The organism is Mycolicibacterium vinylchloridicum, assembly GCF_013404075.1.
Lineage (GTDB): Bacteria > Actinomycetota > Actinomycetes > Mycobacteriales > Mycobacteriaceae > Mycobacterium > Mycobacterium vinylchloridicum.
Genome location: NZ_JACBJQ010000042.1, coordinates 1 through 47,604 on the forward strand (window position 1 = coordinate 1; position 47,604 = coordinate 47,604).

A 47,604-nucleotide genomic window follows, 5' to 3' on the forward strand; every position below is an offset into this window, starting at 1 on the left:
TTCCTTTGCTCGAGTGACTTTCGCGGGTCTCTCGAAGAATCACGCGATGACCTTCATTCATCCGGCTACGACACGCCGGTACCGCTGATCAGGTCCGACTCGTACACCACTCTGCTGGACGCAACCACATCGACGATGCCCGGCGGGCTGTACGGCGGCTCGCTCAGGGCGCGCAGCCCTGACCCGTCGACCCACTGGGTGCACCCGCCCAGCAACCCCGCCAACGCGCAACAGGCCAGCCCCGCGCGCACCGTCATGACCCCCACGTTATGCCCCCGGCTCTGCGGTGTCGGCGGGCTGTCCAATACGGTTGCCCGGTGAGTGTTTTCGCCGCAGGCACCGGAGTCGGTTCGTGGCCGGGTTCGACGCCGCGGGAGGCCGCCGACATCGTGGTCGGCGAGCTGCACCGGCTGCCGCACCTGGTCGAGCTGCCCGCCCGCGGTGTGGGTGCGGACATGATCGGGCGGGCCGGTGCGCTGCTGGTCGATATCGCGATCGACACCGTCCCGCGGGGCTACCGGATCGTCGCCCGGCCGGGTGCGATCACCCGTCGGGCCAAAAGCCTGCTCGACGAGGACATCGACGCCATCGAGGAAGCGTGGGAGAAGGCCGGCGGATCCGGTTCGGGGCGGCCGGTCAAGGTCCAGGCGCCGGGGCCGATCACGCTGGCCGCGCAGTTGGAACTGCCTAACGGCCACCGCGCTCTCACCGACGCCGGGGCGGTCCGCGACCTGACGTCCTCGCTGGCCGAGGGCGTAGGGCGGCACCGGGCCGAGCTGGCGCGCCGGCTGTCCACGACCGTGGTGGTGCAGTACGACGAGCCGATGCTGTCGGCGGCGCTGGCGGGCCGGTTGACCGGGGTGACGGCACTGAACCCGGTGCATCCGGTCGACGAGGTGGTGGCCATCGGGTTGCTCGACGAGTGCGTGGCCGGTGCGGGTGCCGAGGTGTTGCTGCACAGCTGCGCAGAAATCCCGTGGAATGTCCTGCAGCGCAGCGCGATCCATGCGGTTTCGGTGGACGTCGACACGCTCGGCGACGCCGATTTCGACGGGCTGGGGGAGTTCCTGGACTCGGGTCGCACCGTGGTCTTGGGCCTGGTCCCCGCGAGTGTGCCCGACGCCCGGCCCTCGGCCGAGGAGGTCGCCGCTGCCGCGGTTGCGATCACCGACCGAATCGGCTTCTCCCGCAGTTCGATTCGAGGTCGTGTCGGTATCAGCCCGGTCTGCGGGCTGGCCGGCGCCACCGCGGCCTGGGCGCGTGTCGCGGTCGGCTTGTGTCAGCGCGCCGCCGACGCGGTAACCGAGGACCCCGAAGCGATCTAGCGATATGGCTGTAGCGCAGAAACTCTCGTCGCACTGGTTTCCGCTGTTCCTGGGCGTCGTCGGCGTCGTATATGTCCTCGGCTGCCTGGACCTCGTCAACGTCGAGATCGACGACGTTTTCATCACCCTGCGCTACAGCCACAACCTGCTCGCCGGTGATGGTCCGGTGTTCAACCCCGGCGAGAGGATTGAGGGATACTCAAATCCAACCTGGTTGTTTCTGGTCAATGCGGTGTCGGCCGTCACCGGGCTGACCGGTCATCTCGCTCTGTTCTACCTCGCAAAAGTGCTGTGCATGGTTTTCGGGCTGGCGAATCTGGTTGTGCTGTACCGCCTTGCGAAACTGCACGACAACAGCACTGCCGTAGTCGCACTGTTGGTTCTCGTCGCCGCGGCAAGCCCTTTCCTGAACGTGTACAACATTTCGGGAATGGAGACGTCGCTCGTCGCCTTCCTGCTGACGGTGTCGGTTCTGCTGTATTCCTTGTGGCGCACGCACCGGACGCCGGGCTACGCCGTGGGCTTCGCCGTCACCATCGGGCTCTTGAGTATCTCGCGACCGGAAGCGATCATGTATCCCGTCGCCATCTACGCCGGCATTTTTGCGATCGGAGCGCGGCGCAAGGATGAGCGGTTGCCGTTCACCGCGATGACGGTGGCCATTGTGGTTGCGATCGTCGTGGCGTTCATCGCTTTCCGGTTCTCCTACTATGGCGAGTTGCTGCCCAATAGCCTGTTCGCCAAGAACAATCCGAGTCTCTCCGCGGTCAAGGAAGGCGCGCGTTACGTCGCCCTGTTCGGCGCCATGACACTGGGCCCCTACGTGCTGCTGGCCCTGCTCAAGAGGTCGCCGCTGCTGCTGCGTGAGCATCTGCCCGTTTACCTGGTCATCGTCGCGCAACTGGCGTTCGCCGTCTACGCGGGAGGCGACTGGATGCCAGCCTTCCGGCTGGCGTTGCCGGTGCTGCCGATACTGCTGTTCGTTCTGGTCGACCAGGTCGATCTCGGCACTCTCCTCGACCAGAAGTTGGTTGCGACGCTCACGGTCTTGGCTGTCGTGGTCGGTTGCTCGTGGGTTCTGCAGCGGTATTACGTCAAAAGCTACAAACCGCTGAGGTCGGGCTGGCACCTGGAATTCCAGCCGTACAACGCGGATTACTACGACATCGCCCGGAAGTTGGGTGACCTGGCGTCACCCGGCCAGACCGTGCTGCTCGGCGAGGCCGGCGTCATCCCGTATCTCAACGATGGGCTGAGATTCACCGACCTGTACGGGCTCATGGACAAGCACATCGCACGGGACGTTCCGGGAAAGCACTTCGCGCGCGTCGACAACGGATATCTTCTGTCCCGCAACTTCGACTTTGTCGTCGCTGTGATCCTGCGAAACAAGCGTCCGGCCGAAGTGGACGGCAAATATGACACCGGGTTCGTCGCGCTGGACGCGTTGCTGAACGATCCTCGTTTCAAGAGCGACTACCTGCCCGTCTATCACGAGAAGCGGGGCATCATCTTCAAGCGGACAGCAGCCGCGGAGCGTCTGGCCGGTTAGCCGTCGAGCGGGAAGCGATCTGGTCGAAGTCCGCCGCCAACGGGCTGCGGGGTGCTAGAAGCGTAAGCGTGTCAGCTTCGGCAGGGGTGAGGCGTCGGGTCGGGCCCGCGGTCCTGACTGCTGTCCTGGTTGCGGCGTGTGCGGCTCCGGCAGGGGCGCCGGAGGTGAAGTCCGCGACCACGCTGGCCCCCTGGGGCCCGTGCATCATGACCGAATCGATGCCGGACTCCAACGGCGCTCATCCCGGGGTCGAGTGCTCTACCCTGACCGTGCCGTTCGACTACGGCCAGGCCGATGGGCATACGTTCACGATCCCGGTCATCCGAATCCCCTCGAAGGCCGCGAAGCCGAGGCTGTTGATGACCAACCCGGGTGGCCCGGGCATCGGCGGTGTGCACGACCTGCTCTCGGCCCGTGACTATTTCGAGAACTTCACCGACACCTACACGGTGGTGTCATTCGACCCACGCGGCGTGGGCGGATCGGTGCCTGCGGTCCAATGCCTCGACGGCCAGCAGCGGCAGGAAATCTTCAATCAGCCCAGTGTTCCGACGGCCCAGGCCGACATCGAACGCGCCACGGACCTGGCCGCCGGCATCGGCGAGTCCTGCCTACGGCAATTCGGCGATGCCATCAAACATGTCGGTACCGCCAACGTGGCCCGCGACATGGACGAGATCCGCAAGGCGATGGCCTTCGACAAGATCGACTACCTCGGCTACTCGTACGGAACCTTCCTGGGCGCCACCTATGCAAACATGTTCCCCGGCAAGACCGACCGGATCGTGCTCGATTCCGTGATGGATCCCGCCCTGGACTATCCCGGGGTCAGGCTCGGCCAGGCGCAGGGCATGCAGCGCAGTGTCACCGCATTCGTCGAGGACTGCCTGCGTCAGCCGGACTGCCCTTTGACAGGTACGACCGACCAAGCGCTGCACCAGATATCCGGGATCATCGCCCAACTCGACGCGAAGCCATACGTCGGTGCCGACGGGCAGACGCTGTCGGGTGCCCGGATGCTGGCACTCGTCGAATCTTCTCAGTACTTTCCCAAATCAGGGTGGCCCAGTCTCCGGGAGACGTTGCGGCACGCGGTCGCCGGCCAGTGGCCGGCGGTGACGGAGGCCGCGTATTCGCCTGACCTGATGGTGAATCCGGCCGACTCGGAATACCTGTCGGTCGTGTGCATCGATTTCCCGACCGCGGGTGACCCGGGAGAACCCCAACGGTTGGCGCCTATCTGGGCGGCGGAGAGTCCCATCAGCGGCGGCAACCGCGCCTGGTCGCTGGCGCCCTGCGAGACGTGGCCGGTATCCCCGGTCCGGCATCCCGGGCCGACGCACGCGGAGGGCGCGGGACCGGTCCTGATCCTCAACACCACGGGTGACCCGGCCACCCCGCTGTCCTGGGCACAGTCGCTGCACGGGCAGATCAAGAATTCCACGCTGGTCGTGGCTCCGGCGGAGGGCCACATCGCCAGCTCTCAGAACGCTTGCGCCGAGAGCGCTCTCACCGCCTTCCTGAAAGACGGCACTCTTCCGCCGGGTCCGGTCTTCACCTGCCCGCCGGACACCTGAGCCTGCCAGGCCTAGGGCGCCTGCATCTGATCCAGCCGCCGTACCAACCGTGCCGGCGCTTGCAGCCGAAACGACGCATCCACCAATTCAGCGACTTCCGCCCAGTCGACCTCGGCGGCCTCGAAGTCCAGACCCAGCCAGCCGTACGGACCCAGATAGGCCGGGTAGAAGAAGCGTGGGTCCTGTTGCAGGGCCTGCCGCTCGCTGTCGTCGACCTTCACCAGCAGCGCGTGGTTGTAGCGGATCATCGGGCCGTCGGGGTTCTTGCGGCTGCCGCCGTAGACGGCGAACATTTTCGGCGCGGAGAACGTCGGACGGCCGTGGGAGATCTTCTCGGTCGCCTCGGGCAACGCCAGCGCGATTGTGCGCACCGTGGCCAGGATCGGGTCGGCGTCGTCGAACATGATCGGGTGCCCCATGGCCCCACCCTGCCACGGCCAAAGTCGTCAGCGGGCTCGACTAGCCTGCGAGTGTGGCTTCAGATACGTCCGAACCCGAGGTTGATCCCGTCGATCCGGATGTGCGCCGGCGTTGGCAGGAGCTCGCCGACGAGGTACGTGAGCACCAGTTTCGCTACTACATCAAGGACGCACCCGTCGTCTCGGACGCGGACTTCGACAAGCTCTTCAACGAACTGCTCGCCCTCGAGGACCAGTACCCCGAGTTGCGGGTACCCGACTCGCCGACCCAGCTGGTCGGTGGCGCCGGATTCGCGACCGACTTCACCGAGGCCGCCCATCTGGAGCGGATGATGTCGCTCGACGACGTCTTCAACACCGACGAGCTGACGGCCTGGTCCAACCGGGTTGAGGCCGAGATCGGCCCCAATCCGCAGTACCTCTGCGAGCTCAAGGTTGATGGGGTCGCCATCGGCCTGGTGTATCGCGGTGGCCGGTTGGAGCGGGCGGCCACCCGCGGTGACGGCCGGGTCGGCGAGGACGTCACCAACAATGCGCGGACCATTGACGACATCCCGGAAACCCTCGCTGCGTCAGAGGAATTCCCGATCCCCGCGGTTCTCGAGGTGCGCGGTGAGGTGTTCTTCCGGCTCGCCGACTTCGAGAACCTCAACGCCGGCTTGGTCGAGGAGGGCAAGGCCCCGTTCGCCAATCCGCGCAACAGCGCGGCGGGCTCACTGCGGCAGAAGAATCCGGCGGTCACCGCCAAGCGCCGCCTGCGGATGATCTGCCACGGCCTCGGCTACACCGAGGGCTTCACCCCGGACACATTGCACGACACCTATTTCGCGTTGAAGGCATGGGGGTTGCCGGTCTCCGACCACACCACGCGGGTGGCCGGGCTGGCCGCCGTCGAGGAGAAGATCACCTACTGGGGCGAGCGCCGCCACGAGATCGAACATGAAATCGACGGCATCGTGGTCAAAGTCGACGATTTCGCACTGCAACGCCGCCTCGGTGCCACATCGCGCACTCCACGCTGGGCGGTCGCCTACAAATACCCGCCCGAGGAAGCCCAGACCAAGCTGCTCGACATCCAGGTCAATGTGGGCCGCACCGGCCGGGTCACCCCGTTCGCGGTCATGGCACCGGTAAAGATCGCCGGATCGACCGTGGAGATGGCCACCCTGCACAACGGTTCGGAGGTCAAGCGCAAGGGGGTGCTGATCGGCGACACGGTGATGATCCGCAAGGCCGGTGACGTCATTCCCGAGGTGCTGGGACCCGTGGTCGATCTGCGCGACGGCACCGAGCGGGAATTCCAGATGCCCACCCACTGCCCGGAATGTGGCACTCCGCTCGCCCCGGCCAAGGAGGGCGACGTCGACATCCGCTGCCCGAATGCCCGGTCGTGTCCCGCGCAACTGCGCGAGCGTGTCTTCCATCTGGCCGGCCGCGGCGGGCTGGACATCGAAGGTCTGGGCTATGAAGCGGCGACGGCGCTGCTCAATGCGAACGTCATCGGTGACGAGGGAGATCTGTTCAGCCTCACCAGCTCCGACCTGCTCACCTCGGACTTCTTCAAGACCAAAGACGGCGCGCTGTCGGCCAACGGCGCGCGACTGTTGATCAATCTGCAGCAGGCCAAGGAACGCCCGTTGTGGCGGATCCTGGTGTCGCTGTCCATCCGGCACGTGGGACCGACGGCGGCGCGGGCGCTGGCCGTCGCGTTCGGCAGCCTCGACGCCATCATGGCCGCAACCGAGGAGCAGCTGGCCGACGTCGAGGGCGTTGGGCCGACCATCGCCGCCTCGCTCGTCGAGTGGTTCGCCGTCGACTGGCACCGCACGATCGTCGACAAGTGGCGCGCGGCCGGCGTCCGGATGGAGGACGTTCGCGACGCCGCGATAACCCCGACGCTGCAAGGGCTTTCGATCGTGGTGACTGGTTCGCTGCCCGGGTTCTCCCGTGACGAGGCCAAGGAGGCCATCATCACCCGCGGGGGCAAGGCGGTCGGCTCAGTGTCGAAGAAGACGTCGTTCGTCGTGGCGGGGGATTCACCCGGATCGAAATACGACAAGGCCGTCGAGCTGGGTGTCCCGATCCTCGACGAGGACGGCTTCCGCAGGCTGCTCGCGGAGGGACCGGCGCCGGCCGAGGAGTCGGTCGACGGCACTGCGTGACGGGTTGGCTGCCGAAACCCGGTAGTGCGAGGGCTCGGCTGAGCCGCCCTCAAGGTTGCTGGGGGCCGTTCGGTGACATAGCTCGACTTATGGAAGCGCCGTCGGTGCAGGTCGGTCGCCCTGGCTGGGTGAGGTGAGCGCACGCCCTCTATATGGTTGAATGAGGAACGTTGCGTCGATCGGGGGATGGCGCGCCGAGCTTTCCGAGGATTGTCCAGGGTGTATGGGGGTTTGCTGATGCTGATCAACGTCGAGTGCGGACGGTTGCTGTGACATATCCTCCGTCCGCCGGCGGAGGCTATGGCGGTCCGAATCCGATCGGCGGACCCGGCCCGGGCCCCGGCGAGGCACCCGGCTCGTGGCCTCAGCCGCCCGCGCCCCCGCCGCCCGCGTCCCAGCCTCAGCCGCCGGCCCACTCGTACGGCCACGCACACCAGCCGCCGCCGCAGCCGCAATGGCAGCCCGGACCGCCGCCGTACGGATCGCCCGGATACGGACCGCCACCGCGCCGAGGATCCAACAAGCGGCTGATCGTCGGTCTGATCTCCGGCCTCGCGGTCCTCGTCGTCGCGGTCGTTGTTGCTGTGATCGTGTTCGGCTCGGGTGGGCCCGGTAAGCCCAAGACTGCAGGCGACGTGGTGAAGGCCTACGTGGAGGCGCTCGCTCGGGGTGACGCGAACACGGCGCTGTCGTACTCCAACGACGAGCCGGCCTCCAAGGAATTCCTCACCGACGACATCCTCAAGCAGCAGATCGCCAAATGGCCGATCACCAACATTCGCATCCTCAACGACGACTCGTTCAGCGATATGGGCACTGTGCATGTCGCTGCCAACTTCGGTGACCAGACCTCCGATGAGAACCTTCACGTCAAGAAGATCGACGGGGCCTGGAAACTCGAGCACGCGGCGATCAAACTGAAGTTCCTCGACGCACCCGAGTCGAAGGCGTTGAGCACAGTCACGTTGTTCGGCAAGCCTTTTGACGCCAAAAAGGGCAAAGAAACCTACGTTTTCCCCGGCTGGATCGACCTCGGCAACAGCAACGAGTTCATCACCCAGGAGCCGCTGCGGCGACCTCTGCTGCTGGGTGAGTTGGGGTACGCTGGACTTTCCGCATCGCTGATGCCGCAGTTCGATATCAGTGACAAGGGAAAGTCGACGTCGTTGGATCTTGTGAGAGCCGCGATCGCGACCTGCGCGCAGTCCAAACAATTACAGCCGCCGAACTGCCCCCAGGGCGTGCGCGATCCCAGCCTGGTCGACGGCACCGCGGTATGGACCGCACCGACCGATCTCAGCGAGGTCCAGGCCAGCTACTTCGACCCGACCAAGATGACCGAACAGGTCCATGGCCCCCTCGATTTCAAGCTCACCGCAGAATCCACTTCTGGTGGAACAAAATCCGGCACGGTCTACTCGTACATCACCGCGACGGTTGACCTGACGACAAATCCGCCGACCGTTTCGGTCAAGGGCTGAGGCGTCGACACCCATGAGAGAGCAATGAGGCTGTGACACAGGACTATCCGGGCAACCCGTATCCAAATCAGCCGCCCGGCTGGGCCGGCGCCCCGGGTGGCCAACCGCCACCACCTCCACTGCAGCAGGGCTGGTACGGCTATCCTGCGGGGCAGCCGGGCTATGGCCCCGGTGGACAGTGGCAGCCGCCCTATCCGCCGCAGAACGGGCGCCGTCGCAAGCCGCTGATCATCACCCTGCTGGCATCGGCGGCGGTTCTGCTGGTCGTTGGCATCGTGCTGGTCGTGGCGCTCAACACCGGGGGTGGCACCAAGACGGTGGGAGCAGGTAATGCCGGCGAGGCGGTCAAGGCGTACCTGGAGGCGCTCGCCAAGGGCGATGCCGACGCCGCGCTCGCTATGGGGGTCGCCCAGCCCGCGTCCAAGAAATTTCTGACCAATGATGCTCTCAAGCAACAGATCTCGGAGTGGCCGATCACCAAGATCGAGATCACCGAGGATTCGTCGAAGACCGAGCCGGGCGACATGGCATTGGTGAAGGTGTCCGCGAACTTCGGTGACCATCATTCCGAGGGTCAGCTCCCGGTGAAGAAAACTGAGGAAGGATGGAAACTCTCGAGCGCGACGATCAACGTCGACACGATGAGCGGCATTCTGAGCTCGGGCCCCGCGACATCGCTCAGCGTCCTGGGCAAGCCGCTCGGGCAGGACACGCACCTCTACGTCTTCCCCGGCTATTTGGACCTGAAATCGACTGTGCCGTATATCGATGTCACCGCCAAACCGCTGTTGCTGGAAAGCATGCTCGCCGGTGATATCGCCAGCACGCTCACGTTCGACTATGCGATCAACGATGCCGGGCACAAGGCCGTCAACACCGCGCTCGAGACCTGGATCGCCGGTTGCCTTACCGCGCCGGAAACCCAATACAACTGCCCGAAGCAGAGAATCGACACGCCGATCAACCGGGCGACGGCCAAGGTGGACGGCCCGATCGACCTCAGCGGCGTCACCCAGACCCTGATTCCGATGTCCATGAGTGTGATGACGGGCGGGCCAGCCCGGTATCACTTCACGGCGCAGACCACCAGCGGTGAGTCGGCGAGCTTCACATCCGATCTGCTGGTTTCGACCTCGGTGAATCTCGCCAAGGACCCGCCCGTCGTCGGGCCAATTCGTTAGCTGAGTGGGACTACTACCCCTGGAGAGTGAGCATGACCACCACGACCCGTGCCCAACCCAACCAGCAGGACATGGAACACGCCTATCGTGTCGTGGCGGCGATATCGTCAGTCTTCTCCGCCAAGGTCGTCGGCCAAGACTACCTCAGGGAGACACTGCTTCTCGGCTTGCTGACCGGCGGCCACGTCCTGCTCGAAGGTGTTCCCGGCCTGGCCAAGACAACCGCCGCGCGGGTGGTGGCCGCTGCGATCTCCGGCGGCTTCAACCGGATTCAGTGCACACCTGACCTGTTGCCCAGCGATATCGTCGGCACCCAGATCTTCGACTCGTCGACCAACTCGTTCATCACTCAACTCGGACCGGTCCACACCAATATCGTTCTGCTGGACGAGATCAACCGGTCCAGCGCCAAGACCCAGAGCGCGATGCTGGAGGCGATGGAAGAACGTCAGACGACGCTGGCCGGAAAGATGTACCCGATCCCGGAGCCGTTCCTGGTGATCGCAACGCAGAACCCCGTCGACCAGGAAGGCACGTATCCGCTTTCCGAGGCGCAGACCGATCGGTTCATGCTCAAAGAGGTTCTGCGCTACCCATCACCGCAGGAGGAAGCCGAAGTCGTCTTCCGGATCGACGCGGGTATCTATGACCGGTCGGCGACCCCCCAGGCCGTGGCTAGTCTCGACGAAATCCGGCAATTACAGCAGATTGTCGCAAGCGTTCACATGGATCCCGTTCTGGTGCACTACACAACCCAGCTCGTGCATGTGACCCGCAACCCCGCGCAGTTCCTCTCTCCGCAACTTGCCCGCCTCGTCGAATACGGCGCGAGCCCGCGGGCGTCGATCGCCTTCTGCAAAGCGGCGCGCGCCGCCGCCATATTGGCGGGCCGCAATCATGTGATCCCCGACGACATTCGCAACCTCGCGTACCGTGTGCTACGGCACCGGCTGATCCTCGGTTTCGAGGCGGTCAACATCAACGTCACCCCCGAAATGGTGATCGACGCTGTGCTGCAGTCGGTCCGGGTGCCGTGACCGATCGCCATGGGTAGGCACCTCAACCTCGCCAAATCTTATTTCGGCACCGACACACGCGGAATCCTCGAAGGTGGCCGGTATGCGCTGCTGCATTCGCGAAGCCTCGAACTCGACGACCTGCGGCCCTACGTGGCCGGCGACGATGTCCGGGACATCGACTGGAAGGCCTCTGCGCGTTCTGGATCCGTGCTGACCAAGCGGTTCGTGTCCGAGAAGCATCACAAAATTCTCCTGGTGGCCGACACGGGAAGGAACATGACCGCACTCGCGGCCAGCGGCGAGGTGAAGCGTGTGGTCGCCGCCAACGTGATGGGTGCGGTCGGCCTCATCGCGCTCGGGCGCAGTGATGAGGTCGGCATGGTCTACGGCGACAGCACCGGATCGGCGACGATCAGGAATCGCCGCAGCGAGACTCACATCGAGAGCATGTTGGAGCGCTTCCACACCCGCGGCGCCGAGGACGTCGGCACCTCCGACATCGTCGGCCAGCTCAATTACGTAGTGCGGGCCCATCGCCGCCGGCTGCTGCTGATCATCGTGTCCGACGAACCGGACGTCAGCAGCGAACTCGAGGAAGTGCTCAAGCAGCTGCAAGGGCGCCACGATCTCATCTGGCTGATGGTCACCGATATGCCCGCTGTCGGCGGAGTCTCCGGTGAACAGGACGGATTCGATGTGGCCACCGGAAGATTCGTTCCCAACGGGTACGCGCTGGGGCCGCGTGTGTTGAACGCCTATCGCGTCGCCGAGCAACACCGGGTCGCCCAGCTCGACGAGTTCCTTACTGCCAACGGCGTGCGGTTCAGCCGGATCGGCGGCAGCGCAGAGATCCGCAGGAGTCTTGTTGCGATGAGTGAGACGTACGGCGATGCCATCTGACGATCTGCTTCGTTTCATCGGCGGCCCACTGCCGTATTCCGGGTGGTGGTTTCTGCTGGGTATTCTGCTGGTTGCGCTCGTGATCGCCTGGTGTGCAGGTGTTTTCGTGTGGACTCTACCGCCGTCGCGGCTGCGGGTATTGCCGGTGATCCGCGGGATCCACGCGGGGCTGACCCGGCGCCGGTTCATCCGCGCTGTTCGCACCGCGTTCGGTCAGTACCGTGCCGGTGTCATCAATGGCCCACAGGCGAGCGCGGCGATCAGCCGAAGCGTGCGCAGCTTCTTGTTCGTCACCACCGGCGTGCGAGCCCAGTACCTCCATGTCGGTGAGATGGTCGACGGTCCGCTCGCACCGGCGGCGCCACTGTTGGCTCGGCTCAACGATGTTCAGTTCAGCCTCGCCCCGGCGGACGATATCGCCGCGCTGGGACAGTCGGCCGAGGAGCTGATCTCGACATGGAGCTGAGATGGTGGTCGCTGGTGGTGGCCGGGACCGTGTTGCTCGTCATCGCCGTGCTGGTCGCCTGGTTCTCGCCGATGGTCCGGGTGCAGCGATCGTTGCGGCCATTGGCGCACGTTCACCGCCTCACCCGACTGCCCGAGTATCTGCGGGTCTACCGGGTCTACCTGCTATCGGTGGTCGTAACCGGGGTGCTGTTGGTCGTCACGTTCGGCGCGGCGCTCGTGGCCGCGGGACGCCCGGTCGGATCGTCGTCGTCCACCGAGACCTTCGATGCCGCCCATCCTGAGGACATCATGTTGTGCGTCGGGCAACCGGTCACCGACCCCACCACCGCGGGCTTCCTGGATTACTATGCGCAACGGGCGAAATCGTCCGACACCCAGCGACTCGGCCTGACCTCCCCGACACTGCGGATCATTCCGCTCACCCGCGACACCGATTACATTTCGCAACGCTTGACCGGCCTGACTGAGCTCGCTCGCCTCCAGCAGGACCTGGATACCGGGGCGCAGGTCTCGGCAGTCGACCGCGACAAGCTCGCCACTGGGACGGAGGCGTTCTCGCACCCCGTTGGATATGTGGACTACGCGCAAAGTGTCGAGGACATCCTGGCGCTGTGCATGACGGGATTCCCGTCATTCGAGAGCAAGGGTACGCATCGGCGACAACTGATCTATGTCGGCTACACCGACCTCCGCGGAGCCAACGAACAACGGCGGTCGCTGTTTTCGACGCAGTCGCTGCAGCAGATGGCGTCCGCCGGGGGTATCCAGCTGAACATTCTCGCCCGCTCGGACGTCGTCGCCGAATCCACTCAGGGCAACGACGCGTTGCGGTCCCTGGTCGAATCGACCGGTGGGCGGTTCAGCCCTTACAATCCCGCCGGGGCAGGACTGGCCGGTGGCGGTACCGACCCCGCACTGAGTCGGCAGCTGGACCTCATCGGCGCCAACCCGCCCTCGGCGCAACTGCCTGGGGGACAGGTGATCACCAGTCGATCCTTGGATTCGCCAGGCCCGGTGCTCATCATCGCGCTGGTAGCGGCGGGCATCCTCAGCGTGTCGTTGGCGGTGTTGCGGCGATGACCTTTTATCCAGTGATTCCCTTGGCGCTGTTACTCATCGGCGCGGGGATCGTGCTGGTCATCCGGATGGTCGCCCTCTATCGGGTTCTGGTCCGCACCGGGCCGAGCCGGTACCGCAGGGTGGTGGCGAGATGGAGTGGGCTGACGCTGGCCATCCTCTTCATCGTCATGGCGGCATTGCGGCCCGGCTTCGACAGCGACCAAGGGAGCCAGTCGATCGAGTTCAGCGGTGGCAAAACCGATCAGAACGTCAACGTGTTCTTCGTCGTCGACCGGTCAGTCAATTCGCGCGTCGAGGACTACGGCGCCGGGAAATCACGGATGTTGGGAATGCGCACCGACATCGGCGCCCTCATCGACGAGTATTCGCACGCACGGTTCGGGTTGATCTCGTTCGCAGGCAAGGCAGGCACGGACTGGCCGTTGTCCGACGACGCCTGGAGCCTTCATTCGATGGTTCAGGGGCTCTCGCCCTACACGCTGGTCACCGCTGACGCGATGTACCAAACCGACGCGTTTGCCGCCCGAGATGTCTTGCGCAGCAAGGTGGAGGAAGCCGGAAAGCTGTTTCCCGGTTCGACCACCGTGGTGTTTTATCTCGGCGAGGGGGCCCCGGGGTCCCGCGTCGCCCCTTCGTCGTTCGACCTGCCTGCTGGCTCGATCGCCGGCGGTGCGGTGCTCGGCTACGGCACCGCGGCGGGCGGTCCGATCCCGCTGGGGTGGTCGGCGGGCAACAAGGTGTATGCGGGCGATCCCGGTGGTGGTGCTGCGCTCAACTCGGCGATCGATGAGGGCCGGCTGAAAGAGATCGCTTCGCAGCTCGGCGTTCCGTATTTCCATCGCGAAGGCGCCCAGCCCATCAGCGGCGCTGTGCCGGTGATCGAGTTGAAGGATCAGCACAACGACGCCGCGATGACGCTGAAGCTGATCGATCGGTGGGAGCTGTACTGGGTTTTCGCTCTGCTGGCGGTGCTGCTGGTGTTGATCGAGATCGTGGCGACCATCCGTGAGTACCGTCGCAACCGGATGTCGCGAAGGGACGTCTGGTGATGTTGGACAGGAGACCGGCCACCTGGCGCAGCGACATCGTCCGGCGTCTTCGTCCATCCCGGGCCGCATCGGCGAGGATACGGCTGCGCCGGCGACTCTACGCGTTCTCCGCGCCCGTCATCCTGCTTCTACTCTTGTTGGCGGCCAAGCTGATCGGCGTTGTCATGGTCGGTGACAGCGCGATCGACGACTTCGCCGCGCACGATATCGACGCTTTGCGCGACGACGTGGCGAACCTGCAGGTATTCGATGTCATCGAGCCTGGCAAGGCCACGTTCGCCGCCGGGGACCTCGCAGTGCTGGAAGGTGAACTGGATCGGGCACAACGACAGTTCGCCGATACGCTGCACCAGATGTCGGACACCGCATCGTGTCCGGTGCGCATCAACCTCGAGCTGGTCCGGGAGACGCTGGGGGATTTGGCGACGCGCTCCGGGAACCGGCAGCACGCACAGCAGAGCTACACCGATGCGCTCACCGTCGTGAAGGGGGCACCCGCCGGGTGTTTCGCCGGAAACGACGACCCGAACGAAGACCGGCGTGCCATCCGAGCCGACTCGATTCCGCGACTGGAACACAAATTGGCCCTGTTGCAGGCAGCGCCGGCCTCGCCTCTGCCGCCGCCGGCCCAGGTCGGGCCGCAGCCGCCGCCGACGTCGTTGACTCCCACGTCGGTGCCACCGCTGCCGGGACTCGGCCCGCCCCCAGACCAGGGCTCGGGTTCGTCACCGGGCCCCGGACCAGGCCCGGGCCCCGGGCCGAATATGCCGCAGCTTCCGCAGGACGGAACCGGTCAGGTGCCGGTTGTCGGGCCCGACGACGGTGAGGACGGCCATGGCGCACTAGATCCGGTATCTCCTGACCGGCTGCCGACAGCCGGTGACGCAGGCGCGGCGCCTGCTCACCGGCTTGGCCCGGGCGACCCTCTGGAAAAGCTGCGGGACCTGTTGGACAACTCGAACGCGACCGGCGACAACCGCGAGTAGGGGTGAGTCAGCGCAGGATCGTCGCGACGATGCCGGCCAGGTAGCCCAGCCGGGCCACTTCCGACGGACGGAAGAGCGGACCGCCGGGCCGGCCGAGCATGACCGCAGTGTTGGGGTCGCCCAGTGGGGCCGCGGCCAGCGTGGTGTCCATATCCCGCCACACCTGTGGCACCCAATCCGCGCCCCCGTCGAGCGCTTCGGCATGCTCCAGCGGCAGCCACGGCGCCGACGTCGCCTGGGTTTCCGGTGCACCGGGGCTGCCGACGATGCGCTGCAAGCCCGCCTCCGAGATGCGCGCCACCGTGCACCAGCCCACCCGCAGTACCCGCGGTGCCTCGTCGGCGAGCACCTGGAGCTTGTCCTGGCGGTCGGCCGCGGCGATGTGGTCGATCAGTTCCAGCTCGCGGTGGGCCTCCAGCAGGCCGGTATGCGGCCGGATGGTGTCCACCCGCACACCCTCGAGCCGCTCGGCGGCCGTGATCAGCATGTCGGGCATCGCGCCCGGCGGCAGTTCGACCACCAGATCGTCGATCGCGTATCCGGAACCGCGCTCGACGACGTCGAGCGACAAGATGTCGGCGCCGACCGTGCCCAGGGCGACGGCGAGCGAGCCGAGGCTACCGGGCCGATCGACCAGCTGGACCCGCAGCAGATACGAAGGCACGCCGACACCCTTTCATAGCCGCCTGGACTCAGCATTCCGGCAGGTACTGCCGGTCAGTCCCGCACATAGACCGTGCAGGGCGCGGGGCCACAACCGAAGACGGGCCGAAACCGCAGGTCAGCGCGTGCCAGGCGGCCGGTGACGGAATTGTCGCCGACCATCACGACCGCGACGTCTGGATCGCTGAGTAAGTCTCGCGCCTGGGCTGGTGTGACGTCGTCGGGGATGCGCATCGCCGGGTGCGACAGATTCGGTGGCCAGGCCAAGTAGGGCAGATCCATCGTGCTGTCGAACACCGTGACAGCCCCGGGCGGCAGGTGGGCCGTCACGGTCAGGAAATCGCCCGGTGGCCCGTCGGCACCGACCGCCGCCCGCCGCTGTTCGGTGGTCATGCGCGGGTACGCGCTCAGTGGTGGTCCTTCGCCGGTGAGGCCGGGGTAGGAAAGCCACACGCCATGGGCCGCGACGATCGTGACAGCGGCGAACACGACCTGCCGCCAGCGTCTGCCGAGGCGGCCGGCGGCAGGCACCGCGAAGGCCAGCACCAGGCCGGCGAAGCCGAGCACGTAGCGGGCCACCGCGGGGTCCGGGGTGGCCAGCGCGGCCGCGAAGCACAGCCAGACCGCAGGCGAACGGGTGCGCAGCGCCCGCACGATGGCGAACGGCAGTGCCGCCAGGAACACCAGCCCCAGCCCACCGATGCGCATGTCGAACACCGGAAGCGGCGCCACGATCGTCGACCACGACCGGACCACTCGGCTCAGCAGCGGCCCGTCGAGGTGGGGTGAGGCCGCGCCCGAGTGCAACAGTGTTGAAAGCGCCTGTGTACCAGGCACATGCAGCGGGCCGGCGTCGATGCGGACCGGCCACACCGGATTGTGATGGCGCGCGATGTTGATCGCATACGTCGGTGCACCCAGCGCCAGCGCCGCCAGCCACGCCGGCGCAAGAGCACCGCGATGCCCGGCGCGATAGGTGCGGACCGTCACCACGACCAGCAGCAGCGCACCGGCGACGAGCGCGTTCGGCTTGGAGCCCAGGAACAAGCCGATGGAAACCCCGGCCAGCAGCAGCTGCGGGCGACCTGCCGGCGCCAGCACAAAGACGATGGCCGTCAGCAGCAGCGCGGCCGACGCCACGTCGGTGTAGTTCGACGGCAGCTGCAGGAACACCGCGGGCAGCGTCAGCCAGGCCACCCCGGCGGCCACCGCGTGAGGGGCGTGGGCTCCGTACTGACGGGCGATCGCCGCGATGGCCAGCACACCCAGCAGACCGAACATCACATGCGCCACCTCGACCAGCCGGTCGTCGGGCAGTAGTGCTCGCCACGCGATGTACGCGTCCTCGACGATGTGCGGATAGCTCGACAGGTAGGCCACATCGGCGGGAATGTCGGCGAACGTGCCGCGCTGCAGCGCGAAGTTCACGTACGGCAGGTGATAGCCCAGCGCGTCCCACTGCCATACCGGCACGTAGTAGGCCGCGACCACGGCCAGCCCCACCGCGCCGAGCCCGACCAGTAGCACCGGCAGCGTCTCGACGCTGACACCGCTGCGCCACGGCAGCTGCCACCACGCGCGACGCCGCGCCACCAATAAAACGGCCAGCGTTGCCCAAGCCAGCACCGCGAGCAGCAGCACCCCGGTCAGCCGGCCCACGGTGCCCAGCCCGACCACGACCACCACCGTGCCGGCCAGGGTCAGCACCGCCCCGGCGAGCACCCGCTGCACCGCGGGCAGAGGCCGGATCAGCGCGCCGCCGGCGAGCACCAGCAGCCCACCCAGCGGCAGGCCAACCGGAAGCAGTCCCCACGGCACGCGATTCACCCTTTCACCTAGGCTTGACGCTCGTGTCCCAGATCTCCCGCGACGACGTCGCCCGGCTGGCCAAACTGGCCCGGCTGGCGCTGACCGACCACGAACTCGACAACTTCGCCGGCCAGCTCGACGCCATCTTGGGCCACGTCAGCCAGATCCAGTCGGTCGACACCGGCGATGTCAAGCCGACCGGCAACCCTCTGAAAGACGTCAACGTCACCCGGCCCGATGTGGTTGAGCCGTGCCTGACCCAGGAGGAAGCGCTCGCCGAGGCGCCGTCGGCCGTCGAGGGTCGGTTCGCGGTGCCACAGATCCTGGGGGATGAGCAGTGAGTGAGTTGATTCGTCTTGACGCCGCCACGCTCGGGGAGAGAATCGCCGCCAAGGAGGTGTCCTCGGTCGAGGTGACACAGGCCTGTCTGGACCAGATCGCTGCGACCGACGAGAAGTACCACGCCTTTCTGCACGTGGCCGCGGACGAGGCGCTGGCCAGCGCCGCGCGCACCGACGCCGCCGTCGCCGCCGGGGAGACGCTGCCGTCGCCGTTGGCCGGTGTTCCGTTGGCGCTGAAGGATGTCTTCACCACCACCGACATGCCGACGACGTGCGGGTCGAAGATCCTCGAGGGCTGGGTGTCGCCCTACGACGCGACGGTGACCGCCCGGCTGCGGGCCGCCGGGATCCCGATCCTCGGCAAGACCAACATGGACGAGTTCGCCATGGGGAGCTCGACGGAGAACTCCGCCTATGGCCCGACCCGCAACCCGTGGGACACCGATCGGGTGCCTGGCGGCTCCGGCGGCGGTAGTGCGGCCGCGCTCGCCGCGTTCCAGGCGCCGCTGGCAATGGGCACCGACACCGGCGGCTCGATCCGCCAGCCGGCCGCGCTGACCGCGACCGTCGGGGTCAAGCCGACCTACGGCACGGTGTCGCGCTACGGACTGGTGGCGTGTGCGTCGTCGCTGGATCAGGGCGGGCCGTGCGCGCGCACGGTCCTCGACACCGCACTGCTGCATGCGGTGATCGCCGGGCACGACCCGCGCGACTCGACCTCGGTCGAGGCGCAGATTCCCGACGTGGTGGCCGCGGCGAAGGCCGGGGCTGCCGGCGATCTCTCCGGGGTTCGCGTCGGTGTGGTCAAGCAGCTGCGCAGCGGCGAGGGCTACCAGCCCGGCGTGCTGGCCTCCTTCAACGCCGCCGTCGAGCAGCTGTCTGCGCTGGGTGCCGAGGTCAGCGAGGTCGACTGCCCGCACCTGGACTACTCGCTGTCCTCCTACTACCTGATCCTGCCGTCGGAGGTGTCGAGCAACCTGGCCCGGTTCGACGCCATGCGCTATGGACTGCGCGTCGGCGACGACGGGACGCACAGCGCCGAAGAGGTGATGGCGCTGACACGCGCCGCGGGCTTCGGTCCAGAAGTCAAGCGCCGCATCATCATTGGCACTTACGCGTTGTCGGCGGGTTACTACGACGCCTACTACAACCAGGCCCAGAAGGTCCGTACCCTGATCGCGGGCGACCTGGACGCGGCCTATGAGAAGGTCGACGTGCTGGTGTCCCCGGCGACCCCCACCACCGCGTTCCGCATCGGTGAGAAGGTCGACGACCCGCTGGCGATGTACCTGTTCGACCTGTGCACGCTGCCGCTGAACCTGGCCGGGCACTGCGGAATGTCGGTGCCATCGGGCCTGTCGCCCGACGACAATCTGCCGGTCGGACTGCAGATCATGGCGCCCGCGCTGGCCGATGATCGGCTCTACCGGGTGGGTGCGGCCTATGAGGTTGCCCGCGGTTCGCTGCCAACTGCGATCTGACGAGGCAGGATAGGGCCCATGCGCATTGGAGTCCTCACCGGCGGCGGTGACTGTCCCGGTCTCAACGCCGTGATCCGTGCTGTTGTCCGGACCTGCGACGCCCGCTACGGCTCCTCGGTGGTCGGCTTCCTCGACGGCTGGCGCGGCCTGCTGGAGGACCGCCGGATCCAGCTGCACAACGACGACCGCAACAACCGGCTGCTGGCCAAGGGCGGCACGATGCTCGGCACCGCCCGCACCAACCCGGACAAGTTGCGCGCCGGGCTCGACGACATCAAACAGACGTTGGAGGACAACGGGATCGACGTATTGATCCCGATCGGCGGCGAGGGCACCCTGACCGCGGCGCACTGGCTCTCCGAAGAAGGCGTGCCTGTGGTCGGTGTGCCGAAGACCATCGACAACGACATCGACTGCACCGACGTCACTTTCGGCCATGACACCGCACTGCAGATCGCCACCGAGGCCATCGACCGGCTGCACAGCACCGCGGAGTCGCATCAGCGGGTCATGGTCGTCGAGGTGATGGGCCGCCACGCCGGCTGGATCGCGTTGAACGCGGGGCTGTCCTCCGGTGCCCACATGACGCTGATCCCCGAGCAGCCCTTCGACGTCGAAGACGTGTGCCGGCTGGTCAAGAAGCGCTTCCAGCGCGGCGAGTCGAGTTTCATCATCGTGGTCGCCGAGGGCGCCAAACCCGCCGAGGGTTCGATGCAGCTGCGTCAGGGCGGTACCGACGAGTTCGGCCACGAACGGTTCACCGGGGTGGCCCAGCAGCTGGCGATGGAGGTGGAGAAGCGGATCAAGAAGGAGGTCCGGGTGACCGTGCTCGGCCACGTGCAGCGCGGCGGCACCCCGACCGCCTACGACCGGGTGCTGGCCACCCGTTTCGGTGTCAACGCCGCCGATGCCGCCCATGCTGGTGAGTACGGGATCATGGTCTCGCTGCGCGGGCAGGATATCGGCCGGGTGCCGTTGGCCGATGCGGTGCGTCAGCTCAAGCTGGTGCCGCAGAGCCGCTACGACGACGCGGCCGCTTTCTTCGGCTGAGCCCTTCTCTGCCGCGCCCAAACCGACAAACCGCCGCGAAAGTGCGAGTGGAGAACCACATTTCGTCGATCTCGGCGCGGTGGTCTCAGTCACCCAGTCCCGTGGCGATGAAGTCGACGGCAGCGGCCACCGCCTGCGCGGCCGCCGGACCATTACCGCTGACCCGCAACTGATCGCCCACCCGGCTGCCGAGGCTGATCAGCATGATCACGCTGTCGGCGGCGACCGGTCCGATCTCGCGGGTCAGGTTGGTGATGGTCACTGCGGCGTCGAACCCGCTCAGTTTTGCGACCAGCCTGGCCGCCGGGCGGGCATGAAACCCGTTGGCGTTCACCACTTCCACATCGCGCGACACGTCCAGGGAGGCCGGGACCGGTTCGGCGATCAGGGCCGGCGCGTCGCCCAGATGTTCCTGTTTGCCGGCCAGCCCGCGCAGCGCCTCGGCGACCACCTCCGGCATCGGGGCACCGGCCGCGGCGGTGACAACTGCCGCCACCAAACCCTCGACCAGTGGCGCCGAGCACAGCGTGACCCGCCCGGCGATATCGCCGTCCAACAGTTCGGTGGCCAGCTCCGCCGACAACACCGCGCTACCCAGATCCATCAGCACCAGCACGCCATCGGGGCTGTCGGCGCTCTCGATCGCGGCGGCCACCGCGGTGGCGTCGGTTCCGAACGTCGTCTCGTCCAGCCCGGCCGCCACCGCCACCACCGGGCCTGCACCCTGCGTCATCTCGGCGGCCAGACCGACCGCCGCCTGCGCCAGCGCCCGGCTGTGCGACACCACCACTACACCGATCACGACAGCGCCGCCGCCGCGCATTCGAGCAACAGGGTGGCGCTCGTCGCGCCTGGATCCTGGTGTCCCGCACTACGTTCCCCGAGATAGCTGGCCCGGCCCTTGCGGGCCACCAGCGGCGTGATCCGGTCGCGCCCTTCGGCGGCGGCGGTAGCGCACGCAGCCAGCGCCGCGGCGATCCCGGCACTGGCCGCGGCGTCGTACGCGGTCACCCCGGCGGCCACCGCGTCGTACATGGTCTTGTCGTCCAGCTCGGCCTTGCCGCGGGCCTGCACACCTTGCACCCCGGCGCGCAGTGCCGCGCCGAACGCCGTCGCATCCACCGGGTCGACGTCCTGCAGCGCGGCGCCCAACCGCAGGAAGAACGTCCCGTACAGCGGCCCGCTGGCGCCGCCGACGGTACTGACCAGCGTCATACCGACCTTCTTGAACAGGGCGTCGGGCGAGGAGAACGTCGTCTCGTCCAGCAGGGCGACGACGGCGGTCATGCCGCGGTCCATATTGCTGCCGTGATCGGCGTCGCCGATCGCAGAATCCAGCTCGGTCAGCAGCGCGGCGTTGTCGTGGACGGCGGCGGCGAACCGACGTAGCCAGTTGCCGAATTGGTCGACCGTCAGGGTCTGCGCCACGTCAGGCACCCCACCGCAGACCGGGAGTGTTCACCGGGGCGTCCCACAGCCGGACCAGTTCGTCGTCGACCTTGAGCAGCGTCACCGAGCACCCCGCCATCTCCAGTGCGGTGATGTAGTTGCCGACCAGCGACCGCGCGATCGTGATCCCCGCGGTGCCGAGCAACCGCGCGACCTCGTTGTACATCAGATACAGCTCGAGCAGCGGGGTGCCGCCCATGCCGTTGACGAACGCCAGCACCGAATCGCCGGTGCGGAAAGGCAGGTCGGCCAGGATCTGGTCGACCAGGAGTGCGGCGATGTCCCTGGCCGGTGCCAGCGGCAACCGGGTGCGGCCCGGTTCGCCGTGGATACCGATGCCCAGCTCCATTTCCTGCTCGCCGAGCTCGAACGTCGGCTTGCCCGCTGCGGGAACGGTGCACGATGTGAGCGCCACACCCATGCTGCGGCCCTGCGCATTGACCGTCCGCGCGATCTCGGCCACCGCCGCCAGCGGCCGGCCCTCCTCGGCGGCGGCGCCCGCGATCTTCTCCAGCAGAACCGTCACCCCGACCCCGCGCCTGCCTGCCGTGAAGAGGCTGTCCTGCACGGCTACGTCGTCGTCGGTGACGACCGCCACCACCTCGATTCCCGTTTCGGCAGAGACCATTTCGGCGGCCATCTCGAAATTCATCACGTCGCCGGTGTAGTTCTTCACGATGTGCAGCACGCCGGCGCCACCGTCGACACCTGCTGTGGCGGCGATGATCTGCTCGGGAACCGGCGAGGTGAACACCTCGCCGGTGCACGCGGCGTCGAGCATGCCGAGCCCGACGAAGCCGCCGTGCATGGGCTCGTGGCCCGAACCGCCGCCGGAGACCAGACCGACCTTGCCCGCCACCGGCGCGTCCTTGCGGAACACCACCCGACTGCCGTGGTCCACCCGCAGCCGGTCACCATAGGCGGCCGCGAGGCCGAGAAGTGCTTCCCCGACGACATCGGCAGGCTCATTGATCAGCTTCTTCACGCAGCCCATCTGAGCACGCGGGCACCGCGCTCACAACCACCGTTTGGTGGGCCGTCATTGCCGGTCACTAAAATCGCAGTATGACCGCTGCAGCGCAGGCCGACCTGCTCGAATACGACGACGTCGTCGCCCGCTTCGACCCGGTGCTCGGCCTGGAGGTGCACGTCGAGCTCTCGACGGCCACCAAGATGTTCTGCCCCTGCTCGACGACCTTCGGCGCCGAGCCCAACACCCAGGTCTGCCCGGTGTGCCTGGGTCTGCCGGGTGCGCTGCCGGTGCTCAATGAAGCCGCGGTCGAGTCCGCCATCCGCATCGGGCTGGCGCTGAACTGCGACATCGCGCCGTGGTCTCGCTTCGCGCGGAAGAATTACTTCTATCCCGACCAGCCCAAGAACTACCAGATCTCGCAGTACGACGAGCCGATCGCGTTCGACGGCTATCTCGACGTGCCTCTGGACGACGGCAGCACCTTCCGCATCGCCATCGAGCGGGCCCACATGGAAGAGGACACCGGCAAGCTCACCCACGTCGGCGGCGACACCGGCCGTATCCACGGCGCGACCACGTCGCTGCTGGACGTCAACCGGGCCGGTGTTCCGCTGATCGAGATCGTCACCAAGCCGATCGAAGGCGCCGGCGAGCGGGCACCCGAGGTCGCCCGCGCCTATGTCACTGCGCTGCGCGATCTGCTGCGCGCACTCGGTGTCTCCGATGTGCGGATGGATCAGGGCTCGTTGCGCTGCGACGCCAACGTGTCGCTGCGCCCGATCGGCCAAGAGAAGTTCGGCACCCGCACCGAGACCAAGAACGTCAACTCGCTCAAGAGCGTCGAGGTGGCGGTCCGCTACGAAATGCGCCGCCAGGCAGCGATTCTCGACGCCGGCGGCAAGATCCACCAGGAGACCCGGCATTTCAACGAGGACGGCTACACCTCGCCCGGTCGCGACAAGGAGACCGCCGAGGATTACCGGTACTTCCCCGAGCCCGATCTGGAGCCGGTGGCGCCGAGCGCGGAACTGGTGGAGCGGCTGCGCACCACGATCCCCGAGCTTCCATGGTTGTCACGCAAGCGAATTCAGGAAGAGTGGGGGATCTCCGACGAGGTCATGCGCGACCTGGTCAACGCCGGTGCCATCGAATTGGTGGCCGCCACCGTCGAGGCCGGCGCCTCCAGCGAGTCAGCGCGAGCGTTGTGGGGAAACTTCTTGGTGCAGAAGGCCAATGAGGTTGGCGTCGAACTCGACGCCCTGGCCATCACGCCGGCCCAGGTGGCGAAGGTGATTGTCCTGGTCGACGAGGGCAAGCTGTCGAACAAGCTGGCCCGCCAGGTCATCGAGGGTGTGCTGGCCGGTGAGGGCGAGCCCGAGCAGGTGATGACCGACCGCGGTCTGGCCCTGGTTCGCGACGACTCACTGATCCAGACCGCCGTCGACGAAGCGCTGGCCGCCAACCCCGATATCGCCGAGAAAATCCGCGGCGGCAAGGTGCAGGCCGCGGGTGCGATCGTCGGTGCGGTGATGAAAGCCACCAGGGGTCAGGCTGACGCGGCGCGGGTGCGCGAGCTCGTCATGGCCGCGTGCGGCCAGAGCTGAGACCTACTGTCGCTGGCCGAGCCACCAGCGATCGTGCAGCCGCTTGCAGTGTCGTGCTGACAGCGGCTCGCGCCCGTCGTAGCCCGGCAGAACCGCCGCGGCACCGGTGAAGTCCTGGTGGGCGGTGTAATCGGTGGTGACGATCACCGTCGCCAGCCCGGCGCCCCTGGCCGCCTGCAGTCCCAGCGCAGAGTCCTCGATGGCCATCGCGGCATCGGGCCGAATGCCCAGTTCGTGCAGGGCCCGCTGGTAGGCCTCGGGGTCAGGTTTGAGCCGCGTGACGTCCTCGCCGGTGATCATCACCTCGACCACGCCGTCGCCGATTAGTTGGCGCACCAGCGGCTCGACCCACGAGCGCCGGCCGGTGGTGGCGATCGCGATGCGGATATCGGCGCAGTGCAGACCCCAGATCAGATCGAGCAGACCCGGTCGCGCGTCGATGTCACCGTTGAGGATCGAGTCGCGGAACAGTGCGGTTTTGGTGCGGTGCACCGCGGTGGCCAATTCGTCGGCGGCCTGCCCGTATCCGCGGGCGAGCAGGTCGGCGGCGATGCGGCGCTGACCGCCGGTGATCCGCAGCAGCCGACCGTACTCGACAGCATCCCAATACACATTTAGGCCGTGGTGGGCGAAGGCGGCGTTGAACGCCAAGCGGTGGCCATCGCGTTCGGTGTCGGCGATGGTCCCGTCGACATCGAAGATGACGGCTTCTAGCTCGGGCACGTCGGCGTAGGCGCAGCGCGCCCGGTCCCACCAGAACGAGCGATTCCTGGTGATGGTGTCCGCGTGCATGACCGCCACCCACGCAGTATGAGCTGGGCCGATACCCCCCGGCATCCCCCGATCAGGGGATTGGTGTAGCCAAACGTCACCCATCGCATGGTCGGCACCCATCTACCGGCCGGCGGCCAGGACATGGTGCAGCAGCACCATCTGCGTGATCGCCAGCGGAGTGCTCCGTTCGTCGGCACCGATCCGGCCCAGCGCATCGGGGACCGCCGACCCGTCCCGGCCGAGTGCGTGCCACACCAACTTCTCGGCGGTGGCGCTCTCTTCCGGGCTTGCGTAACCGTGCACGTGGACGCTGTCGACGGGACGCCCGTCCCCGTCACGGGCCAGGCGCATGTGGATGGTTCGGGCCATTCCCGGCGCAAGCACCTCCGACAGGTCCGGTTGCTGGATGGTGGTCCGCAGCAACAACGACGCCGACAGCGGCGTTCCGGGTGCGTCGTCGCGGGCCTCGATCGGGGCGAAGCGGACGACGATGTCGGCGTGTGACCGCTGGGGCCGGATGAACTCCGCGGATTCGGCCTCCCGGTCGACCAGCTCGGCCAGCACCTGTTCCTCGGTATAGCCGCGACTGGTGGTATCCCGGGTGACCTTCCAGGTCCGCCGGATCTGTTCGGGCGGGTCGAGGTAGACGGTGACGTCGAAGCAGGCGCGAGCCAGCTTGCTGTGCAACGGCAACAGACCCTCGACGACGATCACCTCGGCGGGCTCGATCAGCTGCGGACGGATCAGCCGCCCGGTGCTGTGGTCGTAGACCGGTTTGAGGATCGGCTGGCCGGTGGCCAGCAATTGCAAGTGCTGGGCCAGGATCGGCAGATAGTGACAGTCCGGGTGCAGTGCGGTGAACGGTTTGTGCGCGCGTTCGTAGCGGTCGTAGCGGTGATAATCGTCGGTGGACAACATCGTGCATCGCTGCGGCCCGAGGGCGTCGACGATACCCTTGGCCACCGTCGATTTTCCGGCCGCGCTGTCCCCGGCGATGGCCAGCAGAACCGGGCGGCGGCGGTCCTCGTGCGAGGCGCGACGAATCCGAATCATCTTGTCAGCCATCGCCATCCGGGGGATTGCCGGTGGAGTTACCGAGAGTTCGCAATGCGACGTCGACGACCTCTGCCGCAGCCAGGCCGAGGTGTTCGGCGACCTGCGGGCCCGGCCCGCTCTCACCGAAGCGGCTGATGCCCACCACGGCGTCGTGCGGCCCGGCCAGCGCCCGCCAGCCGGTCGGAACACCCGCTTCGATCCACACCACCGGCACGTCGGGCCGGCCATCGGAGCTGCGGAAGGAATCGAGCCACTCACGGCACATCACCGACGTGACCGCGGCACTCACACCGTGCGCGGTCAGCAGATCCGCCGCCTGCATCGCCAGGCCAACCTCGGAACCCGAGGCGCCCAGCACGATGTCCGCCGGGCCCGGGGTGGCGCGGACCGTCCGTGCGCCGTGCACGCGAATGTCGTCGAGGCCCGAGGCGCCCAACGCGGGCAGGTCCTGCCTGGACAGGATCAGTGCAGTCGGGCCGTCCAAATTGGTGGCGGCCAGTTCCCAGGCCAGTGCCGTTTCGGCGGCATCGGCAGGCCGCAGCACCGTCAGGCCGGGAATCAATCGCAGTGATTCCAGTTGTTCGATGGGCTGATGGGTGGGCCCGTCCTCGCCGACATGCACCGAGTCGTGAGTGAACAGGTAGATCACCGGCAAGCGCATCAGCGCTGACAACCGCAGGGCCGGACGCAGGTAATCGGCGAACACCAGGAAGGTGCTCCCGAACGGCCGCAAGCCGCCGTGCAGGGCGATCCCGTTCATCACCGCCGCCATGGCGTGCTCACGGATCCCGAAGTGGATGGTGCGCCCCGCGTAGTCCCCGGGGGCGATATCGCCCCCGGGGATCGCGGTGTTGGTCGACGCCGCCAAGTCCGCAGATCCGCCGATCAGCCCGGGATACACCTCGGCCAGAGCCGTGAGTGCGGCTCCAGATGCCTTACGGGTGGCCATTTTCGAGTCCGCAGAATTCACACTGAGCTCTCTGAGCACGTCGACCGTCGTCGGCTCAGGCACTCTATCGATCGGGAAATGCTGGGCCAGTCCAGGATTCGCCGCCGACCAGTCCGCGTGCACCTGCTCCCACACCGCTCGGGCAGCCCCGCCTTGCGTGGCTGCGGCCGACGCAGTGTCGGCAACCGAAGCGGGAACGTGGAATTCGATGTCCGGCCAGTCCATACGCGAGCGCATCGCGGCGAGCGTCTGTGGCCCCAGTGGGCTGCCGTGCGCCTTCGACGTGCCCTCGACCCCGGGTGCACCGTAGCCGATGGTGGTGTTCACCCGGATAAAGGTCGGCCGGTCGTCGCTCTGCCGCGTGCGCGAGAACGCGCGGTCCAGCGCCGGCACATCGTTGCCGTCGTCCACGCTCAGCACGTGCCATCCGTATGCCGCGAACCGGGCTTCGACGTCGTCGGCGCAACTGCGGTGGGCCGGCCCGTCGATGGTGATGTCGTTGTCGTCGAAGATCACCGCCAACTTGCCAAGACCCAGCCGGCCGGCCAGCGAGGCGGCCTCATGGCTGATGCCCTCCATCAGGCAGCCGTCGCCGGCGAGCACCCAGACGCGGTGATCGACGACGGTGTGCTCATCGGTGTTGCACCGTTCGGCCAGCATGCGCTCGGCCAGTGCAAGGCCCACCGCATTGGCCAAACCCTGCCCCAGCGGCCCAGTGGTCGTCTCGACGCCCGGCGTATGCCCGTATTCGGGATGTCCGGGTGTCCGTGAACCGAGCTGCCGGAACCGACGAAGTTCGTCGATCGGCAGGTCGTAGCCGAACAGGTGCAGCAGGGCGTAGAGCAACATCGAACCGTGGCCCGCCGAGAGCACGAACCGGTCCCGGTCCGGCCACTGCGGGTTGGCCGGGTCGTGTCGCAGATGCCGCGACCACAGCGTCCACCCGATCCCCGCCGCGCCGAGCGGCAACCCCGGGTGGCCGCTGTTGGCTGCCTGCACAGCGTCGGCAGCGAGGAATCGAAGCGTGTTCATCCCAAGCAGGTCCAGCTCGCTGGTGCGAGCCTCTTCGAGGGTCGGCGCTGAGGTCATCGCAGAGCCAGCCTTTGCGTTGCGGCGGTGCGCATCTCATGGGTGCGTTCGCTCATGGTGCCGGAACCGCTGAACAGCGCGGATCCGGTACAGAACACGTCGGCGCCGGCGGCGGCGGCCGCACCGATGGTGGCGGCGCTGATGCCGCCGTCGACCTCCAACTCGATATCCAAACCACGACGGTCGATTTCGGCTCGCGCCGCAGCGATCTTGGGTTCCATGTCGGCGAGGTAGCGTTGGCCACCGAAGCCGGGGTTGACGGTCATCACCAACAACAGGTCCGTCACATCGAGGACGTTGACGACGGCCTCCAGTGGTGTGGCGGGGTTGAGTGCCACTCCCGACAGCGCGCCGAGATCCCTGATGTGCGAGAGGGTTCGATGCAAATGACGGCAGGCCTCGGCGTGCACGATGATGATCTGGCAGCCCGCGTCGACCCAGCGGTGCAGCATCGGATCGGGGTCGTCGACCATCAGATGAGCCTCGAATCCGATGGGAGTGCGGTCGCGGTTGGCCGCGATCACGTCCGGTCCGAAAGTCAGGTTGGGCACGAATGACCCATCCATGACGTCCCATTGGATGCGGTCGATGCCGGCGCGGTCGATCTGCTCGACATCACGGCCGAGCTCGGCGAAGTTCGCAGGCAGCACCGAGGCAACCAGCTTCGGGGCCGACATCGTCCTCACTGTCATCAGCACATCCTCCTTGTGTTTGGCCGAATGCTAGGGCCGCAACGACGGGGCTGATGTCCCCCGAAGGGGGGACCGATCGAGTTAAGTTGCCGGGGTTGAAAAGACCGGTGCCTTATCGTGGTCGCATGCCGCCGACGACGATGCAGACTGCAGCGATGAGGAGGAGCGGCGCAAAATGAACGCGACGCCGACGAATGGACCCGTGCGGGTCGTTCTTGTCGACGATCACGAAATGGTGATCGAAGGCCTCAAGGCCATGCTCTCCCCGTTCAAAAATCGGGTGCGGGTGGTGGGCGAGGCCGTTGGCGTCGATTTGGCCTTGACCGTCATCGCCAGCCTCAAGCCCGACATCGTGCTGTGCGATGTGCGTATGCAGGGCGCCAGCGGCCTTGACCTGTGCCGTGCAGTTCGGGAGCGCGACCCCGAGCGCAAGGTGATCCTGCTGTCGGTCTACGACGACGAGCAGTATCTGTTCCAGGCGCTGCGGGTGGGTGCGTCGGGGTATCTGCTCAAGGGGATCAGCAGCGACGAACTGGTCCGGCAGCTGGAGTTGGTGCAGGGCGGGGCGACGGCGATCGATCCCGGGCTGGCGGCACGTGCGGTCGACACCGCGGCCCGCCTGCAACGCGACGAGTTCTGGCCGGGTGCTCGCCATGGCTTGACTCAACGCGAGAGCGAGATCCTGTCGTTCGTGGTGACGGGCCTGTCCAACCGCGGTATCGCCAGCAAGCTGGTGATCGGTGACGAGACCGTGAAAAGCCATCTCCGTTCCATCTATCGCAAGCTCGGAGTCAGCGATCGAACGAGCGCGGTTGCCACCGCGTTGCGGGAGGGAATCTTCCAGTGACGCCGTCCGGGGGACTGGGTGCCCACGACGTCCACGGCTTGGTCGACGCCGACCGTGAAGTCGCGTTGCTGCTCGACATCATCGCGGCAACCTCCAGTGGTCCCGGAGTGGAGCCGATGGCCGCCGCGGTTGCCCGGATGATCACCGCCGCCACCGCGTCCGACGTCTGCTTCGTCCACGTGCTCGACGACACCGACCGGTCGCTGACCTTGGCCGGCGCCACCCCGCCCTTCGATGAACAGGTCGGCCGGGTGCGGCTTCCGCTGGGTTCGGGCGTGTCGGGTTGGGTGGCCAGCCACCGCGAGCCGGTGGTCATCATCAGTAACAAGGAGGACGATCCGCGGTACGTGCCGATCGTTTCGCTGCGGGGTTCCGATTTCACGTCGATGGCCTCGGTGCCGATGGAGACTGAACCGGGCGGCCTCGTCGGAGTTCTCAACGTACACACCATTTCTCGGCGTGATTTCACCCCGCGTGACATTCAGCTGCTGTTGGTCATCGGGCGCCTCATCGCCGGCGCCCTGCACCAGGCCCGGCTCCACCGGCAGCTCAGTGCACGCGAGCGGGCGCATGAGAACTTCGCCGAGCAGGTGATCGCGGCCCAGGAGAGCGTGCGCCGCCGGCTGGCCGCCGACATCCACGACGGTATTTCGCAGCGCCTGGTCAGCCTGACTTACCGGCTGGACGCGGCGGCGCGGGCCGTCGATGACGCCGAGACGGTCGAAGCGGCCGAACAGATCGAAAAGGCGCGTGATCTGGCCGATCTCACGCTCGCGGAGGCACGGTCAGCCATCGGTGGCCTTCGCCCTCCGGTACTCGATGACCTCGGCCTGGCCGGCGGGCTGGCCAGCCTGGCCGCCTCGATCATGGAGGTCGACCTGGAGCTGGAGCTCGCCGACGAGCGGCTACCCGAGCATATCGAGGTCGCGCTGTATCGCATCGCTCAGGAGAGCCTGCAGAACGTCGTCAAGCACTCCCGGGCGTTGACGGCTACGGTGTCGTTCACCGTCGCCGACGGCGCTGCCCGACTCGAGGTGTCCGACAACGGGATTGGCTTCGACCCGGGTGCCGAACGGGTGCCCGGCACCAACAATGTCGGCGGCTATGGCATGTTGTCGATGGCCGAGCGGGCCGAGCTCGTGGGCGGCAGACTCGCGGTCCGGGCTCGGCCCGGATCGGGCACCACGGTGACGGTGACGATTCCGCTCGATGTGACCGAGCCGGCTCAGACCGACTGAAGCTGGCCGCGCAGTCGCACAGCGGCGGCGCTGGCGGCGACGTGTGCGGACAGCGCCGCCTGACCGTCACCGACCAGTTCCTCGTCGCCGTGCCAGGCGGCCAGCGCCGGAGAAACCAGCGCGCGGCCGAACGAGAACGTCAACGGCCACGGCGTGTCGTGGCTCTGCATGGCAGCCAGGTTCGCGGTGGCCCGCTGCGGAGGTTGGCCGCCCGACAGGAATGCCACTCCCGCGAGATCCCCGGGCCAGCCGCGCAGCACCTCGACGGTGGCGGCGGCCACTTCCTCCGGCGAGGAAGGTGGCCCAGGATTCTCTGAACCCTCGGTCACCATGTTCGGCTTGAGGACGATGCCGGCCAAGTCGACGTTGAGCAGCGCCAGGTGCTCCCGCACCGTCTGGTGAATTGCGGCGGTGACCTCCGCGCACTGGCCGATGCCATGGGTGCCGGCCATCAACACTTCGGGTTCGACGATCGGCACCAGGCCGGCCTCCTGGCATGCGGCCGCATAACGAGCCAGCGCGCTGGCATTGGCCACGATTGCACCGCGGCTGGGTGTGTCGCCCGTGATGGTGAACACGGCACGCCACTTGGCAAAAGCCGCACCGATTTTGGCGTAGCCGGCCAGGCGGTCGGTCAGCCCGTCGAGACCTTCGGTGATCGTCTCGCCGGGCAGGCCGGGGCAGGGCTTGGCGCCGGTGTCGACCTTGATGCCGGGCAGGATGCCTCGTGCCCGGCAGGCCTCGGGGAATGGGGTGCCGTCGGCGAAGGCCTGGTTCAAGGTCTCGTCGCACAGGATGATTCCCGACACGCCATTCGCTAAATCCGGTGCAGTCACCAGCAATTCACGGTAGTCACGCCGACTCTGTGCGGTGGGATTGACGCCGGCGCCTTCCAGGCGCGACGACATGGTGCCGATGCTTTCGTCGGCGGCCAGGATGCCCTTGCCGAAAGTGGTCATCTGCCGGGCGATCTGTCGAGTCGTGGTCATGCTGTGCCTCCCTGGTTCCGGTTCTCGCGCGAGCAGACGCGAAATCGCCCAAAAACGTCGTGAAATGGGGGACTTCGCGTCTGCTCGCCGTGTGGAGGTGACGGTAGGGACGGCCGATCCGTCCTGACCTCACCCATGAGGTGGAGGGCCCGGGGGAGTTCCCATACTGAAGTAAATGGTTAAGAATAGGGGCAGAATTCTAGATAGACAGGTTCATTGTCGAGCGGGCAGCATTCGGAGCATGACGGAGAGATGGAACGCGGGGGTCATCCCCTACGCAGAAATGGGTTACTGGCAGCCGGACTATGTGCCGAAGGATTCCGATGTCCTGTGCGCCTTCCGGATCACCCCACAGGACGGTGTGCCGCCCGAGGAGGCCGGAGCCGCCGTGGCGGGCGAGTCCAGCACGGCCACCTGGACGGTGGTGTGGACCGACCGGCTGACGACATTCGAGCACTACCAGGCCAAGTGTTATCGGGTCGACGCGGTGCCGGGTACGCCAGGACAGTGGATCGCCTGGATCGCTTACGATCTCGACCTCTTCGAAGAGGGCTCGATCGCCAACCTCACCAGCTCGATCATCGGCAACGTCTTCGGGTTCAAGCCGCTCAAGGCGCTGCGGTTGGAGGACATGCGGATCCCGACCCAGTACGTGAAGACCTTCCAGGGCCCTGCCCACGGAATCGTCATGGAGCGTGAGCATCTGGGCAAGTTCGGCCGTCCGCTGCTGGGCGCCACCACCAAGCCCAAACTCGGTCTGTCCGCGCGGAACTACGGGCGCGTGGTCTATGAGGCCCTGCGCGGCGGGCTCGACTTCACCAAGGACGACGAGAACATCAACTCCCAGCCCTTCATGCGCTGGCGAGACCGGTTCTTGTACTGCATGGAGGCCGTCAACCGCGCACAGGCGGCGACCGGGGAGATCAAGGGCCATTACCTGAACATCACCGCCGGGACCATGGAAGAGATGTACGAACGCGCGGATTTCGCCGCCGAGCTGGGATCTGCGATCGTGATGATCGACCTCACCATCGGCTACACCGCGATCCAGTCGATGGCCAAATGGGCCCGCAACAACAGCGTGATCCTGCACCTGCACCGCGCGGGCCACGGCACCTACACCCGGCAGAAGACTCACGGCGTGAGTTTCCGGGTGATCTCGAAGTGGATGCGGCTGGCCGGCGTCGACCACATTCACGCCGGCACCGTTGTGGGAAAGCTGGAAGGTGACCCCAACACGACCGCCGGGTTCTACGACACGCTGCGTCTGGATCACGTCGACGCCGACCCGGTCAAAGGCCTTTTCTTCGACCAGGATTGGGCGTCCATGCCGGGCGTCATGCCAGTGGCATCCGGCGGTATCCACGCCGGCCAGATGCACCAGCTGATCCACTACCTCGGCGAGGATGTGGTGCTGCAATTCGGCGGTGGCACGATCGGGCATCCGATGGGCATTGCAGCGGGTGCCGAGGCCAACCGGGTTGCGCTGGAGGCGATGATCAAGGCGCGCAACGAAGGCCGCGACTACTACAAAGAGGGCCCCGACATTCTGAAGAAGGCCGCCAGCCGCAATCGTGCGCTCGACACCGCACTGGCGACCTGGGGCGATATCACCTTCAACTACGAATCCACCGACACCCCTGACGTCGTCGCCACCCCGACGAGCATCTGAGGAGATGAGCATGCGAATCACCCAGGGCACCTTCTCCTATCTGCCCGATTTCACCGACGAGGAGATCACCGCGCAGATCGACTACGCGCTCGGTCATGGCTGGCCGCTGTCGGTGGAGTTCACCGACGACCCGCATCCGCGCAACATCTATTGGGAGATGTGGGGCCTGCCGATGTTCGACCTGATGGATGCCGCGGGAGTCTTGATGGAGGTCAACGCTTGTCGCGCTGCCTACCCCGATCACTACATCCGGCTCAACGCGTACGATGCCAGCCTCGGCAGGCAGACCACCGCACTGTCGTTCATCGTGAACCGGCCGGCGGACGAGCCTGGCTTCCGGCTGGACCGGGCCGAGCAGGCGAACCGCACGATCGGTTACACCACCCACGCCTACGCCACCGATCGCCCGGCCGGCCAGCGGTACGCCGGCGAGTGAGGCGACGGTGACCACGGCCGCCAATCCACGGGTGTCGTTCGGATTCCGGTCGCAGGAGTCCGCACCCGAGGTGCTGCCGGTCGATGCCATCGTGGATCTTGGTGCAGCCCGCCACGATTCGGGTATCGACGATGTTCTTGACCGGCTCGATGCCGAGCTGGTGGGCCTCGAGCCGGTCAAGACTCGCATCGCCGAGATCGCCGCCCTGTTGCTGGTCGACAGGATGCGGGCGCGGTTCGGTATCGACGCCGTCCAACCCACCCTGCACATGTGCTTCACCGGCAATCCAGGCACCGGCAAGACCACGGTGGCCTTGCGGATGGCCGATCTGCTGCACCGGCTGGGCTACCTTCGACGGGGCCATCTTGTCAGCGTGACCCGTGACGACCTGGTGGGGGAGTACGTCGGGCACACCGCGCCCAAGACCAAAGACGTCATCAAACGGGCGATGGGCGGTGTGCTCTTCATCGACGAGGCTTATTACCTGTACAAGGTCGAGAACGAGCGGGACTACGGCTCGGAGGCGATCGAAATCCTGCTGCAGGTCATGGAGAACAACCGCGACGATCTCGTGGTGATCTTGGCCGGTTATGCCGACAAGATGGACCAGTTCTTCTCGGCCAACCCCGGTATGCAGAGCCGAATCGCCCATCACATCTCGTTCCCCGACTACACCGTCTCCGAGCTGGGGCAGATCGCGGCATTGATGAGCGATGCCATGGGCTATCGGTTCTCCGACGAGGCCGCGGCGGTGTTCGGCGATTATCTGCGGCGTCGGGTGGACCAACCCTGGTTCGCCAATGCCCGCAGTGTGCGCAATGCGCTGGAGCGGGCACGGCTTCGACACGCTCGGCGGCTCTTGGCCGAGCCAGGCATGGTCGGCCTGGCAGAGTTGTCGACGATCGAGCCCGCGGATCTGTTGAGCAGCCGCGTGTTCGACGATGGGGAAAGCGAGGCGCGGCGATGACGACGAAGGCCAGGTTGCGTGCACTTGTCGAGCTTGCCGACACCGGATCGGTGCGAGGTGCCGCCGAGCGATTGGTGGTGACGGAATCGTCGATCTCGTCGGCAGTGCGCGCGCTGTCGACTGAGATCGGCATCGCGCTGATCGACCGGAACGGCAGAGGCGTCAAACTGACCGCGGCCGGGCAACGCTATGTCGAATACGCCCGCCGCATCCTCGGCCTGCATGACGAGGCCATTCTGGCCGCGCGCGGCGAGGCCGACCCCGAGAATGGGTCGGTGCGTTTGGCCGCGGTCACGACGGCCGGTGAGCTACTGATCCCGGCTGCCCTGGCGTCGTTTCGGGCCAAGTACCCGGGCGTGGTGCTGCATCTGGAGGTGGCCTCCCGCAATGCGGTGTGGCCGATGCTGGCCCGCCACGAGGTCGACCTGGTGGTGGCCGGCCGCCCGCCCGATGATCTGCGCAAGAAGGCCAGAGTGCGGGCAGCGAGTCCGAACACCTTGGTGGTTGTCGGGCCACCCTCTGCAGCAACCGATTTCGAACCCGCGGCGGCGACGTGGCTGTTGCGCGAGCCGGGCTCAGGGACCCGGTCGGCCACGATGGCGTTGTTGGACGATCTCGACGTGAGCCCGCCGCTGCTGGTTCTCGGCTCGCATGGGGCGGTGGTCGCGGCGGCAGGCGCGGGCCTGGGGGTCACGTTGGTGTCTCTGCAGGCGGTGCAGCCGCAGCTGGACAGCGGTGTCCTGGTTCAGATACCGGTAGCCGGCACCCCACTGAATCGACCCTGGCACCTGGTCAGCCAGATCGTGCCCACCATGTCGACCGAACTGCTGGTCAAACATCTGGTCGGGCAGCGGGAACTGGGCTGGCGCCCGATCAGCGCCGTCCGCAGCGCCGCGTCCTGACTTCCCGAATCACTCAGCGCCGCAAGGTTTCCGACGGCGCCTCACCCCAGCGTTTGCGATACTCGACGGCGAAGCTGCCCAGGTGATGGAATCCCCAGCGTTCGGCGACCTGAGTGACGGTCACGCCGTCGGAGGGCAGCGCATCGGCCAGCTCCTCGTGCGCGCGTTCAAGCCGGCGTTCCCGCACGAAGCTCATCGGGCTCATGCCCAGTTCTTCGCGGAACCCCTGCTGGATCGACCGCACGCTCATGTGCACAGCCTTGGCGATCGCATCCATCGTTATCCGCTCGGCGAGGTGGTCGTCGACGTAGTTCATCGCGTTCTGGACGACGGCGCGACGCTGATCCGACGGTGGCGGGGCGAGGAACTCCTCGTGATAGTTCGACGGCTGCAACTGCAGCAGGGTGCTCATGATCAGTTCCTCCACCGCGCCGATGCCCTGGCCCCGTTGAATCAGCGAGCCTTCGTGGAACACCTCGGTGTGGATCAACTGGACCGCGGTGTGCCACCGCATCGCAGCCTCGGTGGCCAGGTCGAACTCGGGATCGAACACCAGCGGCCGCTTCAGGCTGCGCCCCAGTAGGCGGGTCAAGTGCGCGGCCATGGCACGCTCCTCGACGCGGATGATCAACTGGGGAGAGTCGTGGTCCAACGTCATCCGCAGGGAGACGCCGGGACTGGTCACCACTGATCGAATTGTGTTGGCTTCGAAGGTATGTCCTCGATGTTCGACGAGCGCTCGCCCGTTCATCGGCATGTGTACCCCGAAGAAGGGGCCCAGCATCGGGATGTCGATCGATGCCGCCACATGCACGTCGAGATAGAGCATGCTGACGTTGCGCAGTCGCACGCCGTGCATCGTGGCAGCAAACCCGCTGATCTGGTCGGGCCCGACGGTGAGGTGCAGTGGCCCGAGCGTCTTGGCGATCAGGCGGGACGCTTCCGGCACATCCTCGGTGTAGAAGATCTCATTATTGGCGAGCGCCGGCGGCACCCCGCGCGAGCGGACTTTGCGGCGCACCGGATTGCTGGTGCGGCGGACGTCGATGTAGCCCAGTCGAGTCAGCCGTGACATCAGCGCTGACCATGGTTTTCCCGGTCGAAAAGTGAGGATTTAATTAAAGTATCCGCGGTAATCACGCAAGCCTCCAAGCATCCCAGCGCGCATCAGCGCACTGAACTCTGCGTAATCCTGACACCTCCTGCGCGAAAGCGATAGGCATCGCGACAATGCCCAGCTAGCTTGTGACGGAGGCCACACTGGCCGACGAGGACCTAGCAGCACCGATCGGGAGGTTTGCATGACGGCTAACGGGCAGGCAATCGCGATATCGCCCGCCGATCAGATCCGCGATCGGCTCGACGACCCGACCGTCGCCGCGGCGCTGAACACCCTGCTCGATCATGCCGACCTCCTCGCCGTGCTGGTCTCCGGTCTGGACGGCTTCGTGCGCCGGGGTGATCTGATCGCCGATTCGCTGGCATCAGCGGTCAGCGACTTCAAGGGCGTCTCGGCCTCCGGTGTGTTGCCCAGTGCTGAGGCGCTCAAGGGTGTCGACGTACAAGGCCTCACGCAAACCGTTGCCACACTGTCGAATTCGCTCGTCGCCGCGGCGCCTGCGCTCAATACTCTGCTGTCCCAGGTCGGACAGGCGGTAGCCGAGGGCAGCGAGGCGGCGGCCGCCGACCCGGGTGGCCCGAAGGGGCTGTTCGGGCTCTGGAAGGTCACCAAGGACCCTGACGTATCCAGAGGTCTCGGTTTCATGATCCACGTCGCCCGCGCCTTCGGCCGTCAGGTCGCCCGGTAGTGCGCCCCACTTGTCCGGCATTTCGTCGCACAGTCGTTACAGCCCAACCTATTTCGGCCGCGCCCTCGGCCGTGATCTGAGAGGAGTGCTTCCATGGCATCCGTTCTGTGGTTTCAGGGAGGGGCATGTAGTGGCAACACCATGTCGTTCCTCAACGCGGAGGAACCCAACGTCGTCGACCTGATCGTCGACTTCGGTCTTGATCTGATCTGGCACCCGTCGCTGGGTCTGGAACTCGGCGCGAACGCCCAGAAAGTGTTCTGGGACTGCGCCAAGGGCGACCGCCCGCTGGACATCTTCGTCTTCGAGGGCAGCGTCATCGAAGCTCCCAACGGCACCGGGCGGATGGACATGTTCGCCGACCGGCCGATGAAGGACTGGGTCACCGACCTGGCCGGCGCCGCGCAGATCGTCGTCGCCATCGGTGACTGCGCCTGCTGGGGTGGCATCCCGGCCATGGAGCCCAATCCGTCGGCCTCGACCGGTCTGCAGTTCCACAAGCGGGACAAGGGCGGGTTCCTGGGTCCGGACTTCCGTTCCAAGATGGGACTTCCGGTGATCAACATCCCGGGCTGCCCCGCGCACCCCGACTGGATCACCCAGATCATCGTCGCGCTGGCCACCGGCCGGGCGGGCGACATCGCCCTCGACGAGTTGCACCGGCCCGAGACGTTCTTCAAGACGTTCACCCAAACCGGTTGCACCCGCGTGCAATTCTTTGAATACAAGCAGTCGACCATGTCCTTCGGCGAGGGCACCCGCACCGGCTGCCTGTTCTACGAGTTCGGCTGCCGCGGACCGATGACGCACTCGCCGTGCAACCGCATCCTGTGGAACCGGCAGTCGTCCAAGACCCGCGCCGGCATGCCCTGCCTGGGCTGCACCGAGCCGGAGTTCCCACACTTCGACCTGGCGCCCGGGACGCTGTTCAAGACCCAGAAAGTCGGCGGAGTGATCCCGAAGGAAGTGCCGGAGGGATCCGACCACCTGACGTACATGGCACACGCGGCGGCGGCCCGCATCGCGGCACCGCAGTGGTCCAAGGAAGACATGTTCGTCGTCTAACCCGCCTGAAACCACCAGCCCTGGTTCAGCTCTCAACTCTTGGAGGACTTTCTTATGACCGCGCTCGACCTTTACGTCAGCCCATTGGGCCGTGTCGAGGGTGACCTCGATGTCCGGGTCACCATCGACGACGGCGTCGTCACGTCGGCCTGGACGGAGGCCGCGATGTTTCGCGGCTTCGAGATCATCCTGCGGGGTAAAGACCCGCAGTCCGGTCTCGTCGTGTGTCCCCGCATCTGCGGTATCTGTGGGGGCAGCCACCTGTACAAGTCGGCTTACGCTCTGGACACCGCGTGGCGTACCCACATGCCGCCCAATGCGACGTTGATCCGCAACATCGCCCAGGCCTGCGAAACACTGCAGTCGATTCCGCGCTACTTTTACGCGCTGTTCGCCATCGACCTGACCAACAAGAACTACGCCAAGTCCAAGCTCTATGACGAGGCGGTTCGCCGGTTTGCCCCCTACGTCGGTACCAGTTATCAACCGGGCGTTGTGCTTTCAAACAAGCCGGTCGAGGTGTACGCGATCTTCGGCGGGCAGTGGCCGCACTCGAGCTTCATGGTCCCCGGCGGGGTCATGTCGGCACCGACGCTGTCGGACGTCACCCGCTCGATCGCGATCCTGGAGCATTGGAAGGACAACTGGCTCGAAGGCCAGTGGCTGGGCTGCAGCGTGGACCGGTGGCTGGAGAACAAGACCTGGGACGACGTCCTGGCCTGGGTCGACGAGAACGAGTCCCAGTACAACAGTGACTGCGGCTTTTTCATCCGCTACTCCCTGGACATCGGTCTGGACAAGTACGGCCAGGGCGTGGGTAACTACATCGCCACCGGCACCTACTTCGACCCGACGCTCTACGAGAACCCCACCATCGAGGGCCGCAACGCGGCGCTGATCGGCCGGGGCGGTATCTATGCCAAGGGGCAGTGGCACGAGTTCGATCAGGCCAACGTCCGCGAAGATGTCACGCACTCGTTCTACGAAGGCAGCACGCCGCTGCACCCGTTCGACGGCGAGACCATCCCGCTGGACCCCGAGGCCGGCAAGAAGCAGGGCAAATACAGCTGGGCCAAGTCTCCGCGCTACGCCGTCGGCGATCTGGGCAACATTCCGCTGGAAGCGGGGCCACTGGCGCGCCGGATCGCCGCAGGCGGCCCCAATGCCGGGCCGCACCAAGACAACGATCCGCTCTTCGTCGACATCATGAACAAGATCGGCCCGAGCGTGCTGGTGCGTCAGTTGGCCCGGGTCCACGAGGCGCCCAAGTACTACAAGTGGGTCAGGTCCTGGCTCGACCAGCTCGACCTGAAGGAGAGCTTCTACACCAAGCCCACCGAGTACGCCGAAGGTAAGGGCTTCGGCTCCACCGAGGCGGCGCGCGGTTCGCTCAGTGACTGGATCGTCCTGGAAGACAACAAGATCAAGAACTACCAGGTGATCACTCCGACGGCGTGGAACATCGGGCCGAGGGACGGCAACGAGGTCCTGGGCCCGATCGAGAAGGCGTTGGTCGGCTCGCCGATCGTCGATCCGGACGATCCCGTCGAACTCGGCCACGTGGCGCGCAGCTTCGACTCCTGCCTGGTGTGCACTGTGCACGCCTATGACGGCAAGACCGGCAAGGAGCTCTCGAAGTTCGTCATAAACGGAATGGTGTGATCCCGGCGATCGAGCCTGGGGCGCACGACTCCCGCAGCAACCCAGGCGGTTCCGATATCAGCACCCCTTCGCTGGATATCGGACCGCCTGGGTGTGCGGTTTTGGTGGTGGGCTGCGGCAATCTGCTGCGCGGTGACGACGGGGTCGGTCCGGTACTGGTCCGGCACCTCTGGGAGCGTGGCGTGCCGACGGGCGCCCGTCTGGTCGACGGGGGCACCGCGGGGATGGATGTCGCGTTCCAGATGCGGGGCGCCGAGCGCGTCGTGATCGTCGACGCCTCGGCTACCGGTGTGGAGCCCGGAACCGTATACCGCGTGCCCGGCGAGGAGCTGGCCGACCTACCGCCGCTACAGGGCCTGCACACCCACTCGTTCCGGTGGGATCACGCGATCGCCTTCGCTCGTTGGGTGCTGGCCGACGCCTGTCCGAGCGATATCACCGTCTTCCTGATCGAGGCGGGCGGCGTCGAGTTGGGCGCCGACCTCTCGGAACCGGTCGAGGCCGGGATGGAGCAGGTGATCGAGCTTCTGGAGCGGGACTATCTGGGTCCGCTGCGGCCGCAGGTCGGCGACGACATCTCGGTCGGCTTCACCGATGACGGTTACGTGCGCCTCGATGCGGCGTTGGCGGCCAGCCGATTTCCGTCGGATGCCGTTGCGGCGATGGTGCGTGAGGACGACCTGTGGTTGATCCCGCTGCGAGGTCCCCGTAGCGGCGGGCTGTTGCTCAAACAGCGCAACCCCGCCGGTGACCGGTCCCTGCTGGTCCGCGAGGTGCTCGCAGACCGCCCCGTCACCGGAGTTCATCGGGCATTCTGGGACGATGCACAACAAGCGCTGCGGATTCCGCTGGGGCTGGCCCGGTGATCGTCATGTGTGAAGAGCCCCGGCCGAAGACCGCCCCGCGCACTGACAGCTCCACCGACGAGGCATTGGACGTGCAGACGGTCGTCGTCGAAGAGCGCGGCCGCTGGGCGGTCGACATCGTCGTGGTCTTCGCCGATGGGGTGGTGCGCAAGCGCATCGACACCCACAACACCAAGGCCCGTGCCGAACTGTCGGCCCGATTGATCAAACGCGCCGCCGAGCGCGATATCCGTGGACCTATCCACGGATGACGGGAGAAGAGCTGTGACCACACTTGCCAACACCGAACCGGTGGACACCGACATCCTTGCGGTGCGACCGCAGCCGCTGGGCGCATTCCCACTTCCGCTGGGCTACATGCTGATCCCCGCGTCCGAGGACACCGAGGACGCCCGCGTTGCGCTGCTCGCCGGGAACATACCGCACTGGCCGGAATCGTTGCGGGCACACGAGTCGGCGCTGGCAGGCGACCGCGACGCCGCCTTGGCAGTTCTGGATGGTGACGACCCGGTCAGTCGGTACAACCGCTTCGTGATGGACCCCGACGGTGACGATCCCGCCGAATTGCGATCACTCTTGGGCGAATTCGGGGTTCTGGTCGATATCGTGCTGTTCGCCGTGGGCCGCTCGGATATCGCACCGGAGTTGAGTTCGGCCAGCGCCGAACTCGCAGCCCTGGTGTTGTCGACCCAGGCCAGTAGCGCGTTCAACGATGGTGACGCAGCACAGGCGACCGCGTTGCTCGACCAGGCGGCCGACGAAGCGGCCGGTGTGTCCCAGCCGCTGTGCGGGGTACTGCTCGGTGCGGCGGCATCGATCGCCGCCCACGGCGGCCACCCGGACGCCGTCCGGCGGTTCGAGACGGCACTGAAAGCCCTCGATGGCGCTGACGGCCTGCGCGTCTCCCGAGCCGAACTTCACCTGAACCTGGCGGGGCTGCTGCACGAACAGGCGCCGGACCGCCCCGAGTTGCTGGCAGCGATTGTGCCGCATTATCATTCGGCGCTACAGCTGGTCTTGCGCGAGGAGGCTCCGCTGATGTGGGCGTCGGCGCATGCGAACTTGGCGACCGCCTACCTCACCATGCCGATGACGGAGGCCTCCGGTCAGCTGAGATTGGGCATCGCCGCCCAGTCGCTACGCTCGGCGCTCAAGGTGTACACGCGCGAGGACTATCCAGAGCAGTGGGCCAGTGTGCAGCTGAACCTTGCGAATTCGTTGGTGTACACCCCATCGAAGCACCAGGCCGACAATCTGGTCGAGGCCGTCGAACTCTACGAGGCCGTACTGGACGCCCGTGACCGGGACAGCGATCCGATGGGCCGGGCCAGGGTGCTGGCCAATCAGGGCAATGTGTTGGCGCACCTGGGTTCCTTCGACCAGGCCAAAGCCAAGCTCTACGAGGCACGGTTCCTGTTCGAGGAACTCGGCGATGACGACTCGGTGCGCACGGTGCGCGGCGTACTCGACGAGATTGCGCGGCAGATCACGCTGGGCAGGACGGACGGAACCGATGTCGACGACCACTGAACGGCCGGTCACCGAACCGACTTTCGAAGACCTCGCCAAGCGCGTCGACGACGCCGTCGCGGCGTTGGGTGGGTTGGATACCTCGGCGCGTGAGGTGGCCGAGGAGCTGAAGTCGGCGATCGAGGAGATCCACCGCGCCGGGCTGGTGACGATCGTGCGCCGGCTGCGGTCCGACGACGCCGCCCGGGACGTGTTGTTCGAGTTGGTCGACGACCCGACCGTACATCTGTTGCTGTCGCTGCACGGGATCGTGCGCCCCGACCCGGTTACCCACGCAAACCAGGTGCTGGCGTCGGTACGTCCCCAACTGAACAGCCACGGCGGGGATGTGACGCTGGTTCGGGTCGACGACGCCACGGCGTTCGTCCGCCTGGAGGGGGCCTGCAACGGCTGCTCGATGTCATCGGTGACCCTGCGTAACCTCGTCGAAGAGGCTCTGGTGCAAGGAGTCCCGGCGATCACAGCGGTGGAGGTGCTGCCGAACGAGCCGACGCCGACACTGATCCCGATCGAGGCGCTGCTGATCGGGCGTGACCCGGCGGGTGAAGGATGGGTCGAGGTCGGCCCTGCCGCCGACCTGGCTGTCGACGACCTGTCGCCGATGAGTCTGACGACGGCGATGGGCGAGCGCGCCGAGGTGATCGTGGTCAACGCCGGCCGGCGACTGTCGGCGTACCGCAACGAGTGTGCTCATGAGGCGCTGCCGTTGGACAATGCCGTGTTGGACCTCGGCAGTAACACGCTGACCTGCCCGTGGCACGGATTCTGCTATGACGCGACATCGGGGGAGTGCCTCAGCGCGCCGGGTGCCCAGCTCGAACAGTTGCCGCTACGTGTCGACGACGGCGTCGTCTGGGTCCGCGTCGGCGAATGAGCCGCTACACCGTCCGGCACAACATCAGCGGCTTGGGTACCCGCGCTGATGTGATTCCGGACGTCGACCGCACCGACGGCTGGGCACCGGCGCTCTGGCTGGGCGCACCCGCACCGGGTGGACTGGCACTGCCGCCGGCGAAACCGTCTATGGCGTGGATGTATTCACCACGCGGAGTGTTCGTCGGTGAGCGGCACGTGGTGGTGGCCGACTCGGGCAATCACCGTGTCCTGATCTGGCACGGCATGCCCGAGGACGACGAGCAACCTGCCGACGTCGTGCTCGGGCAGGCGAACGGTGAGTCGGAAGGCCGCGCGGCAGGCGGCCGGGGCCCAGAGCGTGGAATGAACTTGCCGACCGGGGTTCTGGTGCACGACGGCCGGTTGGTCGTCGCGGACGCGTGGCATCACCGGATTCTGGTGTGGAACACCGTGCCGCAGAGCAGTGACGTTGCGCCCGATCTCGTGCTCGGCCAGCCCGACGCCGAATCGGTGGTGGAGAACCGGGGCGGTGAATGTTCGGCCTCGACGCTGTACTGGCCATTCGGTATCGGCGTCATCGGCTCGTCGTTCTGGGTCGCCGACACCGGCAATCGGCGGGTTCTCGGGTGGCGCAACGGCATTCCCGAACCCGACCAGCCCGCCGATGTGGTGTTGGGCCAGCCCGATGCGGCCGCTCGTGAGGAGAACCGCGGTGGTGCCGTCGGTCCCGCCACGTTCCGCTGGCCACACGACGTCACCGGCCGCGAGGATCTGCTGCTGGTCGCCGACGCCGGGGATCACCGCCTGCTGGGGTGGTCGCCGCCACCAGAGGCGGACCGGGACGCCAATTCGGTGCTGGGGCAGCCGGACTTCACCAGTGCACTCGAATGGCCCTACGGTCCGCACACCTCGGATCGGTTCCGCTTCCCCTATTCGGCCTGCCTGGACGGCGACCGGCTGGCGGTGGCCGACACCGCCAACAACCGGATCCTGTTGTGGGACACGGCGCCGGCAGACGGGCGCGGTGCCGACCATGTGCTGGCGCAACCGGATTTCAGCTCCAACGGCGAAAACCGCTGGACCTCGGTCCAGCGTGACACCCTGTGTTGGCCGTACGGGTTGTCGTTGCGCGGCGACACCCTGGCGGTCGCGGACTCCGGCAATAACCGGGTGATGATCTGGCGGCGGCCGATGAGCGCTTGCGCGAAGAGCAACGAGCCAACGTGAGACCGCGCATCATCCAGGAAGACGGGCAGATCGGGTTCTACTGGGCGACCGCGACCGGCAGTCCGACTTCGCTGCAGGCCCTCGTCGCCGTCGACGACGAACCCGACCGGTTGGTGGCCACCCATCTCGAGGCACTGGATGATGCGCTGATCATCGCCGCGGGCCGGTTCGGCGAGATCCTCGGTGGCGGCCGACTACCCGCTGACGCCGACGAGCGGGACGGGCTTCTCGAGCTTCACCGCACTCTGGACCGATTGTGTTTCGAATATGCCGCGGCACTGGAGCAGACCGGCGTACACGCCGATCTGCGGGCCGGGAAGATCGTCGGCACGGCGGCCTTGTTCTCGATCCGGGCGCGCCTGCCGCTGGATCTGCTCGGGCCGGCGCCGTTCGACGGCGAACTCGACGACCCGTCGATCGGGGTCGTCGGTGGCTTCGGTGAATTCCATCAGGTCGACCCGGACAAGCCGTGGAAGGGCGGCCGCTGGCTGGTGCGCACCGAAGCGGGCCAACGGTTTCCGCTGACCTTGGCGATGCTGTTCTTCGACAGCTCAGGGGTCAACAAGGACGCCGCGCGTAAGGAGCATCGTGACGCTCTGCAGGCGGTGGTCTCCGCGGCAGGCTCGCCGGACGCCGATCCGATGACGGTGACCTGTGCGGTGGACTGGCTGCTCTACGACTGGCTGATGGCGCACCGGGAGAATCCGGACAGTGCCGAAATCGTCTTTCCCAAGGGCTATGAGAGCGATGCGGCACTGGTCGTGACCGCCGCGGCCGCGTCGGTTGCCGCGCGGGCGACTTTCGATCCCGGGCTGGTGGGGTTGATCGCGTGACCACCCTCGTCGTCGATCCGGCAGAGTTCTTCAGCGCGGACGCAATACAGAATCCGTATCCGCTCTATGGCCGGCTGCGGGCGGCGGGGCCGGTGCATCAGGTCGGGGACTCGGGGTTCTATGTGGCGTCCACGTGGGCGGCCATCACCGATGTGGCGGCGCGGCCGCAGGATTTCTCATCCAACCTCACCGCGACAATGACGTACACCGCCGACGATGGCGTGACACCGTTCACGATGGACGGGCTCGGAGGCCCGACCCATATCCTGGTGACCGCCGACGATCCGGTGCACTCCCTGCACCGCAAGCTGGTGCTTGCCCAGTTCACGGCGAAGCGTGTTGCGGCGCTTGGACCGTTGATCGCCGACGTCTTCGAGCAGCAGTGGTCGGCCGGCCTTGTCGACGGCCGTATCGAGTGGATGGGCACGGTGGCCAACCGGCTGCCGATGACGATCGTCGCGCGCCTCATCGGTGTTCCCGATGCCGACACCGACAGGCTGGCGCACTGGGGATACGCCACCACCCAGTTGCTCGACGGGTTGATGTCAGCCGACGAACTGTCCGCGTCGATGACCGCGATCACCGAACTCAGCGACTACATCGCCGAACATCTGACGACTGCCATCGCCGCTCCTCAGGACGATCTGATCGGTGAGCTCGCGAGGGCCTGTATCGACGGTCGGCTGAATCACTTCACCGCACAGCTCATCCTGGTATCGCTGTTCAGCGCCGGCGGCGAGTCCACCGCATCGTTGCTGGGGACGGCGGTGTCCCTGCTCGCGACCGAACCGGATCTTCAGGCGGAGCTGCGCGGTAGCCCGGAGTTGTTGGGCGCCTTCATCGAAGAAACACTTCGGCTGGAACCCCCTTTCCGGGCACACTATCGCCACGTGGTGCGCGATACCGAACTCTGCGGTGTCCTGCTGCCCGCCGAGTCCCGGGTGCTGCTGCTGTGGGGGGCGGCCAACCGAGATCCCGAACACATCGAGGCGCCGGACGAGTTTCGGCTCAACCGGCCGAACACCAAGGGGCACCTCTCGTTTGGCCGGGGTGCCCACTTCTGTCTAGGTGCACCGCTGGCACGGCTGGAAGCGATGACGGTGCTACGGCTCATGCTCGAGCGAACCGCCTGGTTCGACGCGGTCGACGTCGGTCCCTGGTTGCCGAGTGTTCTCGCACGGCGACATACGTATTTGGATCTCGCCGTGCGCTGAGAGCGCGAATCATACTGGCGGGTAACAAATATCTCACCCTCCACCTCACCATGCTTCTCCCCCCTAATGGGGGATACCTGCGCGGCCGTTGGCGGTAGACATACGCCTACCGCTCGAAGCCGTCGGCGCGGTGCACGCCGGCATTGGAGAAGGAGGGCAGGGGATTTGGGTCTGTATCTGCCCATCTTGGTGTTGGGGGTTATTGCCGCGGCGTTTGCGGTCGTGTCGGTGGTGATTGCGTTGGTGGTCGGTCCGCGGCGTTTCAACCGGGCCAAGCTCGAGGCGTATGAGTGCGGTATTGAGCCGGTGGTCGGGGAGGCGGCTGGTCAGCGGTTCCCGATCAAGTATTACCTGACGGCGATGT

46 protein-coding genes are annotated in these 47,604 nt (G+C 66.5%); 33 read left to right on the plus strand and 13 right to left on the minus strand.

Annotated features, from left to right (window positions below):
* Positions 1–65: 65 nt before the first annotated feature.
* On the minus strand, positions 66–257 hold the full coding sequence (locus HPC46_RS25835) for a hypothetical protein (protein ID WP_179475045.1): 192 nt from the start codon (positions 255–257) through the stop codon (positions 66–68).
* Positions 258–317: 60 nt separating this feature from the next.
* Here HPC46_RS25835 and HPC46_RS25840 point away from each other — a divergent pair, with 60 nt between their 5' ends.
* From HPC46_RS25840 to HPC46_RS25850, 3 genes are all read left to right on the plus strand, one after another.
* On the plus strand, positions 318–1,325 hold the full coding sequence (locus HPC46_RS25840) for a methionine synthase (RefSeq protein WP_179475046.1): 1,008 nt from the start codon (positions 318–320) through the stop codon (positions 1,323–1,325).
* A gap of 4 nt (positions 1,326–1,329) precedes the next feature.
* Positions 1,330–2,877: a DUF8728 domain-containing protein gene (locus HPC46_RS25845; protein ID WP_179475047.1), complete on the plus strand. Its 1,548-nt coding sequence runs from the start codon at positions 1,330–1,332 to the stop codon at positions 2,875–2,877.
* Between the two features lie 86 nt (positions 2,878–2,963).
* Positions 2,964–4,454: an alpha/beta hydrolase gene (locus HPC46_RS25850; RefSeq protein ID WP_179475048.1), complete on the plus strand. Its 1,491-nt coding sequence runs from the start codon at positions 2,964–2,966 to the stop codon at positions 4,452–4,454.
* Between the two features lie 11 nt (positions 4,455–4,465).
* Here HPC46_RS25850 and HPC46_RS25855 read toward each other — a convergent pair whose 3' ends face one another.
* The gene (locus HPC46_RS25855; protein ID WP_179475049.1) at positions 4,466–4,873 is read right to left on the minus strand and encodes an MmcQ/YjbR family DNA-binding protein; all 408 of its coding nucleotides are present in this window, start codon (positions 4,871–4,873) and stop codon (positions 4,466–4,468) included.
* A gap of 53 nt (positions 4,874–4,926) precedes the next feature.
* On the opposite strand from HPC46_RS25855, the gene ligA reads away from it, so the two are divergent.
* The 9 genes from ligA (at position 4,927) to HPC46_RS25900 (ending at position 15,199) form a co-directional block, all read left to right on the plus strand.
* Positions 4,927–7,035, plus strand: coding sequence for an NAD-dependent DNA ligase LigA (ligA, locus tag HPC46_RS25860; RefSeq protein WP_179475050.1), 2,109 nt, complete (start codon positions 4,927–4,929; stop codon positions 7,033–7,035).
* Positions 7,036–7,304: 269 nt separating this feature from the next.
* Positions 7,305–8,516 carry a DUF4878 domain-containing protein gene (locus HPC46_RS25865; RefSeq protein WP_179475051.1) on the plus strand — a complete coding sequence of 404 codons (1,212 nt, stop codon included), beginning with the start codon at positions 7,305–7,307 and terminating at the stop codon, positions 8,514–8,516.
* Between the two features lie 32 nt (positions 8,517–8,548).
* Positions 8,549–9,697, plus strand: a complete 1,149-nt coding sequence (locus tag HPC46_RS25870; RefSeq protein ID WP_179475052.1) for a nuclear transport factor 2 family protein — start codon at positions 8,549–8,551, stop codon at positions 9,695–9,697.
* A 32-nt stretch (positions 9,698–9,729) separates the two neighbouring features.
* Positions 9,730–10,734 carry an AAA family ATPase gene (locus tag HPC46_RS25875; RefSeq protein WP_179475053.1) on the plus strand — a complete coding sequence of 335 codons (1,005 nt, stop codon included), beginning with the start codon at positions 9,730–9,732 and terminating at the stop codon, positions 10,732–10,734.
* A 9-nt stretch (positions 10,735–10,743) separates the two neighbouring features.
* Complete coding sequence (locus HPC46_RS25880) at positions 10,744–11,616, plus strand: DUF58 domain-containing protein (protein WP_179475054.1); 873 nt, start codon at positions 10,744–10,746, stop codon at positions 11,614–11,616.
* Complete coding sequence (locus HPC46_RS25885) at positions 11,606–12,082, plus strand: hypothetical protein (RefSeq protein WP_179475055.1); 477 nt, start codon at positions 11,606–11,608, stop codon at positions 12,080–12,082. The genes HPC46_RS25880 and HPC46_RS25885 overlap by 11 nt, the downstream gene beginning before the upstream one ends.
* Positions 12,073–13,164 (plus strand): hypothetical protein, encoded by a 1,092-nt coding sequence (locus tag HPC46_RS25890; RefSeq protein WP_179475056.1) that lies wholly within the window; start codon positions 12,073–12,075, stop codon positions 13,162–13,164. The genes HPC46_RS25885 and HPC46_RS25890 overlap by 10 nt, the downstream gene beginning before the upstream one ends.
* Positions 13,161–14,213 carry a vWA domain-containing protein gene (locus tag HPC46_RS25895; protein ID WP_179475057.1) on the plus strand — a complete coding sequence of 351 codons (1,053 nt, stop codon included), beginning with the start codon at positions 13,161–13,163 and terminating at the stop codon, positions 14,211–14,213. Before HPC46_RS25890 ends, HPC46_RS25895 begins: the two co-directional genes overlap by 4 nt.
* A complete protein-coding gene (locus HPC46_RS25900; RefSeq protein ID WP_179475058.1) occupies positions 14,213–15,199 on the plus strand; it encodes a hypothetical protein in 987 nt (328 codons plus the stop codon). Before HPC46_RS25895 ends, HPC46_RS25900 begins: the two co-directional genes overlap by 1 nt.
* 7 nt (positions 15,200–15,206) lie before the next feature.
* Here HPC46_RS25900 and HPC46_RS25905 read toward each other — a convergent pair whose 3' ends face one another.
* Both HPC46_RS25905 and HPC46_RS25910 read right to left on the minus strand, forming a co-directional pair.
* Positions 15,207–15,863, minus strand: coding sequence for an ACT domain-containing protein (locus HPC46_RS25905; protein ID WP_179475059.1), 657 nt, complete (start codon positions 15,861–15,863; stop codon positions 15,207–15,209).
* Between the two features lie 53 nt (positions 15,864–15,916).
* Positions 15,917–17,689 carry a hypothetical protein gene (locus HPC46_RS25910; protein ID WP_179475060.1) on the minus strand — a complete coding sequence of 591 codons (1,773 nt, stop codon included), beginning with the start codon at positions 17,687–17,689 and terminating at the stop codon, positions 15,917–15,919.
* 23 nt (positions 17,690–17,712) lie between these two features.
* On the opposite strand from HPC46_RS25910, the gene gatC reads away from it, so the two are divergent.
* From gatC to HPC46_RS25925, 3 genes are read left to right on the plus strand one after another with little or no spacing between them, the layout of a single operon-like run.
* A complete protein-coding gene (gene gatC, locus HPC46_RS25915; RefSeq protein ID WP_179475061.1) occupies positions 17,713–18,012 on the plus strand; it encodes an Asp-tRNA(Asn)/Glu-tRNA(Gln) amidotransferase subunit GatC in 300 nt (99 codons plus the stop codon).
* A complete protein-coding gene (gene gatA, locus HPC46_RS25920) occupies positions 18,009–19,493 on the plus strand; it encodes an Asp-tRNA(Asn)/Glu-tRNA(Gln) amidotransferase subunit GatA (RefSeq protein WP_179475062.1) in 1,485 nt (494 codons plus the stop codon). Before gatC ends, gatA begins: the two co-directional genes overlap by 4 nt.
* A gap of 18 nt (positions 19,494–19,511) precedes the next feature.
* Entirely contained in the window at positions 19,512–20,543 is a 1,032-nt protein-coding gene (locus tag HPC46_RS25925) for an ATP-dependent 6-phosphofructokinase (protein WP_179475063.1), read from the plus strand.
* A gap of 85 nt (positions 20,544–20,628) precedes the next feature.
* Here the strand turns inward: HPC46_RS25925 and dhaM are convergent, their stop codons facing one another.
* Genes dhaM through dhaK form a run of 3 tightly spaced genes read right to left on the minus strand, consistent with a single transcriptional unit; the run spans position 20,629 to position 22,977 of the window.
* Positions 20,629–21,366 (minus strand): dihydroxyacetone kinase phosphoryl donor subunit DhaM, encoded by a 738-nt coding sequence (dhaM, locus tag HPC46_RS25930; RefSeq protein WP_179475064.1) that lies wholly within the window; start codon positions 21,364–21,366, stop codon positions 20,629–20,631.
* Entirely contained in the window at positions 21,342–21,971 is a 630-nt protein-coding gene (gene dhaL / locus HPC46_RS25935; protein WP_325096773.1) for a dihydroxyacetone kinase subunit DhaL, read from the minus strand. The genes dhaM and dhaL overlap by 25 nt, the downstream gene beginning before the upstream one ends.
* A 1-nt stretch (position 21,972) precedes the next feature.
* Positions 21,973–22,977, minus strand: a complete 1,005-nt coding sequence (gene dhaK, locus HPC46_RS25940; RefSeq protein ID WP_179475065.1) for a dihydroxyacetone kinase subunit DhaK — start codon at positions 22,975–22,977, stop codon at positions 21,973–21,975.
* An 80-nt stretch (positions 22,978–23,057) separates the two neighbouring features.
* Between dhaK and gatB the strand changes: the two genes are divergently transcribed.
* Positions 23,058–24,569, plus strand: a complete 1,512-nt coding sequence (gatB, locus tag HPC46_RS25945) for an Asp-tRNA(Asn)/Glu-tRNA(Gln) amidotransferase subunit GatB (protein ID WP_179475066.1) — start codon at positions 23,058–23,060, stop codon at positions 24,567–24,569.
* A gap of 3 nt (positions 24,570–24,572) precedes the next feature.
* On the opposite strand, the gene HPC46_RS25950 is transcribed toward gatB, so the two are convergent.
* From HPC46_RS25950 to rpe, 4 genes are all read right to left on the minus strand, one after another.
* Entirely contained in the window at positions 24,573–25,361 is a 789-nt protein-coding gene (locus HPC46_RS25950; RefSeq protein ID WP_179475088.1) for an HAD-IA family hydrolase, read from the minus strand.
* 102 nt (positions 25,362–25,463) lie between these two features.
* Positions 25,464–26,408, minus strand: a complete 945-nt coding sequence (locus HPC46_RS25955) for a phosphoribulokinase (RefSeq protein WP_179475067.1) — start codon at positions 26,406–26,408, stop codon at positions 25,464–25,466.
* Complete coding sequence (gene tkt / locus HPC46_RS25960) at positions 26,401–28,437, minus strand: transketolase (protein WP_179475068.1); 2,037 nt, start codon at positions 28,435–28,437, stop codon at positions 26,401–26,403. The genes HPC46_RS25955 and tkt overlap by 8 nt, the downstream gene beginning before the upstream one ends.
* On the minus strand, positions 28,434–29,129 hold the full coding sequence (gene rpe, locus HPC46_RS25965) for a ribulose-phosphate 3-epimerase (protein WP_179475069.1): 696 nt from the start codon (positions 29,127–29,129) through the stop codon (positions 28,434–28,436). Before rpe ends, tkt begins: the two co-directional genes overlap by 4 nt.
* Before the next feature lie 175 nt (positions 29,130–29,304).
* Here rpe and HPC46_RS25970 point away from each other — a divergent pair, with 175 nt between their 5' ends.
* Positions 29,305–29,976: a response regulator gene (locus HPC46_RS25970; protein ID WP_179475070.1), complete on the plus strand. Its 672-nt coding sequence runs from the start codon at positions 29,305–29,307 to the stop codon at positions 29,974–29,976.
* Complete coding sequence (locus tag HPC46_RS25975) at positions 29,973–31,214, plus strand: GAF domain-containing sensor histidine kinase (RefSeq protein ID WP_179475071.1); 1,242 nt, start codon at positions 29,973–29,975, stop codon at positions 31,212–31,214. Before HPC46_RS25970 ends, HPC46_RS25975 begins: the two co-directional genes overlap by 4 nt.
* On the opposite strand, the gene HPC46_RS25980 is transcribed toward HPC46_RS25975, so the two are convergent.
* Complete coding sequence (locus HPC46_RS25980; protein ID WP_179475072.1) at positions 31,202–32,203, minus strand: class I fructose-bisphosphate aldolase; 1,002 nt, start codon at positions 32,201–32,203, stop codon at positions 31,202–31,204. The two genes, HPC46_RS25975 and HPC46_RS25980, sit on opposite strands and share 13 nt — an antisense overlap.
* A gap of 241 nt (positions 32,204–32,444) precedes the next feature.
* On the opposite strand from HPC46_RS25980, the gene HPC46_RS25985 reads away from it, so the two are divergent.
* Genes HPC46_RS25985 through HPC46_RS26000 form a run of 4 tightly spaced genes read left to right on the plus strand, consistent with a single transcriptional unit; the run spans position 32,445 to position 36,180 of the window.
* On the plus strand, positions 32,445–33,875 hold the full coding sequence (locus HPC46_RS25985; protein WP_133689983.1) for a form I ribulose bisphosphate carboxylase large subunit: 1,431 nt from the start codon (positions 32,445–32,447) through the stop codon (positions 33,873–33,875).
* Between the two features lie 10 nt (positions 33,876–33,885).
* A complete protein-coding gene (locus tag HPC46_RS25990; protein ID WP_179475073.1) occupies positions 33,886–34,311 on the plus strand; it encodes a ribulose bisphosphate carboxylase small subunit in 426 nt (141 codons plus the stop codon).
* Positions 34,312–34,318: 7 nt separating this feature from the next.
* Entirely contained in the window at positions 34,319–35,278 is a 960-nt protein-coding gene (gene cbbX / locus HPC46_RS25995; protein WP_179475074.1) for a CbbX protein, read from the plus strand.
* Positions 35,275–36,180, plus strand: a complete 906-nt coding sequence (locus HPC46_RS26000) for a LysR family transcriptional regulator (protein WP_179475075.1) — start codon at positions 35,275–35,277, stop codon at positions 36,178–36,180. Before cbbX ends, HPC46_RS26000 begins: the two co-directional genes overlap by 4 nt.
* A 13-nt stretch (positions 36,181–36,193) precedes the next feature.
* Here HPC46_RS26000 and HPC46_RS26005 read toward each other — a convergent pair whose 3' ends face one another.
* Positions 36,194–37,255 carry an AraC family transcriptional regulator gene (locus tag HPC46_RS26005; protein ID WP_179475076.1) on the minus strand — a complete coding sequence of 354 codons (1,062 nt, stop codon included), beginning with the start codon at positions 37,253–37,255 and terminating at the stop codon, positions 36,194–36,196.
* A gap of 226 nt (positions 37,256–37,481) precedes the next feature.
* On the opposite strand from HPC46_RS26005, the gene HPC46_RS26010 reads away from it, so the two are divergent.
* The 11 genes from HPC46_RS26010 to ndhC form a co-directional block, all read left to right on the plus strand.
* Positions 37,482–37,988 (plus strand): helical membrane plugin domain-containing protein, encoded by a 507-nt coding sequence (locus HPC46_RS26010; protein WP_179475077.1) that lies wholly within the window; start codon positions 37,482–37,484, stop codon positions 37,986–37,988.
* A 93-nt stretch (positions 37,989–38,081) separates the two neighbouring features.
* Complete coding sequence (locus tag HPC46_RS26015; protein ID WP_179475078.1) at positions 38,082–39,053, plus strand: NADH-quinone oxidoreductase subunit B family protein; 972 nt, start codon at positions 38,082–38,084, stop codon at positions 39,051–39,053.
* 54 nt (positions 39,054–39,107) lie between these two features.
* Positions 39,108–40,715 (plus strand): nickel-dependent hydrogenase large subunit, encoded by a 1,608-nt coding sequence (locus tag HPC46_RS26020; protein WP_179475079.1) that lies wholly within the window; start codon positions 39,108–39,110, stop codon positions 40,713–40,715.
* 104 nt (positions 40,716–40,819) lie between these two features.
* A complete protein-coding gene (locus HPC46_RS26025) occupies positions 40,820–41,581 on the plus strand; it encodes a hydrogenase maturation protease (RefSeq protein WP_179475089.1) in 762 nt (253 codons plus the stop codon).
* A 5-nt stretch (positions 41,582–41,586) separates the two neighbouring features.
* Positions 41,587–41,832 carry a hypothetical protein gene (locus tag HPC46_RS26030; RefSeq protein WP_218894685.1) on the plus strand — a complete coding sequence of 82 codons (246 nt, stop codon included), beginning with the start codon at positions 41,587–41,589 and terminating at the stop codon, positions 41,830–41,832.
* 13 nt (positions 41,833–41,845) lie between these two features.
* On the plus strand, positions 41,846–43,111 hold the full coding sequence (locus HPC46_RS26035; RefSeq protein ID WP_179475081.1) for a tetratricopeptide repeat protein: 1,266 nt from the start codon (positions 41,846–41,848) through the stop codon (positions 43,109–43,111).
* Positions 43,095–43,985, plus strand: coding sequence for a NifU family protein (locus tag HPC46_RS26040; protein ID WP_179475082.1), 891 nt, complete (start codon positions 43,095–43,097; stop codon positions 43,983–43,985). The genes HPC46_RS26035 and HPC46_RS26040 overlap by 17 nt, the downstream gene beginning before the upstream one ends.
* On the plus strand, positions 43,982–45,193 hold the full coding sequence (locus HPC46_RS26045; protein ID WP_179475083.1) for an NHL repeat-containing protein: 1,212 nt from the start codon (positions 43,982–43,984) through the stop codon (positions 45,191–45,193). Before HPC46_RS26040 ends, HPC46_RS26045 begins: the two co-directional genes overlap by 4 nt.
* Positions 45,190–46,026, plus strand: coding sequence for a hypothetical protein (locus HPC46_RS26050; RefSeq protein ID WP_179475084.1), 837 nt, complete (start codon positions 45,190–45,192; stop codon positions 46,024–46,026). Before HPC46_RS26045 ends, HPC46_RS26050 begins: the two co-directional genes overlap by 4 nt.
* Positions 46,023–47,240, plus strand: coding sequence for a cytochrome P450 (locus tag HPC46_RS26055; protein ID WP_179475085.1), 1,218 nt, complete (start codon positions 46,023–46,025; stop codon positions 47,238–47,240). Before HPC46_RS26050 ends, HPC46_RS26055 begins: the two co-directional genes overlap by 4 nt.
* A 165-nt stretch (positions 47,241–47,405) precedes the next feature.
* Positions 47,406–47,604, plus strand: a 199-nt coding sequence (ndhC, locus tag HPC46_RS26060; protein WP_179475086.1) for an NADH-quinone oxidoreductase subunit A, incomplete at its 3' end; no start/stop codon positions are given.

What these genes read in the sequence shown, in the direction of transcription:
- HPC46_RS25835 (WP_179475045.1), bottom strand. Translation starts at nt 257, where the DNA reads ATGACGGTGCGCGCGGGGCTGGCCTGTTGCGCGTTGGCGGGGTTGCTG.
- HPC46_RS25845 (WP_179475047.1), top strand. Translation starts at nt 1,330, where the DNA reads ATGGCTGTAGCGCAGAAACTCTCGTCGCACTGGTTTCCGCTGTTCCTG.
- HPC46_RS25855 (WP_179475049.1), bottom strand. Translation starts at nt 4,873, where the DNA reads ATGGGGCACCCGATCATGTTCGACGACGCCGACCCGATCCTGGCCACG.
- HPC46_RS25875 (WP_179475053.1), top strand. Translation starts at nt 9,730, where the DNA reads ATGACCACCACGACCCGTGCCCAACCCAACCAGCAGGACATGGAACAC.
- HPC46_RS25880 (WP_179475054.1), top strand. Translation starts at nt 10,744, where the DNA reads ATGGGTAGGCACCTCAACCTCGCCAAATCTTATTTCGGCACCGACACA.
- HPC46_RS25885 (WP_179475055.1), top strand. Translation starts at nt 11,606, where the DNA reads ATGCCATCTGACGATCTGCTTCGTTTCATCGGCGGCCCACTGCCGTAT.
- HPC46_RS25890 (WP_179475056.1), top strand. Translation starts at nt 12,073, where the DNA reads ATGGAGCTGAGATGGTGGTCGCTGGTGGTGGCCGGGACCGTGTTGCTC.
- HPC46_RS25895 (WP_179475057.1), top strand. Translation starts at nt 13,161, where the DNA reads ATGACCTTTTATCCAGTGATTCCCTTGGCGCTGTTACTCATCGGCGCG.
- HPC46_RS25900 (WP_179475058.1), top strand. Translation starts at nt 14,213, where the DNA reads ATGTTGGACAGGAGACCGGCCACCTGGCGCAGCGACATCGTCCGGCGT.
- HPC46_RS25925 (WP_179475063.1), top strand. Translation starts at nt 19,512, where the DNA reads ATGCGCATTGGAGTCCTCACCGGCGGCGGTGACTGTCCCGGTCTCAAC.
- dhaM (WP_179475064.1), bottom strand. Translation starts at nt 21,366, where the DNA reads ATGCGCGGCGGCGGCGCTGTCGTGATCGGTGTAGTGGTGGTGTCGCAC.
- gatB (WP_179475066.1), top strand. Translation starts at nt 23,058, where the DNA reads ATGACCGCTGCAGCGCAGGCCGACCTGCTCGAATACGACGACGTCGTC.
- HPC46_RS25950 (WP_179475088.1), bottom strand. Translation starts at nt 25,361, where the DNA reads ATGCACGCGGACACCATCACCAGGAATCGCTCGTTCTGGTGGGACCGG.
- HPC46_RS25955 (WP_179475067.1), bottom strand. Translation starts at nt 26,408, where the DNA reads ATGGCTGACAAGATGATTCGGATTCGTCGCGCCTCGCACGAGGACCGC.
- tkt (WP_179475068.1), bottom strand. Translation starts at nt 28,437, where the DNA reads ATGACCTCAGCGCCGACCCTCGAAGAGGCTCGCACCAGCGAGCTGGAC.
- rpe (WP_179475069.1), bottom strand. Translation starts at nt 29,129, where the DNA reads ATGACAGTGAGGACGATGTCGGCCCCGAAGCTGGTTGCCTCGGTGCTG.
- HPC46_RS25970 (WP_179475070.1), top strand. Translation starts at nt 29,305, where the DNA reads ATGAACGCGACGCCGACGAATGGACCCGTGCGGGTCGTTCTTGTCGAC.
- HPC46_RS25980 (WP_179475072.1), bottom strand. Translation starts at nt 32,203, where the DNA reads ATGACCACGACTCGACAGATCGCCCGGCAGATGACCACTTTCGGCAAG.
- HPC46_RS25985 (WP_133689983.1), top strand. Translation starts at nt 32,445, where the DNA reads ATGACGGAGAGATGGAACGCGGGGGTCATCCCCTACGCAGAAATGGGT.
- HPC46_RS25990 (WP_179475073.1), top strand. Translation starts at nt 33,886, where the DNA reads ATGCGAATCACCCAGGGCACCTTCTCCTATCTGCCCGATTTCACCGAC.
- HPC46_RS26000 (WP_179475075.1), top strand. Translation starts at nt 35,275, where the DNA reads ATGACGACGAAGGCCAGGTTGCGTGCACTTGTCGAGCTTGCCGACACC.
- HPC46_RS26005 (WP_179475076.1), bottom strand. Translation starts at nt 37,255, where the DNA reads ATGTCACGGCTGACTCGACTGGGCTACATCGACGTCCGCCGCACCAGC.
- HPC46_RS26010 (WP_179475077.1), top strand. Translation starts at nt 37,482, where the DNA reads ATGACGGCTAACGGGCAGGCAATCGCGATATCGCCCGCCGATCAGATC.
- HPC46_RS26015 (WP_179475078.1), top strand. Translation starts at nt 38,082, where the DNA reads ATGGCATCCGTTCTGTGGTTTCAGGGAGGGGCATGTAGTGGCAACACC.
- HPC46_RS26020 (WP_179475079.1), top strand. Translation starts at nt 39,108, where the DNA reads ATGACCGCGCTCGACCTTTACGTCAGCCCATTGGGCCGTGTCGAGGGT.
- HPC46_RS26030 (WP_218894685.1), top strand. Translation starts at nt 41,587, where the DNA reads ATGTGTGAAGAGCCCCGGCCGAAGACCGCCCCGCGCACTGACAGCTCC.
- HPC46_RS26040 (WP_179475082.1), top strand. Translation starts at nt 43,095, where the DNA reads ATGTCGACGACCACTGAACGGCCGGTCACCGAACCGACTTTCGAAGAC.
- HPC46_RS26045 (WP_179475083.1), top strand. Translation starts at nt 43,982, where the DNA reads ATGAGCCGCTACACCGTCCGGCACAACATCAGCGGCTTGGGTACCCGC.